Source organism: Streptomyces sp. NPDC021115 (genome assembly GCF_044333065.1).
Taxonomy (GTDB): domain Bacteria; phylum Actinomycetota; class Actinomycetes; order Streptomycetales; family Streptomycetaceae; genus Streptomyces.
This window is the reverse complement of record NZ_JBIRQF010000028.1, coordinates 1-49,016: the sequence shown is the minus strand read 5'-3', so window position 1 is coordinate 49,016 and position 49,016 is coordinate 1. Positions and strand designations below refer to the sequence as shown.

Here is a 49,016-nt window from a genome sequence, read left to right as displayed (position 1 = left end):
CGCGAGCTGCTGGACCGCCTGATCGAGGCCACCAAGCAGGGCGAGAGGAGCGCCGCCTGATGCACCCCCGGCACAGTGAGATCCGCGCACTGCTTGAAGCCGGGGAGAGCGACCTCGGGATCGCGCGGCAGCTGCACGTGTGCCGGAGCACCGTTGCCCGCGTCCGGCGCAAGCTGGGCATCCCCGGCTACCGGACGAACGCCGCCTCTACGCGCTGCCGCCACGGTCACCCATTCGACCAGTACGCGGGGTTCACGAAGGAGGGGTGGCGGTACTGCCGGGCGTGCGCCAGCCCTCGCGCGTCTGCCGCAGAGTTCGCGGCCCGGCACGCCGGACATGTCACGTCGGAGAACAGAGGCGGCAGGCGGTACTGCATCACCTGCATCAGGGGTGATCGCGATGTCGATGAAGTTGCCGTGGAGCGCGCCGTCAGCGGGGACCCACCGGCGCGGATGAGTCCCGCTGAGCGCGAGCGAGCAGTCATGCGTCTGAGCCGGTACGGGTTGCCTGCTGAGGTGATAGCGGCCCGGGTTGGGTGTGCGGAGCGCACCGTGTGGCGCATCTACTCCCGCACCAGCGCCCCCGGCGTCCCGCGCGTGGAGATGGCCGCGTGAGGGGCGTTCTGCTGGTGTTCCCGGTCGCGGTGCTGGTGCTGGCGGTGTGGGCGTGGCTGGAGCACGTCTGGCAGGAGTCCCGGGCTCGCCGGATCGCGCACCGTCCGGTGATGACCGCCGAGCACTTGGTCCACGACCGGTACGAGGTCCTGGCCGACCTGTACGACGCGCCGCCCCGGGGTCCCGGGCGCGGCTGACAACCGACGAGAGGGGGTGGGCGCCTTGGGCTACTGGCTGGCGGTGCCCACCACCGTCTTCGCTCTTGCTGCCGCTGTCGGGTGGTGGCGTACGCGGCGCGCTCTGATCGTGGAGCGCGCCGTTCGCCGTATCTCGGACGCGACCGCGGCCCGTGAGCAGGCCGGGCGCCTGGAGTTGGCGCGCCGCGTGCTGACGCGGCGCCTGACCGAAGAAGCAGTTCTCCGCGAGGCCGACCGCGTACTCGACGCAGCGTTGGCCGAGTACCACCAGCACTACGACACAGAGGGGGGCAGCGAATGAACAGCGCGATCGCGTATCAGGAGCTGACCGAGCACCGTCACTACCAGTACAGAGGCTGCGCCCCCGTGCCCAGCGACATCGCCGACTTCTCCGGCCAGGCGTTGGGCGACCCCGCCCTGTCGATCGACGCCTGGTCGACGCCGGACCGCGCCGAGGACGACCTGGAGCCGCAGAAGGCCCGCATCGCGCGGGAGCGGCGCGCCATCGCGGCATGCGGCCGGTGCCCCGTGCTGGCCCAGTGCCGGACGTACGCCAACTCAGAGACGCCGAGCGGGCGTCTGGCCGAGCCGGACGGCATCCAGGGCGGCATGCTCCCCCTCGACCGCCACCGCGCCCTCATCAAGCGCCGCAACGCCGCCCCCGCCCCGGTGGTGGTGGACGACGTGCCGGAGGCCCGCACCGCCCAGAAACAGGCCGTCCTCGCCGCGCTGGCACGGGAGACGGACGAGGAACTGGTCGCCTACCGGGCCGGTATGGACGTCCGCACCGCCAACTGGCACCGGTCGCTGCTGTGCGGTCTGCTCGGGTTGGACAAGGACTCGGCGACGCGCATGGAGCTGCTGGAGACGGCGCGTCGGCTGGGTCTGCTGCCGAAGGGCACCCGGATACGGCCGGACGGGAAGTGGCCGGTCGTGGCGGCCCCGTCGGGGGATGGGGTGCGGCAGCGTCGGATAGCGCCTGGGATGCCGTGGCAGATCGTGCTGCCCGGCTATCAGCACCTGCCGCGCACCGTGCCGTCCGTGCACGGCTCCACGGCAGTGTCGGGCGTGCGGGAGCGGCTGCGCCTGGTGCGCCCGGCGGCGGTGCAGCTGCCGCTGTTCGATCCGGCTGCTGCTGTCGCGGAGCTGGAGCGTGTCGCATGAGCCCCCACACCGACCCGACCGCGGGCCCGAGCAGCACGACAGACGCCGGGGACGACGGCGGGCACACCGCGCGTACGGACCAGGCCGCCGCCGACCTCGCCGTCTCCTCGGCCGAGCACCTGGCCGGGATCCTGGCCGAGGGGATGCTGGACGCCGTCGGCCAGCCCGCCAAGCTGGCCCGGCTGCTGTTCCCGGACGGCGACCCCGATCTGGTGGACGCCGTGTTCAAGCTGGGGGTCGCGACCGGGTACCGGGGTGGGCTGCTGGCCGGGCGGCCGCGGTGGGCGGCCGAGGAGTTGGACCGGGCGCGGGAGGCGCTGGAGGGGGCGGGGTTCGCGGCGATGGCCGCCCTCGTCGCCCGTACGGCCGGGACGGTGCGGCCGCGCGCGGTGGACCCGCACCCGGCTGACGCCCCGGAGGCTGCGGCACGGGGAGCGCACCAGTGACGGGCCCGGTGTACGGACGCGGACGGCCCCCGGCGGCCGAGTCGTTCACCGCCGAGCGCCAGGACGCGTATCTGTCCCTGGTCGCCTCCGGGGTCCGACTCGGTGTGGCCGCCGCCGAGGTCGGCATCCCGCGACGCACCATCAGCGCCCTCGCCCGCAGGGACCTCGACTTCGCCGACCGACTCGACGAGGTCAAGGCCCGAGGCAGGGAGACCCGCATCCCGCACGGGACCCCGGCGGGCTACGACTCGTACGGCTGCCGCTGCGGCCCGTGCACGAAGGCGTCCAGCCAAGCCCGCGGCCGTCGCGGCGGACGCGGCCACACCGACGCGGAGGGGGAGGTGATCCAGTGGCCCGAACCCGACGAGCCCGGCGGCGAGTTCCCTATGTCTTTGCCGCTGCCGAAAGTCTCGTAGTTGACCAGAAAGGCGGAGGACAGGACTCCATTATTTTCGGCCCAAAACTACCGGACATTCGGCGGGGGCCCGGAGGCTGGACATGTGCGCAGGTACGGCGGGGGCGTACGGATGAAATCTGACGATCCGACACAGGGGAAGGCTGGAGGACAGATGGTGCGCTCAACGGGTAGGCTGGGGGCCTGGCTAGACGCGTACTCAGGTACGATCTCGGCCACACAACAGCAAAATGGAACGGCCCCGCGTTGGTCCAGTTGCGGAAACAACTGGAGCGGGGCCGGTGCCGGAATCGTCTGGGGAGACGAGACCGGTCATCGCCAACCACACTTGGGAAAGGTCAGCGACATGAGTCAGGTTACCCGCGCACCGGCGCGTTACGACAGTTGGACCCGCAGTTCCGCCGCGAAGATCACACCGGCGTCGAACGCAGGCCCTGTCACTCCGACCCACACCACCGCGTGACCGCCGAGGTGCTGCGTACGTACCGCTTCCGGTGCGACGCAGACCAGTGCAGCGCATCCCTCGACTCCTTCGAGCACGAGACGCCCGACGGCTGGACCGAGGTGTCCAGCACGGCGCACCAGACCTACGGCCCGCTCCCCAGCGTGAAGTCTGGTGCGAAGCTGCTGCGCGCCCTGAGCGCCAACGGCGTCCGTACGACGGGTCGCTTCTCCCTCCACCTATGCCCCGACCACCCGGACGCCCTGAACGCCCATCGGCCCATGACCGACGGCTATCCGGTCGGCAGCAGGGTGCTGCTGGCCGTCTCGTGCACCTGCGGGGCCAGGCTCGGCGAGGTCATGGGCGGCGCGAAGACCCGGTGGCAGGAACACATGCGGGGCGAGCGATGAGCGCCCGGGGCGGGTACATCCTCGCCTGGTTGAACGACGCAATCCGCGACCTTGAGCGTGTGGCACGCCTCACAGAGTCCGAGGGCGGCCAGAACTGGCGCGAAGACCCGTTCGTGTACGGGGTTCGGGACCAGACGAACGTCATGGTGGCTCGGTCTCGGGAAGAGCGAGCAGCCTCGATCACTCACATCGCTCTGAACGACCCCGAGGCGGTCCTGCGCCGCTGCGCCGCCGACCGGAAGATTCTCGGGATGCATCAGCCCGTGACGGTCGAGTACGACGACGACAGCCCGCCCACGCAGGCTTGCCGGACGTGCGGGTCTCACTTCGAATACCCCACGGCATGGCCCTGCTCCACGCTCCGCGCGCTCGCCGAGGGCTACGGCTGGACGGAGGGCCAGCGATGAGCGCCCGCCGCACGTGGGACATCGTGATCTCCTGCCCGCGGCCCAAGCCGCGTGTCTCCGTTCAACAGCAGGCGTGGCACCTCGACCCGGAGAGGGTTCAGAAGACCATCGAGGTGTTCTTCGCTCCGGGCACTTCCCTCAGCCTGACCTCGCGGACAGCCCGCCTGGCGACCGCGTTCTCGGGGGAACAGCTTGGGTACGCCCTCGACCGCATGGAGCGCACGCTCGGAACTCTGCTGCACTGCCTCTACTTCGACACGGGGCGATCAGTAGAGAAGAAGCTGCCCGGCCCGGTCCGTTTCGAGATCGTCGAGCGCCGGGAACAGACCCCACCCACTAAGGGGGATCAGGTGACTTAGCGCTCTGACGGCGGGAGGTCCGGGCCCCTTTGGCGAGGGGCTTCCTCTACCGCCTGGCCGCTGGTGTTGGCGCACCGTGCGCGGCCTTCATTCCACGGCTCGGAGTGGCATCCGAGCTAAGGCCCGAGATCGATCCGGCTTGGCGGCCGGGGCGGCTCGAGCGAATCAGGTTCGGGAGAACCCATCACCCCGGAGACCGGGGCCCTTCGCGCACCCTCCTAGGAAGGCACGGGTACATAGTGCAGTACGAGCACAGCGTCTGTCAGCTTCCGCATTCCCGTACGGGCGATTCGCCCCAGAAGTCCACCCCCCAGGACGGCACCCAGTGCCCCCCGGCGGAGTTCATCCGCGTCCCCGACACACACCAGTGGATCTCCACCACAGCGGGCCGTATCGCCCCCGACCCCTACTCCTGGATGCAGGCCGTCCACTGGATCGGCGGCTCCGGCCTCTACACCCCCAGCCGCACACACGGGCCCCGCTGGGGCGACACCACCATCCGTCTCGCCCAGGAGCTGTCCGCGCTGAAGGAGTGCCGCCCCGGCATCGCCTACCTCGCCCGCAAGCTCGGCGCGTCCGAGCGCACCGTGCAGTACCACCTCGACATGCTCCGCGAAGCCGGACTCCTCGCCTACCGGTTCAAGGGCTCCCGCGTCACCGGCAGCATCCGGCAAGCCTCCGAGTTCGAGCGCATCATCCCCCTCGAGTTCGACACCGCCCTCGGTATCCGCACCGTCGGCGAAGGGGTGCAACGCCGCCCCGCCGGCATCGCTGAAGAGCACCGGTCCACGATCGGGAAGCTCGCCAAGAAGGCCGCCCGGAAGGTCCGCCGGAAGCGCTCGAAGAAGCCGTCTTCGGCACGGTCGCGTTGCACCCCAATGCAGGTGGGTACCTCTAGCTCTTCTCCTGACGGTGGTACTCACTCTCCCTCTGAGAGCAAGCTCGCCAGCGGGAGCCACGATTCCCCCACCCCGAAGAAGCCCAAGCGCGCCAAGCGCACCCTGAACCGCGTCGGCCGCCGCTACCAGGTCGCCCGCGAACTCATCCAGCAAGTCGGCTGGCTCGCCGGCGCCTCCACCCCCCGCATCGCCTGGATCGTCAAGGACGTCGCCGACGCCGGATGGACTGCGGCCGAGGTCATCGCCTGGCTCGACACCACCGCCGAGCCCGAGCACGGCGCCCGCCGCCCCTCCGGGCTCCTCGCCCACCGGCTCCAGGGCGTCACCGGCATGCCCGGCTGGCAGACCCCCGCCCAGCGCGCCGCCGCCGTCGAGCGCATGCGGGACTCCCGGCACGCCGAGCACCAGCGGCACGACCGCACCACCGGCGACTGGTCCATGGACAACTGGCAGCAGCCCGACAGCCGGGCCGCCCGCCGCATCTACGCCCAGGCCATGGCCGACGTCCGCCGGGCCCTCCAGCAGCGCCAAGCCCCTGTCGAGGAGCTGTTCACGATCGACACCGAGGCCCCGCAGGCAGCCCGCATTGAGGACTTCTCCCGCGAGCTGGTCGTCGACATGCGCGCCGCTGCCGAGAAGGACCCCGCCATGGTCCTCGTCGCCATCGACTCCATCGGCGAGCGCGACGCCCGCCGCCTCTACACCAACCGCCTGGTTGACCAGACCCTCGGCCTCGAGGCCATCAGCGTCCGTCGCAACACCCTCGCCCCCGCCTTCTGATTGGAGATGGATTTTGTCTGCTATTCGAAGCGTGGAAGCCGCGAAGAAGCTCATTCAGGGAAACCCTGGCGAGTGCTGGAGGCTTCCTGACGAAGTCGCGATCCCGAACGGAAACGGATACGTCCGCATCTACGTTGAGCGGAAGCGCTGGTTCGCGCATCGCCTGGCCTACACGATGTTCGTAGGGCCCATCCCTGATGGGCTAGTAATCGATCACGCCTGCCACAACCAGGACTCGAGCTGCCCAGGGGGGCTCTCCTGCCTCCACCGGCAATGCGTGAACCCTGCCCATCTGGAAGCAGTCACCCAGGCGGAGAACTCACTCAGAGGGCTTTCATTCGCGGCTGCCAACGCCCGTAAGGAGACGTGCCCTGAGGGGCATTCTCTGGTCGACAGGAAAGAGCGGCGCCCGAAACGGTACTGCCCGATCTGTCGCATGAAGCAGCGCATAGCAAGAGGTGAGACCAGCGGGAACACCCACTGGAAGGACCGCGTCGAGTGCGTCAACGGGCACCCATTCGACACGTACAACACACGGGTGGAGACGAACGCGGCGGGACAGACGCGGCGAAGGTGCAGGGCGTGCGAGCGGGAACGGGACCGTGCACGGGCACTTCGGAAGCGTGCGGAACGCCTGGCGGAGGCGGGCCAGTGACCGAGCACGGCACCTCGGGCCGCGACCTCGCGCGCCTCGCCCTCGCCCAGTACAAGGCCAGCCCCGCCGGCAGGCAGCAGCCCACCAGCCGCCGGAAGCCCACCCGGCGCCGCGCCGACGCAGGCAGCGGCCGCGACCCTCAGACCTTCGCCGCCATCCTCAACCAGCTCAACACTGACCGCGAATGGGGCATCGGCGTCCAGGGCGGCAACATCCTCGACCAGTGGCCGACCCTCTGCCCCGACCTCGCCACCACCGTCCAGCCCATCCACTACGACGCGGACACCGGCCGCCTCGACCTCCGGCCCGCCTCCCACGCCTACGCCGCACAACTCCGCCTCTCCGGCCCCCAACTCGCCCAGCGCATCAACGGGCAACTCGGCTCCACCGCGGTCCGCACGATCCGCGTCCTCGCCCCGGGGCCCGTCACCCCGCCCACCGCGGCCGCCGCACCGGCCCCGGCCGCGCGCGCCGAGGAACCGCCGCCCGTGCGCACCCGCGACGACGCCGCACCCGGCTACCACCGCGCCCGCGCCGCCATCAGCCACACCCCGCCCACGGGGCAGAAGCCGCGCATCGAGCGCGACTGGGGCACCGGCGAATACGGGCACCTCCGCGAGCCCGAGCACGCCTTCACGGACGCCGTGGCCGCCCTCGAGACCGCCGAGGCGAGCAAGGGCAACGACCCCGCCAGCGTGCGGCAAGCTGCCCTCAAGCGGGCGCGTGCCGAGAAAGCCGGGCGCGCGCCCGCCGTCCCCACCGCCTTCCTGCGCAGCGCCTAGGAGAAGAGCATGCAGACCAGCCGACTCGAACGCTCCATCGCGACCGTGCGGAAGGCCCCGACCACGCCCGCACCCGAGTGGGAGGGCTTGTTCGTCGAGCCGGTCTACGCGGACGGGCAGCCCTACGGCGCCTTCACCACGGAGGACCGCGATGCCCCCGCCGACGATTTCGAGAGCACGGCCGCGTGATCGCTATACGCCGTGCTAGGTAAAGGGCTAGCAATCATGCTATGAGGCGCCTCATATAGCGTGCTAGCCGTCACGCACGACAGCATCCCAGAGCCCACAGCCGTGACCGCCGGGACAGCGCCCATATCAGATACCAGATCCGGCGCGCCCCGGCAGGTCACCGAACCTACGCGGTGATCAATGTGTAGCCTCAGGCCCCATCACACCACCTGCCGACAACGTGAAGGGGCCACCATGGGCACACTCAACGTCCCACTCGAACTCGCGGACCTGAGCGAGGTGAAACAAGCCCTCCGCCGCAGACAGATCCTCATCCAGGAAGACGCCTTCGGCCGCAAGGTCATCGTCATCGTCAACGGCAAGGGCGGCGTCGGCAAGTCCAGCCTCGCCGCAGCCCTCGCCGTCGCCCTCGCCAAGGTCGGCAAGAAGGTCGGCCTCATCGAGATGGACGAACAGGGCAACAACTGCGAAGACCTCGGCATCACCGGAACCGACCTGGACGACGGTGGCGCAGCCCAGGCCGCGGCAATCCTCGACGGCAAGCCCCTCGTCTCCACCGGACAAGCGCGCCCCAACCTGTACGTCTTCCCCGGCGGCGACGCCCTCGAAGACGTCGTGGAAGAGCTGTACGTACAGCGCCGCTACGCCTCCTACCACGACGACCCAGAGGATCAGCAGGCGTGGATGGGCATGTACGCCGCCGCGATCGACCCGCTCCGCGACAACCACGACGTCCTCATCCTCGACGTCGCCCCCGGCTCCGAAGTCCTCCAGATTCAGGCCCTCGTCAGCGGCGACATGACCCTGATCCCCTCCAAGTCCGACCCCTCCTCCCGTAAGGGCCTGAGGGTCGTCGCCCGCCGCTTCAGCCAGGCCCGCGCCATCAACGCAATGCTGCGGCTGCTCGGTGTCGTCCTCTTCGCCACCAACACCAGCGCCACCAAGGTCCAGAAGAACATCAAGGAAGACCTCGAGAAGGACCTGAAAGGCAACGCCCCCGTCTTCGGGCAGGCCATCCGGCACGTCGAAGCGGCCGCCGTCGCATGCCGCAAGGCCGGAAAGGTTCCGCAGGAGATGCGGGCCACGAAGGATCTCGACCCCGGAACGGTGAAGTCCATCAAGGCCCTCGCCAGCGACTACCAGTCCCTCGGAATGGAAGTCCTGGAGGCGTGGATCGCCCTCGACACTGAAGATGGGGAGGGTGAGGAGTGAGCGCCGGCACTGACCAGCAGGACGGCCGCCGCGGGGGGCTGCCCGAGGACGATGCCCTGGACGGCTTCTCCGTTGCGGCGAACGCGGCCACCGCGCCCCGCAAGCGCCGCCGGGCGCCAGCACCCGAGGCGTCGGCCTCCGAGAGTGAGGCGCCCGCCGTCGACACGGCGCCCCAGCCGGGCCAAGTCGAGCCGGAACAGCAGTCTGCACCGGAGCCTCCGACCGAGGTCGAGCCGCCCCCGATCGTCGAAGAGTCCCAGCCCGAGCCCGCCCGGACCGCCCTCGTACCGCAGCCGACCCCCAGCAGCGGCAAGCTACCCGCCTCCGCGGCCCCGGCCATCGAACGAACCCCCGCGCCCGCCCCAGCAGACCGGCAGCCCACCACCGTCCAGATAAGAAACCTCGGCGAACCCGGCCAGCGCGCCACCCAGTGCACCATCATGGTCAGCAGCTCGGTACGCGACCGGTTCGCCCACTACCAGCTCACCAAGAAGATGCAGACCGGGAAGGAGCCCACCAACGCCATCGTCGTCCGGCGCGCCGTCCTCCACGCCCGGAAGAACGACCTGTTCGCCCAGCTCCTCGAGAAGGTCCGCCACCAGCAGCAGCCGGTCGAGGATGAGGACCACGACCCCGACGGCCTGTTCGGCGAGGTGCCCGGCCGGCGCGCCGAGCGGGGACGCATGAAAGACAGCGTGCAGCAGTCGTTCCGGCCCTCGTACCAGGAACTCGAGGTCATTGACGCCATCACCAAGGCGTATGGCTTCCCGTCCCGATCCGATTTCCTGGACGCGGCCCTGGACGCGTTCCTCCCGGCGCTGCCCGCGTCGGGGAAGGCTCGCGGCCGGTAGCGCGCGTCCCAGCGACACGGCCCTGTTCTCCATCCCGTCACGGTGGAGAGCAGGGCCGCCGCCTCTGGTCAACGGTTGCAGGTGGTTGCCCGCACGGTTCGCCCCGGGATGCGGGAGTTTCCCTCACACGTTCGTGGGAACCCAGGTGAGGTACCTTCCCGATGCATATATCTACCGGGAAGGATCGGACCGCCGGCCCACGCAGCAGCCGGCGGCCGCCGGGGCCGGGGAGACCGCGGCGAGGACGGGGCACAGTCCGCACTGTGTTTCGCAGCCCGCCCGCCGCACCCCGCCCCGCGCGGCACCCTACGCCCGCGCCCGGGGCAGCAGCCCACTACCCGCCTGACGCGGCATCCCACTACACTGACCGTTGTCTAACGGGCATGCGCTCGTGAGATCTCCGCGCCCCCGCGCTGGCTGATGGTCGTTGTCGGCAAAACTCCGCCCCCAGCCGCTCGGGGGCGTTTGCGTACCCCCAGTGCACCACCCATATACGAGCAGTCCGAATCCCGCCAACGGCAGGTCACATCAGCGTCAAAATCCACAACGCGCCACACCACCCCACAGAAAACGATGCGACAGTGAATGCCACGTTCGGCCTGGGACTACCGGCGGCCCGGCCGTACAGCCCTCCCCGCCCTCACTGCCGGACCGAGCGGAGACGCCCATGCCTGGAGACCCGGCTGGCACCACCCCGCCACCCCTCCCCGGCCCCGATGACACGGCCGACATCATCCACATCGGCGCCCGACGCGCCCGAACCACCGCTGCGCCCCCCGAACGTCAGGAGCCGACCGTGGGCGCACACGGCCAGCCGGACCCCGGCCCCACTCCGGAGGAACGCCTCGCCCAGATCATCCAGGGCATGTTCCTCGAGGAGCACCGCACCCTCACAGATCCAGCCACAGCCGAGGCATACGACATCACCCTCCGTGTCATGCTGCGGCTGGTCGACGGGGCCGAGGCACAGGCCGGGCTACCGGAGAAACATCACCGGCTGCTGCGGGGCATGATCGAGCAAGCACGGCAGGTCCCGGGCATCATCTGACCTCACGCGCCGGACCGTGTGCACGCATATCGACCAGATGTGACGGGGTGTTGGATATGACGGGAACGCAACATCCGCCCCATGAAAGAAGATCAGACCCGGGAACTTGTTCACTTTCTGATAAGTGCGTGACACCATGTGGTGTCCGGATAGCACCGGAGTGACAATCCCGGCCCGAAGAGCGCCCACAGCACCCCCCACACCGCTTCCGCGCCCCGGGCCGCCGATGGAATCAGGGGTACCCATGGGCGACAGCGAGGTCAGGCACACCGCGGCGGCACAACTAAGGCTCCTCAGCAAGGAAATCACCGCCCCCGCAAGTCGCCGACCGCAGCCCGCCCGCCGCACCCCTCCCAGCCAGTCCAGCGCCCCCATCAACCTCGGCATCCTGGACCACATGGCCGCATGCCGCGACGAGCTGGTCACCCACACCCTCGAAGCCTCCCCCGACGCCCCCGCCGCCCCCGCCGAGGCCGCCGACGTGTACGAGTGGGCCTACCGGGAGACCGCATACGCGGCCCGCGGCATGCAGCGGGCACTCGACGCCATGGTCCTCCGCCAGTCCTGGGAGCACGCCCTCGCCCTGGGGGACGAGAAACCGGTCAGCGCCGCTGTCCACTGGGAAGCCTGTCCGACGTGCGGGTGCTGGAGCCTGTTCTGGCAGTCGACCAGACGCATCGTGGCGTGCGTCAACGGACGCTGCGACGACGAACTCGGTCTGCCCACCGTGTGGCAGCTGAAGCAGATCGCCGAGGTGTGCGTCGCCCGGCGGAACGCCATCACGGCGGCCGCCACGTGACAGCAACCTGACAGTCCTATCCCTGGCATCGACCGCAACACCCGTACACAATTGCTACACATAGGTACCCGCCTCGGCCGGTCGGCGCTGCGAACGGACGGCCCTCCGATGAGGGAGTCTTGGCATGGCTGTTCCGATCCCGGAACCTCTGACCGTCCCTAGCGTCCTGGTGTCCATCGACGAGGCTCATGGGCTGCTGCGCGGCACGCCGTACGAGCCCTCGAAGACCACCATCCGGCGCTGGATACCGCGCCACGGGATGTTCGTCCGGCGGATCGATGGGCGGGATTACGTGGGCCTGGATGAGCTGGTGATCGCCCATCGGGAGGAGACCCTGGCGCGGCAGCATGCTGACGCGCGGAAGCGCGAGCGGCCCGCGCCCTGACGGCTGTCCCTGAATCGATGCACTGAGCCCCGCTCTCCCGGCAGAGGGAGCGGGGCTTCTTCATGCCCTCTTCACCTCCTTCGAAATTTTAGTTGCGTACGTACCTAAAACTGCTATGCTCGAAGAGCCGACACGGAGTGGCCCAACAGCCGCCCGGAGTAACCGAATCGAGGCTCGCCATGGCCGTGATGACGCACGCCCACACCCGGACCGCCACCGAGATCAACCTGTCCGACCTCGCCCTACCGGTCCGCGACGACTTCCTCGACCTCATGAACCAGGCCGACAGCGCCATCACCGTCCCCGAGATCCGCCTCGCCCACGCCGCCGCAGCCCACCTCATCGGCCTCCAACTCCCGCCCCGCGGCGAGATCGCCGTCTGCTCCTGCGGCTGCAACTGCCTCACCGTCTTCGACGCCGACCAGGCCCACGAATACGACGACGGCTACGGCCGCACCGTCCAGTGCCCCGCCTGCGCCGACGACCACCGCGGCGTCACCGCCGAGTAGGCCCCGAGCCGGGCCCGGCCGCCGCAGACACCGGCGACACCCCCGCGCTGGAGATCGCCCCGGCCGGGCCCACCAACCACCCCACACCACACCCGCGTACGCGCCCAACGAGAGGACACCCATGGCAAACGACAAGCCCACCGACTCCATCGTCATCGACGTCTGCAAGGACGGATGGACCGGCGGCCTCCAGCTCGGCATCTCCCAACTCGACGAGAACGGCACCGGTACCGGCTACCGCCTCGCGGGACCCAAGTACAACGGCTCCCAGAAGCGACTCCTGAAGCACACCCTCGACGAGCGAGACGCCGAAGAGATCCGCGGCTACCTGCGGGCCGTGTTCCCCGACAGCAACGATGCACGGATCATCGAGCGCCTTCGCGAGGTCGCCAGCAACGCGGACGCCACCGTGCAGGACTTCCGCGACGCCCTGTACGACCGCGGAAACCGCACCCGTCCCTGACCCCCGGACCCGGCCGCACCCCCGCGGTGCGGCCGCTCCCAGGGCCAGGGCCCGCCACACCACCACCCGCACGCCGCACCGGGAGACCGCCATGCCCAGCACAGCCGCCGCACAGCACGCCACCACCAGCCGCCTCATCCGAGGCGCCATCACCCTCCTCCGCGAGCGCGGCGTCTACACCGGGTCCCCCGGCTACGTCGGCGACGACGACAGCCTCAACATCCCCGCCGCCATCCTCCTCGCCCACACCGGCAAGGCCCTGCCCCCGGCCGAGTTCACCCGCAAGGCGTGCCTCGCCCAGTGGGGCGACCCCGACGCGTACTTCCGCGCCCACCCGTCGGTCATGCACACCATCCGCTTCCTCTCCGCCTGCATCGACGGCCAGCCCAACGACGACCCCGCCACCGGCGAGCCCGACTACATCGACCACCTCGCCTGGTGGCCCACCTACCGGCCCATCGACGCCCAGACCCCGCCGTCCCTCGACGACGTCCTCGACGTAATGGCCAAGGCCGCGAAGCTGGCCGCCGACATCGCCCAGCAGGGCGCCCCGGCCCCGCACGCCACCGCCGCCTGACCAGCCGCCCCCACCCTTCCCGAACGGAGCCCCACCATGGCCACGCCCATCACCACCCCCACCCCGTACGGCACCCCCGACGCCTCCTTCGAGGCCGGATTCATCGACGGGGAGCTGGCCGCCATGACCGGCCTCGACTCCCGCCGCGCCACCGCCCGCATCGAGATGGCCGAGCAGTACGACCCCATGTACGCCCAGGGCTACAGCGACGGCTACCTCCACGCCACCGCCCTCAACGCCGCCCGCCTCCAGAACGAGGAGACCCGATGACCATCGCTGACGAGACGTGGGTCTGCCCAGCACACCCCTTCGGCCACGCCTGGGACGACACCGGACTGCGTTGCTCCGGGTGCGACGCCGAGCGCACCGCCGCCGAGACAATCGCGTCCCTGGCGGGCAGCCACCGTGGCTGGAGCGTGGAGCGCGCTGAGCGCTTGGCCGCTGCTCACCGCGCCGAAGTCCTGCGCGACGAACTCCAGGCCGTGCTGACCGAGTCGCCGTGCACGCACGACGCCAGCGACGACGAGCACCCCACGTGTCCCACGATTCGCGTCCATCGCGACGACGCGGAGCGGTTCGCCGCCATGGTCGACATGCTCCACGAGCTGCGGACCGAGCTGGATATGACGATCCGCGCCAAGCAGGAGAACGACGAGCGGTTCCAGATCATGGCGGCCGAGCAGCGTGAGCGCGCCAACAAGGCCGAGGACGAGCGGGACGAGCTGAAGGAGCAACTGCTCACCGCGCAGGGCGACGTCGCCAGCGAAGCCCTCCGCGCCGAACAGGGACCGGTCCGGTGACCACGGTGAAGGGCGCCGCCACCCCGGCGGCACCCGCCCGCCCCGCTGAGCCGGCCAACTACCCGGCCCTCCGCGAAGCCGCCACCACCGCCGCACACCACGCCCACACCTGCGGCATCCACGTACCCGAACAGTGGACCGGTACCAGCGACGGCCACGCCACCGCGCGCATCGACGACAACCTCCGCCTCGTCTACATCCCCGGCCGCACCGTCGCCCCCAACGCCCCGGGCACCCTCACCGCCCTCTCCCGCTGCCCCGAAGGCCACAGCCACACGAAGCGCGTCGACACCGCCGCCCAGCTGACCGCCTTCCGCCACGACCTCACACGCTGCCCGATCGCCGCCGACCAGCCCAAGGAGCACCCCCATGGCCAGTAACACCAGCATCGAGTGGACGGACCAGACGTGGAATCCCACCACCGGCTGCGACCGCATCTCCGACGGCTGTACCAACTGCTACGCCATGACCATGGCCAAGCGCCTCAAGGGCATGGGTCAGGCCAAGTACCAGAAGGACGGGGACTCCAAGACCTCCGGACCCGGCTTCGGAATCGCCGTACACCCCGAGGCCATCCTCGAACCACTCCGCTGGAAGAAGCCCCGCCGCGTCTTCGTCAATTCAATGAGCGACCTGTTCCACTCCGGCGTCGACACCGCCAGTCTCCACCTGATCTTCGGTGTGATGGCCGCAACGCCCCAGCACACCTACCAGATCCTCACCAAGCGGCACGGCCGGATGCGGAGCCTCCTCAACGACCCCCAATTCGTCCACATGGCGTTCCACCGAGCCGAGATGTACGGCCGCCCCGACACCGCCGCCCACATCTGGCCGCTGCCCAACGTATGGCTGGGCGTCAGCGTCGAGGACCAGAAGCGCGCCGACCTCCGCATCCCCGCCCTCATCGACACCCCCGCCGCCGTACGGTTCCTGTCCTGCGAACCGCTCCTCGGCCCGGTCGATCTGGACGGGCCGATCGTGCCGGGACGCGGCCGACCCAAGCTGACGTACTGGCTCACCGGCCGCCCGACACCTGGGCCCGAGCGCACCACCCCCACCGGCCTGACCATGCACAGCCCGGCAATCGTCACCGGCCCCCGCATCGACTGGGTCATCACCGGCGGCGAGTCTGGCCACGGTGCCCGCCCCGCACACCCCGACTGGTTCCGCACCATCCGCGACCAGTGCCAGGAAGCAGGCGTCGCCTACCTGCACAAGCAACACGGTGAGTGGGCCCCGCTCAAGTCGATGCACGAGTACGTCACCGACGACGACCGCGTCCAGATCCTGAACGCCAACGGTGAGCTGTGCGGGCGCCCCTGGTTCGGCTGGAATCGCGACGAGGACCAGCAGGGCTCCGTCGTGGTCCGCCGTTACGGCAAGAAGGCCGCCGGACGCGAGCTGGACGGGCGCACATGGGACGAGTTCCCCGAGCCGCGATGAACGACTTCGAGGTCTCCTGCCTCGGCAAGGCCGCCTTCCCGTCCCGCCGCACAGCCCGACGCCGGGCCCGGCAGATACGCGGCGAAGGCGGCCCCCGCCTCCACGCATACCGCTGCCGCTGGTGCTCCGGCACCCATCTGGGCCACGCGCCCGGCCACGCCACCTACCTCCGAACCGGCCCCCACGGGCCCATACCACTCCAGGACTACGCCGTATGACCAACCAGCCCGAGCCGTACCCCGACGCCTTCCCCTGGCTCAAGCACCTCGACCGCGAGGACCGCGCCAGCCTCCTCATCGACCTCAGCGCAGCCACCGCCACCCTCAACCAGGACGACGCCATCGACGAACTCAACCGCGTCGTCCACGAGTGGGCGAACACCGCGATCGTCCTCGCCAACCCCGAACTACGCGCCGCGCTCACGGGCGACAAGGACATCCCGGGGTCGAGCCGATGACCATTGCCATCCCGGTGCAGGCCGGTGCTTACGACTGGGACCCCGTCCCCGCCCTCACCGTCGCCGTCTACGGCACCGCCGGACCCCAGGGCAGCAAGAGCCCCGTCGGCTGGGGCAAGAGCCGCAAGACCGGCAAGAACATCCCGCTCATGAAGGAGTCCTCGGCCAAGGTCAAGCCCTGGCGCGACAAGGTCTCCGCCGCCATCACCGCGGCCATCCTCCGCGGCGACGCCAAGCCGTTACACGGCCCCGTCTACGCCGAGATCACCTTCACCATGGCCAAGCCCGGCAGCCGACCGAAGCGGCGCCGCACCTACCCGGCCGTCAGCCCCGACATCGACAAGCTCGAACGCGCCACGTACGACGCCATCACCACCGCCAAGGCGTGGGAGGACGACGGGCGCGTCATCGAGAACCACAACCGCAAGGTCTACCCCGGCGAACACCCCGACGCCCTCGACCGGCCGGGCGCCATCATCCGCCTCTACACCATGACAGGAGCCGTCTCGTGACCGCCGCCTCTGCCCTCACGCCCCGTAACGCACGGTCCCCGCGAACGGCTGGGATGGGCCGCTCTATACGAGTCGCCGTCACACCCAGCAACAGCGGTAACGCTGCGTCAACACCGGGGCGGGACTGGCGCACCCTCGGAGCATGCGTGGACGAGGACCCCGAGCTGTTCCACCCCGTAGGCAAAACCGGCTCCTACCTGGTGCAGATCAGGAAGGCCAAGGCCGTCTGCCGTAGCTGCCCCGTGGTGCAGGAGTGCCTGTCGTGGGCGCTCGACAACCGCGAAATGAACGGCGTCATCGGCGGCATGGACGAGGACGAGCGGCGGCGCCTGCTGAAGAGGACGCGGCGGTGGGTGGCTGGGAATCCGGAGCGGGCGTGGGTGCAGATCCTGCGGGATCGGCGCCCGGAGTTCATGGCGCTGCTGGCTGAGGAGCGGTCGGTGAACGAGATCGCGGTGGAGTTGGGAACGAACACGCAGACCGTGCACAACGTGCTGCGCGCGCTCGAAGCGGAGAAGGCAGGGGCGGCAGCGTGAACAGGGAGATGACCATGGAAGAGCGTGGTGACCTGGCCGAGGCCATGCTGCCAGTGGCCGCGAACCTGGCCGTCCTTGTGCACGGCGACGGTGGGCCCGAGGACGTACGCGAAGTCCTCGACAACTTGGACGACGCGCAGCGTAACGCCCTCATCATCGTCCTCGCGGGCATGGTCGACCCCGACCGGCCGATGGGCGCGGTCCTCGGATGGCTCGACTTCAACGAGCACGGGCAGCAGATCGTCCCGGACTGGAACGACAAGACCACCCTTCGGGCCGTCGCCGACGAGACGGAGCCCGAGGCCGACTGGGATGGGGTCGATCTGGTGAAGGTGGACCGGTGGCTCAGGGGCTTCCGGGTCGAGCTGAACCGGCGTGAGCGGGTCGAGGCGATCCTCGAGGGCTTCCGGCGGGGCATGGAGTACCGGGACCTGGACGCGCTGTCCGGGGTGAAGTCCGGTACGACGCTCACGTTCATCTCGCGGGAGCGGAAGGCCGCTGCCGCCCGCGGTGAGGACTTCCCGGACGATGTGCTGCCCACGCTGCCGGTGCGGTTGTCGGAGTCGGCGGTCGTCAAGATGCGGGAGCGTGCCGCGCGCGGCGAAACGGACATGGAGATCGGTCTGGCGTTCAACGTGAACCCGAAGTCGGTGGGGGACATCGTTCGCGGTGTGCACTACTCGCAGTACGGGGGGCCTCTGCGCGCTAAGAAGAGCGGCCGACCGTCAGAGGCGACGCGGGTTTTGTGGGCGGGGTCCACGCCGGGCTACGCCACGGCCAGCTGAGGCCCGGGTTCAGATCGTCAGCCGTTCGGCTGGGACTACGAAGAGAAGGAGAGCAGCCTGATGGCTGGAGAGACAGTGATCACGGTGGTCGGGAATCTCGTGGAAGATCCGGAAATGCGCTGGACCCCGCAGGGTGTCGCGGTTGCCAAGTTTCGGGTGGCGTCGACGCCGAGGACGTTCGACAAGCAGACGAACGCCTGGCAAGACGGCGAGAGCCTGTTCCTGGCGTGCTCGGTGTGGAGGCAGGCCGCGGAGCACGTCGCCGAGTCCTTGACCAAGGGGATGCGGGTCATCGTGCAGGGCCGACTGAAGCAGCGCACCTATGAGGACCGTGAGGGCGTGAAGCGCACGGTGTTCGAGCTGGACGTGGATGAGGTGGGCCCGTCGTTGAAGTCGGCGACGGCGAAGGTGACGAAGACCGGCGCGTCCGGCGGGGGTCGTCAGGGGGCCCAGCAGGCTCGTGGTGGGGCGCAGCGGGTGGCGGAGGATCCGTGGGCGTCGCAGGGTGCGGCGGGTGGCGGTTGGGGTGGTGGTGCGGCGGACGCGGACGAGCCGCCGTTCTGATCGGCGCGCGCGATTGGGCCCGGCTCCCGGTATGGGGGTCGGGCCCTTTGCTGTGCCCCTCGTGAAATTTTAGTTGCGTACGTACCTAAAACTGCTATGCTGGAACAGCCGACAACACAGGACAACGGGGGTCGAGATGACCGAGCTTCGCCTGATCGACCCACTTGGCTACGACGCCGTCACCGACGGATACCGGGTCGTCGTCGAGCCCCAGGAGGTCGACGAGGCCACCGCCCGGCTCCGCACCGAGGTAGCCGCCCGGCACGCCGCGGAGCACGCGTACGCCGGGTACTGCCCGCGCGACTACCGCGTCCAGGCCGCCTGAGACCGCCGCGCCCCGACTCCCCCGCGGGGCGCGGCCCACACCCCACCGTGTACGGGCCGCCCGGCCGATCGCAGCCGGACGGGCGGCCCACCCATCCCGCGCATCACTCGAGAGGAGTCCGGCATGAACCCTCGCCGCGCCTACGCCGACGCCATCACCGCCGCTGTGTCCGCTGCTGGCTTCGGGCCCGCCCGCTACAGCTACCTCACCGGCTACACGCAGGCGTGGTTCGAGTGGTCGCCCGGCCAGTACGCCGTGAACGCCGATATCTGGCCCCGCGGAATCACCGTTGGTTGGCACCACATCGACGGCTGGCACTACACCAACCGCGCCGCCCCGGACGTCAAGCACCCGCTGCCGTTTACGGCCACCGCACACCCGATGGATGTCGCTGACAGCGTGCGCAGGCTGCTCAACGGCCTGGTGGATGATCTGCCCGCCAATGAGGACGAGTGGGAGCACGCCCACACCCTTCAGGCTGGGGCGGGGGAGCAGTCGTGAAGGTCTCAGCAGACGTCCTCGACGCTCTGGCGTCCGCCGAAACCGACGGCGCCCGTCTGGTCCTCACCGGGCCCCGGATGGACTCCAAGTTGTACGGGCGTGTCAACGAGGTCCTGGAGGCCGCCGGGGGCCGGTGGACGAAGAACGCCGGGGCTCACCTGTTCCCCGTCGATGCGGCCGAGGCGATAGCCCCGGTCCTGACCACCGGTGAGGTGGTGACGCTCCGGGAGAAGCGCAACGACGCCCAGTACTTTCCCACCCCGGCTCCGATCGTCCAGCGCCTGCTGGAGCTGGCGGAGCTTGAGCCGGGTATGGAGGTGCTGGAGCCGTCGGCCGGATCGGGGGCCATCGCCTCGGCCGCTGCTGGTGCTGGCGCGGTCGTCGACTGCTTCGAGCGGGACCCCGGTTACGCCGCAGTCCTCGCCGATGCGGGTGCGGCCCGCACCACGCGAGCTGTCGACTTCCTCACGGTGAACGCCGAGCCGCGGTACGACCGTGTGTTGATGAACCCGCCGTTCACTCGGCAAGCCGACGTGGCGCATGTTCGCCACGCCCTGCGATTCCTCAAGCCGGATGGCCTGCTCGTCGCCGTCATGTCCCACGCAGTCACCTACCAGAAGGGAGACGCGGCCGCGTTCCGGAGCCTCGTGGAGCAGAGCGGAGGTCAGGTCGAGGCGCTGCCCGAGGGGGCGTTCACGTCGGCCGGTACCGGCGTCCGCACGATCGTGGTGACCATCCCGGCGAGGAGGCCCGACGTCGTCCAGCCGGTGGCTTGGCCGAGCACCGAGCCCGCCAAGGCGCCGGAGGTCGTCGAGTACGGCGATCCGGCGACCATCGCGAGAGAGATCGCGGACAACCTGCGTGAGGCGATGACCATCATGGACAAACTCGCCCGCGACCTGTCCCGACCTGTGCAGCGCACAGCAGAGCCGGGCGTCGCTGCGGTGACGGACTTCCCCCTGCCCGGCGAATCTTCCGGGCAGCTGACGTTCGAGGGCTTCGGGGAGGCGTCGTGAAGGTCAGTGCCGACATCGCTGCCCTGCCCCGCTTGTGCCGCATCAACGACTGCTCCAACCCGGCAGCGACGCACAAGACGCTGTGCCACAAGCACCGCAAGCGGATCCGCATGGGCGGCGACCCGCACTTCACCCAGTGGGGCACCGCCGACGCAACCGATGTCGAACTGCTCGTGTCCGACCCGCGGCCTGTTGAGGGGCTGACTCGACTCGAGCGGCGCCTGGTGGCCCGCGGCCTCACGGAGCGCCGCATGACCGCCGCCGAGGTCGCCCGGGTGCTGGGCGTCGATTGGCGCACAGTGATGCGTTGACGGGCCGACGACCGCGCCGCCGGGCTCACCGACTCTGCTCAGCCCTCCGCCGCACGACAGATTCGGAGCGCCGCCTGATGCGTGCCCTCATCCCCTGGCTGGTCACCGCGGCCGCAATCGTCGCCGTCACCGCCACCGCCTGCCTCATCCACTGACCCTCCCGAAGGAGAAACCGATGCCCGCCCGTATCCAGCGCAAGCGCACCCCCGGCTGGCGTAAGTCCGAAGGCGCCGTGTACGTCGGCCGCGGCAGCCGCTGGGGCAACCCCTGCCGCATCGGCCTCGACGCGGACGACCACGCTCACGCCACTGTCCTGTACCGGCGGTGGTTGGAGGCGAACGACGTGACCATCTACAACTCCCACATCAACGACGGCCGCCGCGACTGGATCATCGCGCACGCCGCTGATCTCAAGGGCCGGGACCTCATGTGCTGGTGCCCGCTGCCGAAGCCCGGCGAGCCGGATCACTGCCACGCCACTGTGCTGCTGGAGATCGCCAACGCCCCGAAGGAGAACCCGCCCGCATGACCGCGCCCATCACCGCCCTCACCCCGTCCACCATGGCCGTACGCGCCGCCGCCGCGCTCGAGTGGAACCGGCACGCCCAGTACGTCCGGCACTCCGACGCGATCCTCACCGGCTGGGAGACGACCGCCGCCCCGGACGGGCAGCCCCTCGTGTCCGGGCGTGTGGACGGTCCGGGGGCGGTGCAGCAGCTCCGGGCGTTCGCCACCGACAGCATGCTCGCTTTCAGTGGGGCGGTTGACCTGCGGCCTGTGCTGGACGTCTCGGAGCCGGGCCGTGTGGCGGTGGTGTGGCGGTCGGGCGGGGTGTGGGTGTCCCTGTGGACCCCGGAACCCCCGCCGCCCACGAGCCCGTCACCGGCACCCGCGGCCGCACCGCAGCCCGGCGGGCGCCTCCTCCACTGGCTCACCCCCGACACCCGCAAGAAGGACTGACCCATATGACCGCCCCCATCGTGGCCCGGGCGCCGCACCGGGCCGCCCACTACGAACACGCCCCCGCCCGGCCCCGGGCCCGCATCACCCGCCGCGAACTCCAGCTCCTCGTCCTGGCCGCGAACGGCAACACCAACGAGCGCATCGCCCGCCATCTCGACATCTCCGCCTACACGGTGAACTGCACGCTGCGCCGCGTGTATCTGAAGCTGGGCGCAGTGGATCGGGCGAATGCGGTGGCGATCGCCCTGGTGCGGGGCGTCATCGCGCCGTCGGACATTGCCGGGGTGCGGGATCCGGGCGGCATGGCCTCCGTTCACGCTGACACAGCGTGACGAAAACCCGGGTTTGTGATCTCCAAGCCCGGGCCGAGCAACTACCCACCGTCACACCCCTGGAGGGGGACATGACCGATCGACCGCCGTATGACGGCCTGCTGGCTCGTCTCGAGAAGGAGCGGGCCCACCACCAGTCCTGCGCCGCCCTGTCCCGCACCGACGAAGGCCGGATCGCGCACTCCGGCATGGCCGCAGGCTTCCTCCACGCCGCGATCCACCTCGTGAAGGAGTCCGAGGGGCCAGGGGCTGCGCGCCAGTACATGGAGCGCGCCACCACCGAGGCGGGTGTTGTCCCGGCCGCAACGCCCGAGCCCTCCCCGGACGACACGCTGCGCGAGGAGTACGCGGCCGCGGCCCGGCGCCTCGGTCACCCGAGCTGGGAGGCCGACGAGCTGGCTGCCGCCATCGGCGACGTCCGCGACCGACGCATGGAACAGCTTGTCGCCGGACGCGCGACGTGGAAGGCCAAGGCGCTCGAGACGGAGCGCGACCGGGACCGGATCGCCGCCGAGCGCGACCAGACGCGCGCCCTGGCGCCCATGTTCGAGGGCCTGGAGAGTCTGCTGGCGACCAGCTCCAAGGACTGGGGTGCGTGCCGGGAAGATGCCTGGCTGTGGGCCGTGCTGGTGGGCTGGGACTGCGAGGAGGACCACGAGCACAACGCAACGTGCGACGACGGCGGGGCCATGCAGGAGATCGCCGAACGTTACGGCTGGAGCCCGGAGGCCGTGGCGAAGGCGCGCCGCTACCGGGCAGCCGTACGGGCCGTGCTTGACGGCCAGGTCGAGGAGTCATCGTGAGCGCGGAGTTGTCGGCGGGTGCGAAGGCCGCGGCGTTACGCGCCCAGGCCGCCCCGCGGGGCCTGAAGCGGCGCATGCTGGCGTTGGTGGGCATGGACCGGGCCGGGGCCCGCCTCGAGGCGGAGGCGCGCTCCTGGGACGCCGGAGAGGAGGGGGAGCGGCGCACCAAGGCTCTACTCGCCCCGCTCGCCCTGGAGGGGTGGGGCGTGTTGCACGACCGGCGGATACCCGGCCTGGATCGGGCGAACGCCGACCACGTGGTGATCGCCCCGTCAGGCCGGGTGTTCATGCCGGATTCGAAGCTGTGGAAGAGGCAGTATCGGGTGCGGCCCGTGGGTGACCGGCTGATGCACGGGTCCCGGGCCTGTGACCGGGACGTGGACAGCGTGCTGCGTGAGGCGCGGATGGCTGGCAAGGCGTTGGGGGTCGAGGTGACGCCGTTGATCGCGGTGCACAACGCCCCGGTGGACGGCGGCGGGTTCGTGCTGCGCGGGGTGCCGGTGGTGCCTGCGGACCGGTTGGTGGAGCTGCTGCGCCGGAACGCCGGTGCGCCGGATCCGGTCCGGGCGCGCGCGTTGGCGGCGCAGGCGCGCAGGGTGCTGCCGAGGTATGTGGAGTGAGCGTACGGTGGCCGTGGGGGCCACCTCGAACGGCCCGTCACCCTTCGGGGCGGCGGGCCGCTTTCGTGCGTTCGGTGCCCCTGCTCAGTGCGAGGCTGTAGCGCCCCACGCTCGGCGGGTCGCCAGGATGTGGAGGAGGGCCACGAGGGTTCCGGACCCCATGAGGTCACCGCGCGCCATCAGGGCGGGGATGTCCGACAGGGGAACCCACTCGATATGCCCCGCCTCTTCGAGATCCGTGGGTGAGCCGATCTGTTCGGCTCCGTGCGCTACGAAGATTTCGTGGGGTGAGTCGACCATGCCCACCATGGGCTGGTAGGTGACGACGTGCTCCACAGACTTCGGGCGCCAGCCGGTCTCTTCTTCGACCTCCCGGGCTGCCGTAGCGGCCGGATCCTCGCCCTCGTCCACGATGCCGCCGGGGAGTTCCCAGCCCCATTGCTGGGGGACGAAGCGGTACCGCCACATCATGAGCACACGGTCTTGGTCGTCCAGGACGACGGTGATGGCCACGTGGTGCAGCTTCACCACGTGATGCTCGAAGCGCTTCACGCCGGGCGGCTCGACATCCCAGAGGTCGAGCTTCACCCACGGATTGTCGTAGATGGTCCGCTCGCCGTGGATGCGCCAGGGCTCCAGCCCTTCGGGGGTCTCCACGCTGACGCCGCCGGGGACGCGGTACGAGCTGCGGTCGCGTACCTCCAGGGCGCCCTCGGCGACCAGCCGTGCCAGCACCTGGCGGAGGGCAGTACGGCCGATGCCGAGCTGTTCCACGAGGGCCCGCTCGGACGGCAGTTTGTCTCCGGGCGCGAGTTTGCCGGAGGCGAGCCATCCGCGGATCGTCTCGTAGACCTTGGTCGTCTTGGGTCCCATGCCGGGGCGCACTCTCCGTTCTGAAGTGGTGCGTACCAGCGTAGTCGGGGCGTGGGTGGGCCCTCGCCGACGGGGGATGCGGCGAGGGCCTGCTGGCAGTGTGGCACGGGTGGCCGTGCTCGGGGCGCAGTTCCGGGTCGGCTCGCCTGTCAGGGGCTCTCCTGCCCGTTCCAGTCCTCCGGCGGCTCCACGAGCAGCGGCACGGTGCGCTCCTCCCGCGCGGTGCGGTCCGTCACCGGGTCCCGGTACAGGTATCCGTCAGCGTCACGCAGGAACGCCGTGTACCGGATCACTCGCTTCCCGTCCTGCTGCTCGGCCGTGATCGGGGCCCGGTCCACGTCGCGTGGGTCGAGACCGTTTGCGCGCAGCCAGTCCTGGAGCGCGGTCACCTCGGCGGGGGTGAGGTAGCCCCATCGGTCGGGGTGGAACACGACGGTGATGTCCGGTTGGTCCATGCTCGTCATGATGGCGGCCGCCACCGACAGCGGGCCCCGGCCACGCGATTCCTGTCTGATCCGACGCGAGAGCCCCGAAGACGTGAGAGGGGTGCACTCCCGCGCCCCGGGGTGGAGAGGGCTTGAACGCATGAAGAAACTGATCCGGCGAGCGTGGGCGGCGCTGGTCTCGCACGTCAGGGCCACGACGCGGAAGGTGGCGGCCGAACTTCCGGCCCAGCTGGTGGTGACGGTCGTGGCGGATGCGGCCGTGTCCGGGAACCCGTTCCGGCTCCTGGCGGCCGCGTTGTTGCTGGTCATGGCGTTGCTGCTGCGCCGGTAGTTGTTTGGTCGGGTGGGGCTGCTACCAACGAAAGCCGTAGTAGCCCCACCCGGCGGTGCGGCCGGTCGCGAACGGGGGTGTTGCCGTGGTCGGCTACCGGGCTTGTGGAGGGCGATCGCGGCGGGCCTGGGCCGGTGGCGGCTGGTCGCGCCAGAATCCGCAGGCCCGGCCACGGCCGAACCTGACTGCGGCGAACACGGCCAGGCCGAGGGGCAGCGCGACCCAGACCGGCGGCACGCCACCGACCGTCCGCATCCACACGGCGCCGAGAAGGACCCCGGCCACGGCCCATCCGGCTATCCCGGCGACGTACCGGGCCGGGCCGCTCACCGCTGCTCCTGGCCCAGGATGTGCCCGCAGCTGGGGCACCGCCCGGGCATGCAGCGGCGCAGCGCGTCCCAGAACCGGCTGGCCGCCTCGTCCGGGTCGTAGCCGGGCCCGTACTCGAGAGTCCCGTCCGGGTGGATCGTCACGAGCGGCTGGATGCCGTCGTCCATGATGACGATGTTGCTCGGTGTCGGTCCAGCGAGCTGGAATGTCTGGCTGCTGGTGGTCAGCGCCTGAGTCTCCTGCTTCCCCGGCCAGTCCGTGATGCGCAGTTCGGCGTGCGCGTCGGGCAGTAGTGCGTCCTCGGTGGGCAGGTTCTCGTCGGAAGGGGCCATGACCCCATCGTGGGCGTGTTCGGCCGGGTTGTTGCCCCGGGTCGGTGCGGGTCAGGCGGGCCGGTCATCGGGCGCGGCCGGGCCGGGCTCGTCAGCAGAGCCGCAGAAGGGCGTAGGGCGCGCTCTGGTCGCATCGGCGTGGGAATGGGTCATCCGGGGCGAGTTGGGCCGTCACGCGGGCGTCTGACCCTACTCGACGGCCCCACACGTCGGGTTCGAGCACACCCACTGCGTCTCGCTCGTCGGATTCCCGGCGTCGTCGGTCTCGGTGGTCTTGTACATGGTGCCGCTGCACGCCCCGCAGCCCTTGGTCTCGATCCGCTGCCCCACCCGCGCCCCCTCCGAAGTCCGGTCTCAGCTGGCCCGGGCGGCGATCGCAGCGTCCAGCAGCCCGACGGCCTCCACGCGCCCCCGCTCCCGGTCCTCGACCTCGGCGGCGCTCTCCCCGGTCGCGGCGACCCGCGGGCACGACGGGCAACTCCACCGGTCCGGCCACCCGGCCACCGGCGGCTTCATCGCGATGTGGCAGTGGGGGCAGGTCATGGTCACGTCCTCTACATGTCCGCACGCGCCACACACCCAGATCGGGGAACCGGAGTCCCGCTGCTGCCACATGGTGTGGCGACATCTAGGGCAGCCGGTGGTGGTGATGCCGCCGGGGCCGAGGACGGGCGGGTCGGGTGTGGTGGTGGCGTACTGCACGAGGCGTGCGCGGACTCGGGGGTCGTCGGTGCGGGCCATGCGGAGGAGGTGCGCGGCGCGACTGCGGGCCTCATCGGCGAATTCGGTCATCACCCGGGAGGGTATCGCCGGGACCGGGCGGTGGGGGCGCGTTCACTCGGATGGGCTACAGGGCGCGGAGGTACAGCCAGGCGCCGCTGTAGCACTTCACGGTCAGGCCCTGCTTCGGCTCGGCGCGCAGGGACCACTGCTCGATGTCCTCGATCTGCTTCGAGCCCGAACCGGCGATCAACTGGGCGAGCCAGCCCTCCGCACCGTCGGCCCACGGACCGTCCATGCTGATCGGGCCGCCCTCGACGGGATGCTCCGGCTGGTCGAAATCATCGCGCTCGGCGGAACGGGCGTTGATCTGCCACCGGGTCTCGCGGCCCTCGAGCATGACGGCCAGGCCGTACGGCCGCTTGCTGTCACCGGCCTCCGCCAGGGTCGCTGCCTTCCCGGCCCGCGGGTCGTTCTTGGCGAGGTCGACGAGGAAGTCCTGGAGAGTCTTGGGGCGCACTGGCGGGGTCCTTCTGTTCGGGGTGGGCCGGTTCATCGTAGGCGGGGCCGGTGGGTGGTCAGGGTTGGAGGATGCGGAGGATCCGCTCGCGGAGGTCGGCGGTCGGGTCGTGGGCCGTGCTGCTGCTGGCGGCCAACTGGTCGGGCGGCTGGATGCCGGGCCAGGCGCTGGCGCGGTGCGCGTCCTCGAGCTGGGCGGTGTACGCCTCCACGCCCGGCAACTCCGGCTCCGCCTCGGCGGTCACTGGGCTTCCTCGACGATGATTCGGACCCGCTTGCCGCACAGGGCGAGGATCTGCTCAGCCCACTCCAGCGACATGGGTGCGCGGCCAGTCAGGAGTTGACTGAGGTGCTTCTCCGAGGTGCTGAGTCGTTCCGCGATCCACACCTGCTTCAGGCCGGACGCTTTCACTGCGGCCCTGACCTGTTCGTGCAGCGAGTCCTGGGCATCGGCGGTCATGCGTCCTCCCCGATGTCGATGCAGTCGGCGACCACCCGCAGGCGGCCTCGAGCGACCAGCGGTTCGCCGGGCGTCGGCCAGTCGTCCGCGCACAGCCCGTACGACGGCGGCTCCCAGGACTTCCCCCGGTAGTGCCGGTAGACCTGCTCCCAGTCGGCCTTGAAGTAGCAGGGCAGGAGCCCGCCGGTGTTAGGGATGGGCTCGGGCGCGGCCTCGTTCTGCGCGCGGACCTGCTCGGCGACGCGGGCGGCGTGGTCCTTGTGGCGTTTGCAGAACCAGTGCGCGGTGACCCACCCGGTGCGCGGGTCCTTCTCCAGCACCTTGTGGTGGGAGTTGGCCCCGCAGACTCCTTCCGCGTTGCGGTAGTCGACGGGGGGCGGGCTGAAGCCCGGGGCGGCGTGCAGGACCGGGGAAGGCGAAGGCCGCAGAGGCACCGCGCTGTCCTCCGGCTCACCCGTGACGGTGATGCGGGGCCGGTAGACGTACGGGCGCAGGCGCGGGGCCTCGCAGCCTGGTGCCCCGCCCGGGCCCCAGTCGGCGGCTTCGCGGGGCGGCTCGTAGCGGGGTGCGTCGTTGGCGATGAGCCGGTCGTAGCGGGCCCGCCGCCCGTGCTCCACGCCGAGCTTCCGGCGGGCGACCGTCAGGGGGCTGACACCTTCCTCGCGCTTGGAGAGGTCGACGCCGTACGCGACGGCGAGAAGGAGTTCCCGGGTCTCGTGGCCGACGCGCGGGTCCTCATAGATGGCGGCCACCATCTCGGGGAACGACCGCTTCGGCCGCCGCTCCTCAGCCGGGGCCGGGACGGAGCGAAGGCTCACGGCTGGATCAACTCCCCATCGACCGTCGCGAGACGAAGACGTACGGGCTCGGGAACCAGCTCCCGGCCCGAGACAGGCCAGTCGTCCGCGCGTAGCCCGTAGTTCTTCGGCGGTTCCCACTGCCCGTCACGCTTCCATGCAGCGGCATCTCGGTAGAGACGTGCCCACGCCTGCTCCTGGCCATCGACCATGAGATAGGAGACCACGAGCCCGCCAGCGTTGGGGATCGGTTCCGGTCCGGGGTTCGCGGCACGCTGGGCTCGTAGAGCGTTCCCCCAGTCCTCGTGGCGGCGGCAGTACCAGACCGCCGTGCGCCATCCGGTCTCCTGATCGACGGTGTAGGTGTGTTCGATGCCGCGCTGCCCGCACAGGCCAGCACGCCGGATCATCGGCGCCGCGCACTGCCTCGTTTCCCACGGGGGTCTTGGTAGACGCGGCTGGTGTACGTGGGCGAGGTGGAGCGCTGCTCCCATGTCACGACTCCTTGTTCTCGAGCGCATCGATGGTGGGGCACGGGTGCGGGATGAACGCCACCCATTCATCCGTCTTCGGGCCCGTCCGGCGACGCACGGAGCATTCGCCGCACCAGGTCTGCCCCATGTGCTGAACGGGCTGATGGAGTGCTGTGACGCGCTTCTTCGCGTCCATGTAGGTGCCGTGCGCGATCTCGATGGCTTCGACGGAGAGCAGCCGCGCGTAGCGGAGGATCTTGATGTGCTCGTGGACCTCTTCCTCGGTGAGAGGCCGTTCCAGGGCGCACCAGATGCGGAACTCGGCAACGTCCGTGAGGTCGGCGGGGACCGCGGTGTCCTTGCGGGCGCGTTCGGCTTCCTTCTGCCACGCGGCGGCCAGCTTCTCCATCGCTGCCAGCTTCTGTTCCAAGGCGTCGGTGGGGCCGGTCTTGGCTTCGGCCTGCTCGGCGCGTTCCAGGGCGTACGCCAATTGGATACGCAGCAGGGGCGCGTCAGCCGCTTCGGCTTTCACCCGCTCCTCTTTGGGCATTGCGGCGCGCTTGGCGTTGATGGCCTCGACCTCGTCGATGTGCCGGTTCATGCGGCGGTCTCCACGAGCTGGGTGTGGACGGCGGCCAGGACGTCGTCGTCGGGGGTCCACAGGCCGAGTTGCCCGGGGACGTCGAGGATCGGTGTGGTGAGCGGCCGGGCGTCGGTGAGCTGCCAGTGGTAGTAGCCGGTCATGCCCCAGGGCGCGCAGCAACCGTTGTCGAGGTGGCAGGCGGCGAGCCGGGCGGTGCCGATGATGGCCATGCGGGCGTCGGGCCGCGGCCCCCAGATCTCGCCGAGCGGGTGAAAAGCCTTCCCGGCGTGGATGAGGATCGTGACGCCGAGGTACTTCTGCGGGATGGGCTTGGGCCGGTTCTCGATCGTCTTGAAGCCGTCTCGGGGGTGGCCGTGGACGATGGCGTCGGCGAACGGCTGCTTCACGGTCAGGGCCCTCACGGGCGGACCTCCTAGGTCGATGCGGTGGGGCGGGTTTCAGGCTGCCTCGGCGGGCGCGGGGTGTTGCCCCGGGTGGGTGCGGATGGCTACGGGCATGGGCGCCGGAACGTCACCCCCTGCGCAGTGCTCACGAGAGTGGGCCGGGTGCCACGGCGGGACCAGCCACACGGCAGGCGTGCAGCCCGGGGAGCCTTCCGGGACCCGGTCGACAGTCCAGGAACCGTCCGCGTGACGGAGGAAGCGGGCTATGCCGGGCACGAGGCACAAGTCGCCGACTGCGAGGTCGTCACGCATTTCGTCGTGTGCCAGCGTGCCGAGGACGGTTCCGCCGCGGATGGTGCGGGCGTACCGGTTGAACGCGGCGAGGGCGCGGCGCGGGTTGAGGACGCCGATGGCGATCAGGTGCCCGTCTTCGTCGATGTCCGCGACCAGGGCCCCGTAGGAGGCGTCTTGTACGTCGTCGATGGTCGGGGTGAACGCGGTGCGGGCGGTTTCGCGGTAGATGGCGCGTTCGGCGGCGCGGATGCGGTGTGGCTCCCAGCCGTCGGCCATGAGGCCCCGCCATACCTTGTTGCGCTGCTCGGCGAGGGCGTCGATGACCTCGAGTTCGGCGTTGGTGATCCGGTGGGCGGGTTCGGGGATGTAGCTGGAGTCCACGGCCGTTCCTCTGCTGGTTATGGCGGGTTGGGGAGGCCGCCCCGTACGCCCGGGGGTGGCGGTACGGGGCGGCCGGCTCGGTGGGGTCAGGCAAGCTGCGCGGTCGTGGTGACCGTGTGCGGCTTGAGGGTCAGCCGGTCGCATCCGCATTCGAAGTGGATGGCGCCGTTGTCGTCCTCCCGGATGTCGCTGGGGCGGAAGGGGCGGTGAATGTCGCGGGCTTCGGCGACGAAGGGGTCGAGGCCGAGGGCCTTGGTGGCGTAGACGCCGAGGATGTCGCCGCCTTCGTCTGCTTCGCCGTAGGTGAGGATCCACACGACCGGGCCGGGCTGCTGCTCCTTCTGGTCGACGGTCTGGATGCCGGTCATGTGGTCCTCCTTGGTGTGCGGTGGTCTCACCCTACCCAATTTTAGGTACGTACGCAACTAAAATTTCGGGGAAGGGTGGGCACAGCAAAGGCCCCCGCCCCGGGAACCCGGAACGAGGGCCCCACCAACCCGCGGCTCAGCCCAGCTGGTCACCGGTTTGTCGACCCGGTCATGCTGCTTCTTCTTCGGGGAGGTAGTCGGCCAGGTCGCGCATCACGTCGGCGACCTGCCGTGCGGTGGTGATGGGCTCGAGTCCGGTGGCGACAACCGGCTCGTCGTCCGCGTGGTCGAAACGCCGACGGGCTCGGCAGCCGGGGACGGTGCACCAATGCTGGCCCTGGTAGTCGATGCCGCCGGGTGCAGTGAGCGCGGCGGCGGCGAGGCCGCGGGCCAGGGCGGTGAAAGCCTGCGCGCAGTGGTCCCCGCCAGCCTGCAAGTCGTCGCTGTGCTGGGCGACGATGCCTGCGGATTGCTTGGCGATCTCGCATCGCTGTTGCGGCGTGAGTGGGCGGAGCTTGTCCATTTCCGTGGGCACCGCCATCAGCAGCGCCGTCTGTAGCAGCATCTGCTGCATGTCGGTCATCAGGCCGGCCATCACGCGGCCGCCTTCTGCTGCTGCCGGGCCACAGACCTCACACGCTCGCACGCCCGGCAGATCCTCTCCGGGGCCCGGCCCTTCCGCCGCCGCAAGTACACGTTGTCGCCGGCCATCTCGTGCCCGTCGTCGCAGTGCGTGCGGGGCGGCGTGTTGCCGCGGCGCTTGTCGTGCCGGAGCACCGGGGGCGGGGTGTCAGGCGCGTACCAGTGTGTGCGGAACCGGCGGCGGGCTTCAGCGAGTCGGCAGGAGAAAGACCCGTAGGACATGCCGAGTGCGGCAGCGGCACGGGCGTGGTCCTCGTAGCGAGCAAGGGCCTCCACCACCCGGCCTTCCAGCAGGGTGAACCGGTCTCCGATCTGTACCGCGGCGAGGTGGTCGACGAGGCGGTCCAGCGCCGATTCCTCTCCCGTCTGGTGCCAGTAGGTCGCGTAGCGGGGAGAGGATGCGGGCCCGTTGTGGGCGTGGTCGTCGCGGTAGCCGCGGGCGTGCATGCAGGCCGTGAGTTCCTCGTTGATGGCCTGCCAGCCGACACCGACCAACTCGCGGCGGGTCGGTGGCTGGTCGATGGTGACGAGGTGTTCGGCGATCGCGGACCATGCGATCTGGTAGCGGGTGAGTCCGTCGAGCCCATAAGCGGGGGCGAGTCCGGCCGCGGTCTTCGCGAGCCGGTCGATGTCATGCATGGTGTAGCCGGCCGCTACGGGCTGGGAGGCGTGGGTAGGGGCGTTCATGTCGTTCTCCTGCCGGTGGTCCGCTCCTGCTGGTGGTGCCCGGAGCGGGATTCGAACCCGCACTTGGTCCGCTTTTAAGGCGGCTGCGTCTCCCGTTGCGCGACCCGGGCAGAAGGGGGGGAGATCAGCCAGCCGGTCGGTGCCTGCGGCGGCGGGCTGCCCGCGCCGTTCCCTGCCTGGGAGCGGGCTCGGGCGCGGTCTTGGGCGTGGGGGCGACGGCGCGGATGATGGTGGCCCAGGCGAAGAGTCCGCCGTCGCCATGGAGGAGGTACCGGCCCACCGGGTCCGCGTGGTCGATGCGGGTAAGCCGCCCGCGGACGCCGGTGGCGGCGTGGGTGGCCTGGACGATCTCGACGTAGTCCCCGATGCGGGGCGGGTCGGCCATGGTCATGGCGTGCTCCTTCAGGAGAGTGTGGGTGGTCGAGGAACCGGCGGATTACGCCTGGGCGAGGAGCTTCTGGAGTTCGACGCGGACGGCGGTCGGCATGTCGCCGACCTGTGCGAAGTGGTTCAGGGAACGGATCACCTCGGACGTTCGGGTGCGCTCGCGGCGCAGGGTCTCGGCGTCCTGGAAGTGGTTGTGCGCCACGGCCTTCGCGTGGTCGGCCTCGTACCGCAGCCACGGCTCGCCGGTGACACGCACCTCGTGCACCCACTCCTCCTCGCCGTCGGCCCACACGCAATACGGGGTGCGGGGGTTGGTCTGGTCGATGCGGGCGAGGAGCGCCTCGTACGGTTCGGTGGCCGCAGTGGTCTCGCCGTCCCAAACCTCGTCGAGGGGTGCCTGGGTCTGCGTGACCATGACGCGCTGACCGGCGACGGGGACCGGCGGGGTGGGGATGGGCGCGTGCTTGGGGGTGTTGTCGACGAGGGCCTTGAGCTGGCGGGTCATGGTGTCCACGGGGTGCTCCTTCGGCGCGTTGATCGGTGCTCGTGGGGCGACGGGCTGGTCGGTGGGCTTTCAGGCTGCACCGGTAGGCGCGATGTGTTGCCCCGGCTCGGTGAGCGGTACGGGGGCGACTGGCTCGGGCGAGGTCAGGCGGGGGCCAGGAGAGTGCGGGCTTCGGCGAGCATCTGCTCGATCTCCTGGGTGACCGTGGTGAACGGGCCGTCTACGTGGAGTCCGCTGTCGCGGTATGCGGCGGCGCGCTGGCGGATCGGTGCGTGCTCGACCGGCTCGAAGACGGTGAGGATCCGGCGGGCCCGTTCGAGGGCGTAGTGCCGGTCGATTTCGGCTTGCGTGTCGGCGTGCTTGGCGGCGTTGCTGATCTGGTTGGAGGTCCAGGTGAGGAGGGTGGCGGCGCATCCGGTGCCGTAGTAGCCGACTTCGCCGTGTTCGTTGCCGTCGGCGTCGAGGGGGATGAGGATGACGGTGCGTCGGAGGTTGGTGCGGCCGCAGCAGTTGCAGGTGGTGGTGTCGGTGGTGGTGCCCTTGATGCGGTAGGTCGCGGTCATGGTGGGGCTCCCCCGGGTGTGCGGTGTGCGGTGGTTCCACCCTAACCTAATTTTAGGTACGTACGCAACTAAAATTCCACGGGGAAGCTCACCCCAAAGCCACACCAAACCCGCCGAACCCCCGCCCCATCCCAGCCACCCGGCCGCCAGCAGCCCCCACGCCAGCCTCCGGCCCGAGACCATGCCCCCACCAACCGGGCCCGGGGGAGGGGGGTGAACGGATGGGCTACCAGGTCAAGTGCGGCGCGAAGACCACCAAGAACAAGCGCTGCACGCAGCCAGCGATGATCGGCTACTCGCGCTGCCAGGACCACCGCGGGAAGCTGAACAAGCCGCAGAAGAAGCAGACGAAGAAGCGCTGACCGGCCGCGCCCGGGTACAGCGAAGCCCCCGCCCCGGATCACCCCGGGACGGGGGCCCATCACCGCGGTCGGCTCAGCCGGCCACCCCGCTACGCCTCCGCCTCACCCCCATCGCCCTCGGTGTCGTCCGCGTCGCTGAAGTGTCCGCCCATGTGCGACAACGGCGCCGCAGCCCCACCCAGCACCTCCTGCGCCGACCACAACGCGCCCGTCGCCTCCCGCAACGCCACCAACGCCGCCGCGACCGCCACCGCCGGGTCGGTGCCGTCGTCCATACGGATCCCGTCTGTCTCGGCGAGCCGGCGCAGCCCGGCCGAGGTCTGGTTCAGGGCCTGCGGCAGCCGCTCCAGCACCGTGCGCAGCGCGCACACCACCTCGCTCACGTCCCCGGGCTGCTCGAACACGGTCGGGTCCAACGTGCGGTGGTTCAGCGCGCGGGTCTCTTCGGCGAGCTGGTGCGCGATGGCGGCCGGGGTGCGGTTCAAGTCCATGCTGGGGGCTCCTCGGGGCGGGGACGGTGAACGAGTCCCCCATGATGGCCGAGCGGGCGCCGCGGGCTGGCCTGGACGCGCCTGGGCCCCCGCCGACGGGATGGCGGGGGCACAGCAGAGGATGCGGGGACCTCAACCCGCACCCGGACCGTACCCCCGACACCGGGCCGGGCGGGGCCGAAACCGAGGCCGTTCACCGAGACGAGGGACGGCGCCGCCCGCGGGCGGTCAGCCGGTGGTCGGCTCGCCCCGCAGCGCCTTCCGCACCTGCTCCTGGCTGAGGCCGACGGCGGCCGCGATCCGGTCCCGGTCCACACCGTGCTGGTGCGCCGCGCGCATCGCCCGGTTCCGCCGCGCCACGTGCGCCTTCCGGCGGGTGCCGCCGGCGACGGTGCGCTGGAGGACGGTGGCCCACCACAGGAGGCATCGGCCCCGCCACAGGGTGACGCGCCGGGGTGTGGGTGTTGCCTGTTCGGCCATGGTGTCCCCCTCGCTGTCGGTGCATCTGAGGGTCCGGATCGTGGGGGAACGCGGCAAGGGCAGGTTTTCGGCCTCGGCGCGAAGAATCCCCCACCGGCGGCCGCCCGGCTGCTCGAGACCGGCCGATGGCTGTATCGCCCTACGCTGTCCGGCATGACGCTGAGCACCGACGAACGCCGTCTCCTCGAGCTGGTGGCCGCCGCCCCCGAGCCCGTCGCCATGTCGACCTTCTTCCACGACCTGTATCCGCCCACGTTCCCCGCGAGCGCCCCGGAGGACGACCCGAAGCGGGAGGCGTGGGCCGAGACGCAGATGGGCCTGTACCGGGCGTCGCTGAACCTGTGGCAGGGCGGCCTGGTCGAGGTGGTGCATCCGGCGAACGGGGAACGCCCGGACCTGGTGACGGTGACCGACGCTGGCCGGACCGCACTCACCTGACCACAGCGCTGCGCCCCCACCGAGCTGGCGGGGGCGCGGGCTCAAGCGGTCAGCGGGTGATGGACTGACGCCAGGCAGCGGCCACGATCTGGTTGTGGTCGAACGCGAGGTCACCGGGCGCCCCGAGCGGCACCCAGCGCGTGGCCCGAGCGTCGTCTCCGGCGATGGAGACGGTGTCGGCGGGCACTCGGGCGAGGTAGGCGTAGGTCACATACCTGCCTCGCGGGTCGCGACCGGGGGCGTCCCACCGTCCAAGGAGAATCAGGTCGCTCGGGTCCACGCGGACGCCGGTCTCCTCGGCGAGTTCGCGCGCTGCCGCCCTCTCGGGTTCTCGCTCCTCATCCTCATCTACGTGGCCGCCGGGCAGGGCCCACATCCCCTCGTACGGCGGCCAACCCCTCTCGATGAGCAGGACGCGCTGGTCGTCCGTTACGGCTACCACGTCGGCGGTGAAGCGGATGGTTTCGGTCTCGGCGGTCATGCTTCTCCTTCAGTCGGGTGAGGTGCGAGGTCAGACGGCCGGACGATCCGTTCCACGGCCGGAGCCGGGCGGTAACAGGTACTGCGCGAACGGGAGGACCATGGACGGGTCCAGGCCGTCGCCGCCGTCGGTCAGTCTCGCGATGATGAACGCGAGTGCGGCGACCACGATCCGGCGCCACAGGTCGGGGTTGATCCGGCCATTGCTGGGGTCGTTACTGGTCATGATGGTTTCCTGACAGGCGAAGGCGGGCGGGTGCGTGGTTCCTTGGTGCCTGCCGGAAACCTTGTGTTGACGGCTCGTAGGGCCCCGGGGCGCCGCTAGCATCGGCGTTTCCGGGGTTCCCCACGCTACCGAGTTTTAGGTACGTACGCAACTAGAAATCGCGGAGCGTGCACCGCAACGCCCCCACCCCGACGACGGATGAGGGCGCAGCAGGGGGCCGGTCCCCCCTCGGGACAGAACGGTAACGGTGGGCATTGACAGCCCCTGGGCAGTCTCGAGACCGCCCAGGGGCCGGAACAGGTCAGGTCCCGGCGTACGCCGCCTGCTCCGCCGTGCACGCGTCACAGATCTGGCCCGGTGGCGCCTTCCGCGCTTGGCACTCGCCGCAGAACTCCCAGCCCATGCAGCCAGCGCACTCGTCGTAGCCAGCCTCGGTCGGACGCCCGCACGTCCCGTCCAGCCCGTTGCACTCACCGGGCCGGTGATCCAGAGCGTGCACGCTCTGCTGCGCCTCCCAGCTAGCCGGAGTCGGCGTCGGCCTGTCGTCGCTCCGCTGCTGCCAGCTCGGCGCCTGCGGCTGTTCGGGAAGCCGACGGACGGATCCCGGGGGAGGCCCCGCCACAGCGTCACGCAGCCGCTTGGAGATGAGGCCCCCAACGGTGGTGTGGATCTTCTCGGGAAGCGGACGCCCGGCAACGATGTGCCTCAGCTGCTCCCTCGTCCAGCCCGCGTCCAGCATGCCCGTCACCAGAAGCCCCTGATCCTGGAGTGTCTTCCCCGAGAGCAGGAACTCCGGCTGTTCGGCGCCGATCGCCAGCAGCAGCTCAACGCCCGGCGACACGGCCACCTGCTCAGCCTTGCCCGTCTTCTGGTCCATCTGGCTGCCGCTGCCGTCCGTCCCTCCATCCATCTCCACGTTCTGCTGCCCGCTCGCTGGGACGGAAGGACGGGGCGGGTCATGGGGCGGGTTAGAAGGGGAGGGTTGGGGGTCTTCCAGTCCCCAGGTCTGGGACTTGTAGTCCCCACCCCCGGGACTTGCAGTCCCCCCCTCCTGTCCACTTTGTGGAGAGTTGCCACGGGGGGACTTGTAGTCCCCCCCTTCGGGTTCGGCAGCCTTCTTCTTCCGCGGCTTTCCCTTGTCGGCCCGGTGCTTCTTCGGGGGCGCAGGAGCCATGTCCGGCCGGTCTTCCCGCGTCAACGGCGGCTTGCTGCGCCCCTTCCGCTCGGCGTTCACCTGGTCGATGTCCGGGTACCACGAGTAGGGGATGAGCAGGTCGTAGACCTTGGGCCTGAAGTACGCCGGGATGTACGCCGCCGCGTCCTGGTTCCCCTCCGCGATCAGCTTCCGGGCCACCAGTGTCTTCAGCCGACGCTGAACGGTCTTGGGGTCGATCACGGCGATCTCGGCGATCGTCTTCTTGGAGGGGAAGGCGTCGGTGCCGTCGCTCCACGCGCTCTCGGCCAGGGCGATGAGGATTCCGCGCTCCTCGGCGTCCACGACAGGGGCGCTCTTCATCGCCCACAGGATCGGCAGCAGGCTCACCGAGCCACCTCCGCCGTGCGAATGATCACAGGGCAGAAGCTCGAGGTGCTGATGAGCTTCATCAGCGACCCGGGTACAGTCATGAGCAGACCAGCTTTCAGAGGTGGGTCTGTTTCGCAGCGAGGTCGGACTCGCTGTTGTGCTTGGACGGCCGGATTGGGGCAGCCACCCCGCCGGCCGTTCTGCGTTCCCGGGCTACCACGAGCCTGGGTCTGAGCCCGTAAGCGACTCACCGTGCGCCCCCTCGCGGCTTCCGGGGCTGCTTGTCAGGGCCGCGACCTCCTGGCGGGCCGCTCTCCTGGTACAGCTCCAGGACGGGCACGGGCGGCATCATGCGGGCGTTGCTGGCCTGGGTATACGTGTACGGCTTGCCCTCGCCCTCTTCGCCGACCGGCCAGTCCTTGCGCGTGCGCGAGACGTACCGGACGGAACTGCCGGTGGCATTCGGGTCGAGGTCGTAGCGGCGGAGAAGTACCGCCATGCCCTCGAAACTGACGTGTGAGGGCAGATCGTCCGGGTTCCAGGTGGTCATGAACGGACCACCTCACCGAGGTTTTTAACGAGTCTCGTGAAAGCGCGTAGCATCGATCGCGCGACCTTCCTTGCAAGGGGTTGGCTCGTGTGCTGGCGACCTGCGAATCGCCAGTGAACGGCGGTCGGCCGGTCTGATCACCGGTCGGCCGCCTTCATCACTCCACGTCTTCCTCCTTGATCTCCATCGAGATCGTGCTACGCAGGGGCGCGGTGGTCACAGTCGAGTAGGCCACCTTCCCCTCTGCGTTCAGACCCTGAGAAACGATGCGGAGGCACGGCGTACCCTCCGGCAGGGCCAGGGCCACAGCGGCGCTCCCGGCGGCCGTCGCCGCACCCATTTTGTAGACGACCCGCTCGACGTCCATCCCGAGCCAGTTGGCGAGGCTCATGCCCGGCGGCGGGGGTGTGTCTCCCGGACTCATCATCGGCGGGATCCCAGTCCATCCCTCGGGGGTCAGCCGGGCCGCCTCGAAGGTGACGATGGTCCGCTTGTGCTGGCTAGGCGCGCCGTCCGAGCCGTACCGAGTCCTGGTCCGCTCGACGACCTCCGTGCCGACAGGGATGCCGGTGTCGGCGTCGGCCTCCGTGGTGAGCGTCTGGCTGACCTGGGTCGGCCCTTCCTTGGCGCCCTCTCCGTTGTCCCTTGTCCAGGCGGTCTTTCCGGTGGCCACCTCACGGTTGGCTGACAGGTAGGTGCCCAGCTTGATCTGCCTGGGCGGACCCGCGATGACCTTCGCTCGAGCGCCGGGTTGTACCTGGACCATGCCCATGCCTGCCATCACGTTGAGTGCGGCAGCAACGGTCTGCTGACTGCTCCCGTACTTCTCCGCCAGCTCCCGCGTGGACGGGAGGCGGTCGTTGTACTTGTGATCGCCTCGGTCGATCGCACCCGTTAGGGCCTCGATGATCTCGGCTTGGGTCATTTTGTGGGTCACCTTGTAGCTCACCTCTTTCTCTTCTGTCGTCACGGTGTCAACCCAAGACTATTCTCCACGAACCTCCTTGACACGTCAATCAGGTCTGTGTCCTAATGGTCACAGTGAACGCGTCCCCGGACGCAAAGAGGTCCCCGATCAGTGGTGCTTGCGACACCGAATGACCAGGGACCTCGACAGACCAGCCACACCTGCTTGACCAGGAGGCGTGATCCGTATGACTCAGGATCCCACACAAACCACCCTCGGTAGCCGCCGCACTCGCACCGTGAGTGCTGTGACGGCCCTCACCCAGCCGGACGAGTTCCTGCGCCGGGTCCGCCCCGCCGCCAAGGCCGACACCGCCCCGGCCGGGCAGGTCCACGCTTCGGTGACCGAGGCGTTCATCCGCCTGATCACCCTGCTGGACAAGCCCACCACCGGCCCCGCCCGATTCGACGTGATCCTCCGCGACCGGGCGACCGGCCAGGCCCACGCGCTGCCGGTCACCGAGGACATGGCGGTCACACTCCTCGACGCGGCGAGCGCCACCGTCACCAAGGTGCGCCCGGCCGCCGAGCACTCCCGTACCGCCGACACCGCCCCCGTCCGCGCGCTGAAGGCCCTGCCGGGGGGTGTTGGACGATGACTCCGCAGGAGCTTCGCGCGCTCGCCCTCTACACCCAGCTCGCCAGCCTCAGCCCCGATGACGGCGAGGTCGATGCCCGCATCACGATCCGCCTCGGGGACGGCCAGTTCATGGGCGACGTTCTCCTGTCCGCCCGGGACATGGAAGCCGTGACGGACGCGCTGGCGTCGGTGAACGCCTACGCCCGGGCCGAGCGCGGCGACGAGACGGACGAGATGACCGCCGTGGGCGGGCTGATGGCCGAGGCCGACATCCCGGAGCTGAACCCCGTCGCCCTCGCCCAGTTGCAGGAGCTGGACGTCACCGACCTTGGCGAGCAGGACGGGGGCGCGTGATGGCCGACCTCATCAACGCCGTAGCCCTCCTCATCGTCATCGCCGGCGTCGTCTTCTATTCGACCCTCGACAAGCTCACCGCCCGGTCCTTCGTGGAGGTCCTGGCCGTCGCCGCGGCAATCCGCCTGACCGTCGCCGTGTACCGGTCCGACTGGGTGCAGATCGCCCTCGACTCGGCGTTGATGGCCTTGTTCGCCGTGATCTGGGCCCGCGAGGCCCGTAAGGCGGCCGCGGCCAAGAGGAGCGCGCAGTGATCACGCACCGTCCCGGCCACCTCGCCCCGCCCGTCGACCCCGTCGCCACCGCAGTCCCGCCGCTCGACGAGGACCTGGAGGAGATGTTCGCCGAGTTGGCCGGTGGCGGCCCCAGCCTCGGCAAAGTGCTTGCCGGGCTCCGCGAAATCGCCCTGACGCGGCATGACGTCGACGGCACGCAGACCCAGCTCCTGAGCCTCGCCGGCGCCGAACCGAACGTCGTCGACCTGATCGCCCGGATCGTTGCCCGCCTCGGCGACTCCACCACGAACCCCGCGCTCCGCGAGCTGACCGACACACAGCAGACCCGGCTTCAGAAACTCACCTCCGCCTACGCCCACCTCACCGACCACCACCAGCTGTCCGCCCTCGTCTCCGAAACCGGCCTCGTCATCCAGGGCGACGACGACAGCGACGACGCCACCTTGGCCTGCTGGTTCTGCGGCGCGGACAACAGCCCCTCCGCCCGCGCCTGCGGGTTCTGCCACCACCGGACCGAAGACGGCCCGTCCACCACCTGACCACCCCGCCCAGACCGGAAGGGCCCACCGTCATGAGCTTCATCACCGAGCGGGCCAAGGCACTCTCCGCCGCCGTCGCCGCCGTCGACACCCTGCACCAGACCGTCATCGGCACCGGGCCGGACAGCAACGAGACCGGCACCGCGGCCGACACCGCCAACAAGGTCGTCGCCGACGCGAAGCGGTACGGCATCACGAACGCCGACATCAACGCCGCCACCCGCATCGCCGCCCAGACCACCTGACCACCCCTCCCGGGGCCCGCCGGAGCCGACACGGCGGGCCCCACCCCCGGCCCCGGCCGGTGTCGAGGCCCACCAGCCCTCCCCCTGCTGGTGGGCGCCGAGACCGACCAGACCACCACCACCCGCACCGCAGAGGAGACCCGCCCCATGGACCAGAGCACCCGCGACCAGATCAAGGACAACGCCGTCGACTCGGTCTTCTCCACCGACGCCGAACTGGACGACCAGGCCACCATCGCCGCCGTCCGCGCCGCTCTCGACGCCGGGGTCAGCCCCGGCGAGCTGATCCGGGCAGTCGACCGACGCGTCGGATACGGCCAGGACTCCGCCGAGGGCGAGATCGAGGACTCCACCGAGGACGAGACCGCCGAGACCATCCGCTACACCGCCGACGTCGTCGTCATCACCCAGGACCGGCCCCTCCGCCGCCTCCTCAACCTCATCCTCCGCCGCCCCAGCGGCCACGTCCTGCTGATCCAGCGCGGCTGGGACCCGCACAAGGGAAAGTGGGCGCTGCCCGGCGGCCACGTCGACCCCGGCGAGACCAGCCGCGACGCCGCCGCCCGCGAGCTGGCCGAGGAGGCTGGCGTGCACGTGAACCCCGCCCACCTGCGACAGCTGGTCACTTTCGACGACCCCGACCGCGACCCCCGCGGCCGCTACAGCACCGACCCCTACCTCATCGTCGTCCCCACCGGCACCCCGATCGACGCCGGAGACGACGCCGCCGACGCCCGCTGGTGGCCCCTCAACGCGCTCCCCGAGCTGGCCTTCGACCACAGCGACATCATCGCCGCCGCCACCGCCTGAACACCCGCCCCGCCAACCCGCATCCCGCCCGCACCGCACCCCGAGGAGCCCGCCCGTGAAGAAGTCCACCCTCGCCGAGGCCGCCACCGTCATCACCAGCGGCGCCGTCGCCTCCGGCATCGGCCACCAACTCGCCGACCACCACGTCCCCACCCCGGCCCTCGTCACCGCCGTCATGGCCATCCTCGCCAGCGGCCTCTACCTCGCCCACCAGATCAGCCAGGGCCTCCGCACCACCTACTACACCTGCCCGGCCAAGGGCTGCGACGTGAGCATCCGCGCCCGCGACACCAGCCAGGCCGAGCTGAACCGGCTCCGCACCCTGGCCACCGACCACAGCAAGCACGGCCCCACCGCCTGAGCCCGACCCCATCCCGCCCGCACCGCACCCCGAGGAGCCCGCCATGACCCCGCAGCACGCCGGAGCCACCGCCACCGACCTCACCACCTGGGACAGCGCCGACTTCGACACCAGCCAGATCTTCGCCGCCACCAACCCGGCCGCCGCCATCCCCGGCGCACCCGTCCCGCCCCCCGACCCGCAGGACCTCCCCGACACCCACCACATCGCCGCCTGAGCGCCCCGTGGCCCACCTCAGCCCCCGCTCCCAACACCACGCCGACCAGCACAGCGCCGCTATCCGTAACGGCGACACAGACACCGCCCAGCAGCACCTCGAGCAGATCGCCCTCACCGGCACCGACCAGGACGTCACCGCCCTCGGCCAAGCCATCGCCACCGCCATGAACCTCGTCGACCAACAGAACCACTGACCCGGAAGGACCCGATCCCCGTGACCCCCACCCCGGCCCCGGAGCCGACCAACACCCCCGAAGGGGACCGGCCGACCACACCCGCGGCCGGGACCACCACCCAGCCCCTCACCCCCACCCAGAAAACCCTCATCGCAGGCATCGCCCTCGGCGCCACCGCCATCGCCGGAATCGGCTTCGCAGGCTCCTACCACACCGTCACCGACCTCGGCCGCGCCAAAGGCTTCGGCGACCTCGCCGGAGCCATCACCCTCGGCGTCGACATCGGCATCGGCGTCTTCCTCGCCCTCGACCTCCTCCTCACCTGGCTCCGCATCCCCTTCCCCGTCCTCCGCTACGGAGCCTGGCTCCTCACCGCCGCCACCATCGGCTTCAACGCCTCCTCCGCCTGGCCCGACCCCGTCGGCGTCGGCATGCACGCCGTCACCCCCCTCCTCTTCGTCATCGCCGTCGAAGCCGCCCGCCACGCCGTCGGACGCATCGCCGACATCACCGCCGACAAGCACTACGAGATGCCGCCCCTCTCCCGCTGGGTCCTCGCCCCCGTCTCCACCTTCCGCCTCTACCGGCGCATGCGCGTCTGGGGCATCCGCTCCTACCAGACCGCCCTCGCCCACCAGCAGCAGATCAGCATCTACATCGCCCAGCTCCGCAAGGACCACGGCCGCACCTGGTGGAACAGCACCCCCGCCGACAAGCTCCTCGTCCTCAAGCTCGCCCGCCGTGGCATGAGCGTTGCCGACGCCATCGACAAGCCGAAGGCCGAAGCCCGCAAGCTCGCCGAGGAGGAGAACCGGCGCCAGGCCGCGGCCCGCGCGGCGGCCGAAGCCGAAGCCGAAGCGAAGCACCAGGAGGAGCTTCGGAAGGCCGAAGCCGAAGCGAAGCGCCGGGCCGAAATCGCCGAAGCCGAAGCAGCCGAAGCCGAAGCGCGTCACCGGGCCGAGCTTGCCGAAGTCGAAGCCGAAGCGAAGCGGCGAGCCGAAGTGGCCCGAGCCGAAGCAGCCGAAGCTGAAGCGCGACTTCGGATTCGGGCGGCCGAAGCCGAAGCGGATCGGAAGTCCGAAGCGGCCGAAGCACAGCACCGTCTCCAGCTGTCCGAAGCCGAAACCGAAGCCCGGCTTCGACTCGAAGCGAAGCGGAAGGCCGACGCCGACGCCGACCGTGTGCGCAGCGCCGAAGCCGACGCGCGCCTCGCTGACCTGGCTCGCAAGCAGCGGCAGGCCGCCAACGAGGAGTTGGTGCAGCAGGCCGAGCGCGACCGGAGGAAGAAGGAGCAGGACCGTCTCGAGGCGCAGCAGCGCGCCGAAGAGGACCGGAAGCGTGAGGCGAAGCTCGCGCAGGAGAAGGCCCTCGAAGAGGCGAAGCAGCTTCGGGAGAGCATCCAGACCCGAAACGCCGCCGTCGCTTCGACTTCGGGAACGACTTCGGGAAGTGACCCGAAGCCCGCTTCGGTTTCGGCCGCGTCCGCCGCCCCCCGGGCCACCGTTTCGGCTTCGGTTTCGGGTGCGGACAACCTCACCGGCCGCCGGTCGAAGCGGCAAACCGAAATCGACACCGTCCTCGCCGAGATCGCGAAGACGGGCGACCCGAAGTCGGTCTCCCTGAAGTGGGTCGAGCAGAGCTTCGGCCTGACACAGACCACCGCCTACGACCGCCTGGCCACCGCCCAGAAGCTCTGGGCCGACGCCCAGCAGAAGACCGCCTGAGACCGAGACCAGGAGACCCGAGAACCGTGACCGCGCAGACCGCCCCCTGGACCAGCCCCCCGCAGCGTGAGAAGACCCTGCGCCGGCGCCGCGCGGAGAAGTTGGCCCGCCGCGCCGAGCGCTGGGGCCAGCGCCTCGAATCCGCCCGCCAGGAAGGCCCGGACATGCTCGCCGCAGTCACCTTCGACCGCCTCCGCGCCGCCCTCGACAGGCTGCCGAACACGGCCCGGGACCGGGCCTACGAAGCAGCAGTCCAGGCCCTGGACCGCATCCGCGAGGCGCACACCGAGTAACTGCCGAACTGTGACGGGCCCTGTGACAAGGGCCGTGACACGTCACTCCTCGCCCGACCCGTACGGCCGCGCGCCCCCGCGCGCGTGCGCGCGCGAGGATACGACTCTACGTAACCGATCGTCAAGTAGCCACCACCGTCCCGGAAGGACCCAAAACCATGATCGAAACAGCCGTAAGTGTCGCATCCGGAGGTGCCTGCGCCACCGGCGCCGCCGTCCTCTACGTCTCCGAACGCCTGCCCGGCCTGAAGAAGGCCACCAACAAACTCCACACCGACCGAACCCAGGCCCTCCTCATCACGACCGCCTCCGCCAGCCTCGTCGCCACCCCGGCCGGCGCCTGGTGGAACGACACCATCAACAGCCTCAACGACTGGTCCACCAGCCTCGTCGGCGACTGGACCGGGCTCGTCGTCACCTCCCTGCCCGCCCTCGTCGCGGTCCCGGTGTTCGTCAACGACCTGATCACGCGGAAGGTCGAGCACCGCACTCGCATCCTCGGCGCCGTCCTGCCCGTTCTGGCCGCCACCATCCCCGGCCCGATCGGAGACGGCATCCAGTCGGTTCTCGGCTGGGCCGTCACCACCATCGGCCAGCTCGTCGGCTCCGCTTTCGGTCTGGCCTGAGAGGGGGAATCGCTGTGCTGGAACTGCTCGTACTCATCGCCGTCATGTACGCCGGAGCCCGCGGTGTGGAGTCGGCTGCGGGGACCGCCGACCGGCGCCACGACACCCGCGAGGCCCAGAAGACCGTCGCCAAGGTCGCCGCCTCCGGCCCGAAAGACGGCCCTTCGGTGAAGAAGTCGCCCGGCCCCACCGAGCCGGGCGGCACCTTCAGCTCCTCCGCTCCCCGCAGCGCCGCCATCGGCGGCAAGGCCGCCGTGCCGCTCGCGGTCCTCACCGAGACCAGCTCCACGATGTGGAAGGCCATCGGCGAGGGCTACCGCGCCCGGTGGCCCGAGATCCGCGCCGAGCGACGCAAGCAGATGGCGGAGCGCGCCGAAAAGCGCAAGGCGGAGCGGACCAAGACCGAGACGGAGAGGAAGGCGGCGGAAGCGGTAGCGAAGGCCGGGCCGCCCCCGGCGTACCCGCCGCCACCGGCCGAGCCTCCGAAGACCGAGGACCCGAAGACCGTCCCGGACGGTGAGAAGGCGACGCCCGCCCCGGATGAGACGAAGCCGACCGTTGTGGCCCCGGAGCCCCGGCCCGCCGACGCCGAACGCATCGAGGCTGCGGAGAAGCGCGCCAAGAACGCCGAGGACCGGGCCCGCGCCGCCGAGCAGGACGCGGCCACCAGCAAAGTCCTCGCCGCGCAGAAAGAAGCCCGCGAGGCCAAAGAGCGTGAGGCCGCCGCCGAGGAGCGGGCCCGCGCCGCCGAAGCCCGCACCGCCCAGCCCACCGAACGACCGCACCTGACCGTGGTCCCCAACCTCGACACGACCGGAGTCGACATGGCGTCCTCGCCGCACACCCTCATCCCCGAAATCCGCACCCTCGACGGACTCCTCAACGCACTCGCCCTGGTCCGCGCCATGGCCGAGATGCGCGCCGAAGAAGCCGCCGCCATCGCAGGCGACGACCTGGCCCTGTCCAACCGGCTCGACGAGATCGAGGCCAGCCTCGCCGCCGAGGACGTCGACGCAGCCACACTCGCCGACCTCGCCGAGCTGCGCGAGTCGATCGCCAACCAGTCCAAAGCCGCCGCCCAGTACAGCGGCACCGCCAAGGACGCCGCCGACATCGCGCAGGCGGTCGCCGAGGCAGCGAAGAAGACACACGGCGGTATCGCCGAGGCCATCCAGTCCGCGCCCATCGAGAAGGCCGCCAAGTCTGGCCACTACAACCGCTAAGGAACCCGACGATGCCCATCACCGCCATCCCCGAGGTCGACAGCCACACCTCCCTCCTCCAGGCCCTGGGCGTCATCCGCCTGGAAGTCGAGTCCCGCCAGGAAGACGTCGACAACCTCGCCGCCTGGTCCGGTGAGATCAGCGAGCGCATGCACAACGTCATGGCCGAGTTGCAGGTGCTGAACGTCGACACCGCCACCATCGGCAACATCGCGGTCCTCGCCGACACCCTCACCGGCTCCACGGCCTCCGCGGTGGCCTACAAGGCCGCCACCGACACCGCCGTCCAGCAGGCCGAGGTAGCGGCCCGCACCGCACGCCGCGGCCACGACCGCATCCAGCAGGCAGTCGACGACGCCGACGCCCCCATGGCCAACAACACCTTCTACAACGCCGAGTAGCAGCCCCGGTGCTGCCCAGACGCCCCCGGCCCCCGCGGCTAGGGGGCGGTGGGGAACACCGGGACCGACTCACCACCCACCGACAGACCCGAGAGGACCACCCGTGCGCAAGAAGACCCCCCCGGCCCCGGCCTTCGACCTCAACCCCGAAGCCCTCGCCGCATTCGTCACCGCCCAACAGAACACCGGCAAGCAGCCCAAGAGCAGCACGCTCCAGCAGTGGGCCACGAACAACAAGGGCCGCCTGGCGGTCGCCTCCGCCACCTTCAGCATGGGCCCGGCCGGCGACCTCCTCTCCGCCGCCCCCGACGGATGGCGCACCGCCCTCACCCTCGGAGCGGCCGGCACCGCCGCGGCCGGCGCCTGGGGCTGGCTGCCCGGCCTCGTGAAATGGCGCGGCCAGTGGCGGCCCGCCCGCACCCTGCCCAACCTCACCGACCAGCGTGTGGGCCTGTCGATGCCGCTCACCGGCGGGGCGCTGCTCACCACCCTGGCCGCCACTGGCGGCCCCGAATGGGGCGAGAACCCTGGGTGGGGCTTCGCCCTGGTCTGGTCCGCGGCCTACGCCACGTGGGTGTGGCGCCGCTGGGGGCGCCGCCCCACGGTGAAGGCGCCGACGCTCACCCAGCAGATGCTCGACTGGGAGCAGTACGCCGCCGTCTCCGAAGGCCCCTACCCCAAGTCGAAGCTGACATCGCCAGTCGCCAACCCCAAGGGCGGCTGGTCAGGAGAGATCGTCGTCCCGCGGGGACGCACCTTCGAGATGCGGCTGAAGGAGACCGCCTCAGCCCTGGATATCGACGACCTGGATCTCATCACCCTCGAACCGCTCGGACCTCGACGGGGCCGCGTCTCCGTCTTCGCCGAGAACCCGCTGAAGAAGGGCACCCTGTTCGGTGACAACAACGTCATCGACCTCGAGACGGGCCTGGCACCCATCGGCGTGTACTACGACGGGGAACTCGCCAACTACCGGTTCTGGCTCCCAGGGTCCGGCGCCGTCCACGACTTCATCACCGGCACCTCCGGATCCGGCAAGTCCCGCACCGTCGATGCCCTACTGGGCATGGAGCGCCGCTGCCCGCTGGTGTGCTCCATCGTCATCGACCCGCAGGCCGGCCTGTCCCTCCCGGACTGGCCCGACGGCGTCGCCGTGTTCGCACCCGGCAACGACCTGGGCATCGTCACGCTGCGCGCCGTCGCCGCGTGGATGAAGAACCGCGCCGACCGATACAGCCGCATGCGCTGGACCGACGACAAGGGCCGCGAGCGCATCGGCCGCGCCTTCTTCGTCCCCGGCGACCCCGACCCGTTCGTCGTCCTCACCATCGAGGAGGCCCACGACCTGCTCAACGACCCCGACCACGGAGAGGAGGCCGTCAAGCTGCTGGGGGACATGTCCAAGGAGGTCCGCAAGGTCGGCCTCAAACTCCGCGTGTGCAACCAGGGGCCGAACGCCGAGGAACTGGGCGGCAAGACCCTGATCCGCGACATCCTCCAGGGCGGCAACAACCTCGTCCTGCGCTCCGGGTCTGCCGCGACCGGCAAGCGCGCCGCTGGATCCGCACTGGCCGGCGTCGACCCCGGCGCCATCCCCCGCGAGTTCGCCGACGGAACCTCCACCGGCGGCCTCGGCTACCTCGCCGGACCCGACAACCGCACCGCCATGTGGCGCGCACCCTACGTCGAAGACCCCTACGCCCTGGCCCACGAAGGCGAGACCACCGGCATCGAGCAGGCCGCTCTCGACGGCCTGCCGATCCTTCGACACGTGGTCGCCGAGCACGCCTTGATGCTGGAACTGCGCAACGCCGGCAAGCGATACGTATACGACCCGGGCCGGTTCACCGAGCAGCCGACCGCCGCTCCTGCTGCTCGAACCTCGATGGAGAAGGCCCCGGCGCCGGTAGTCGCCCCCGCTGGACCGTCCCTGTCTGGCACCACCCGACGCATCGTCGAATACCTCCAGGACCTCGGCAAGGCATCCACCCCCGCCCTCATCTCCAAGGCCCTCGGCCTTCCCAACCCGCAGATCCGCAAGGCCC

86 protein-coding genes and 1 tRNA gene (1 of these 87 running past the window's edge) are annotated in these 49,016 nt (G+C 70.3%); 59 read left to right on the top strand and 28 right to left on the bottom strand.

Annotated elements, in window-relative coordinates:
* From ACH4TL_RS43035 to ACH4TL_RS42835, 41 genes are all read left to right on the top strand, one after another.
* Window positions 1–60, top strand: partial view of an ERF family protein gene (locus tag ACH4TL_RS43035; protein WP_398330019.1) — the final stretch only. 960 nt of this gene lie to the left of the window's left edge; 60 of the gene's 1,020 nt are visible here — the last part of the coding sequence; the start codon falls outside the window, past its left edge; its stop codon occupies window positions 58–60.
* Window positions 60–614, top strand: coding sequence for a helix-turn-helix domain-containing protein (locus ACH4TL_RS43030; protein ID WP_398425469.1), 555 nt, complete (start codon window positions 60–62; stop codon window positions 612–614). Before ACH4TL_RS43035 ends, ACH4TL_RS43030 begins: the two co-directional genes overlap by 1 nt.
* Window positions 611–811, top strand: coding sequence for a hypothetical protein (locus ACH4TL_RS43025; protein ID WP_398330024.1), 201 nt, complete (start codon window positions 611–613; stop codon window positions 809–811). The genes ACH4TL_RS43030 and ACH4TL_RS43025 overlap by 4 nt, the downstream gene beginning before the upstream one ends.
* 25 nt (window positions 812–836) lie before the next feature.
* Window positions 837–1,112 (top strand): hypothetical protein, encoded by a 276-nt coding sequence (locus tag ACH4TL_RS43020; protein ID WP_398330027.1) that lies wholly within the window; start codon window positions 837–839, stop codon window positions 1,110–1,112.
* Window positions 1,109–1,975 carry a WhiB family transcriptional regulator gene (locus ACH4TL_RS43015; protein ID WP_398330029.1) on the top strand — a complete coding sequence of 289 codons (867 nt, stop codon included), beginning with the start codon at window positions 1,109–1,111 and terminating at the stop codon, window positions 1,973–1,975. Before ACH4TL_RS43020 ends, ACH4TL_RS43015 begins: the two co-directional genes overlap by 4 nt.
* A complete protein-coding gene (locus ACH4TL_RS43010) occupies window positions 1,972–2,421 on the top strand; it encodes a hypothetical protein (protein WP_398330032.1) in 450 nt (149 codons plus the stop codon). The genes ACH4TL_RS43015 and ACH4TL_RS43010 overlap by 4 nt, the downstream gene beginning before the upstream one ends.
* Window positions 2,418–2,837 carry a hypothetical protein gene (locus ACH4TL_RS43005; RefSeq protein WP_398330035.1) on the top strand — a complete coding sequence of 140 codons (420 nt, stop codon included), beginning with the start codon at window positions 2,418–2,420 and terminating at the stop codon, window positions 2,835–2,837. The genes ACH4TL_RS43010 and ACH4TL_RS43005 overlap by 4 nt, the downstream gene beginning before the upstream one ends.
* 458 nt (window positions 2,838–3,295) lie before the next feature.
* Entirely contained in the window at window positions 3,296–3,688 is a 393-nt protein-coding gene (locus tag ACH4TL_RS43000; RefSeq protein WP_398330038.1) for a hypothetical protein, read from the top strand.
* A gap of 29 nt (window positions 3,689–3,717) precedes the next feature.
* Window positions 3,718–4,095 carry a DUF6221 family protein gene (locus ACH4TL_RS42995; RefSeq protein WP_398330041.1) on the top strand — a complete coding sequence of 126 codons (378 nt, stop codon included), beginning with the start codon at window positions 3,718–3,720 and terminating at the stop codon, window positions 4,093–4,095.
* Window positions 4,092–4,454, top strand: a complete 363-nt coding sequence (locus tag ACH4TL_RS42990) for a hypothetical protein (RefSeq protein ID WP_398330044.1) — start codon at window positions 4,092–4,094, stop codon at window positions 4,452–4,454. The genes ACH4TL_RS42995 and ACH4TL_RS42990 overlap by 4 nt, the downstream gene beginning before the upstream one ends.
* A gap of 239 nt (window positions 4,455–4,693) precedes the next feature.
* Window positions 4,694–6,133 carry a winged helix-turn-helix domain-containing protein gene (locus ACH4TL_RS42985; protein WP_398330047.1) on the top strand — a complete coding sequence of 480 codons (1,440 nt, stop codon included), beginning with the start codon at window positions 4,694–4,696 and terminating at the stop codon, window positions 6,131–6,133.
* Between the two features lie 31 nt (window positions 6,134–6,164).
* Window positions 6,165–6,788 (top strand): HNH endonuclease signature motif containing protein, encoded by a 624-nt coding sequence (locus ACH4TL_RS42980; RefSeq protein WP_398330050.1) that lies wholly within the window; start codon window positions 6,165–6,167, stop codon window positions 6,786–6,788.
* Complete coding sequence (locus ACH4TL_RS42975; RefSeq protein ID WP_398330053.1) at window positions 6,785–7,570, top strand: DciA family protein; 786 nt, start codon at window positions 6,785–6,787, stop codon at window positions 7,568–7,570. The genes ACH4TL_RS42980 and ACH4TL_RS42975 overlap by 4 nt, the downstream gene beginning before the upstream one ends.
* Before the next feature lie 9 nt (window positions 7,571–7,579).
* Window positions 7,580–7,759 carry a hypothetical protein gene (locus ACH4TL_RS42970; RefSeq protein WP_398330056.1) on the top strand — a complete coding sequence of 60 codons (180 nt, stop codon included), beginning with the start codon at window positions 7,580–7,582 and terminating at the stop codon, window positions 7,757–7,759.
* Between the two features lie 234 nt (window positions 7,760–7,993).
* The gene (locus ACH4TL_RS42965; protein ID WP_398330059.1) at window positions 7,994–8,971 is read left to right on the top strand and encodes a ParA family protein; all 978 of its coding nucleotides are present in this window, start codon (window positions 7,994–7,996) and stop codon (window positions 8,969–8,971) included.
* Entirely contained in the window at window positions 8,968–9,822 is an 855-nt protein-coding gene (locus tag ACH4TL_RS42960) for a hypothetical protein (protein WP_398330062.1), read from the top strand. Before ACH4TL_RS42965 ends, ACH4TL_RS42960 begins: the two co-directional genes overlap by 4 nt.
* Window positions 9,823–10,618: 796 nt before the next feature.
* Window positions 10,619–10,870, top strand: a complete 252-nt coding sequence (locus ACH4TL_RS42955) for a hypothetical protein (protein WP_398330065.1) — start codon at window positions 10,619–10,621, stop codon at window positions 10,868–10,870.
* A 244-nt stretch (window positions 10,871–11,114) separates the two neighbouring features.
* Window positions 11,115–11,669: a hypothetical protein gene (locus ACH4TL_RS42950; protein WP_398330068.1), complete on the top strand. Its 555-nt coding sequence runs from the start codon at window positions 11,115–11,117 to the stop codon at window positions 11,667–11,669.
* Window positions 11,670–11,793: 124 nt separating this feature from the next.
* Window positions 11,794–12,054 carry a hypothetical protein gene (locus ACH4TL_RS42945; RefSeq protein ID WP_398330071.1) on the top strand — a complete coding sequence of 87 codons (261 nt, stop codon included), beginning with the start codon at window positions 11,794–11,796 and terminating at the stop codon, window positions 12,052–12,054.
* Window positions 12,055–12,233: 179 nt separating this feature from the next.
* Window positions 12,234–12,563 (top strand): hypothetical protein, encoded by a 330-nt coding sequence (locus ACH4TL_RS42940; RefSeq protein ID WP_398330074.1) that lies wholly within the window; start codon window positions 12,234–12,236, stop codon window positions 12,561–12,563.
* Between the two features lie 121 nt (window positions 12,564–12,684).
* On the top strand, window positions 12,685–13,026 hold the full coding sequence (locus tag ACH4TL_RS42935; protein WP_398330077.1) for a hypothetical protein: 342 nt from the start codon (window positions 12,685–12,687) through the stop codon (window positions 13,024–13,026).
* A gap of 91 nt (window positions 13,027–13,117) precedes the next feature.
* The gene (locus ACH4TL_RS42930; RefSeq protein ID WP_398330080.1) at window positions 13,118–13,603 is read left to right on the top strand and encodes a hypothetical protein; all 486 of its coding nucleotides are present in this window, start codon (window positions 13,118–13,120) and stop codon (window positions 13,601–13,603) included.
* A 36-nt stretch (window positions 13,604–13,639) separates the two neighbouring features.
* Window positions 13,640–13,873 carry a hypothetical protein gene (locus tag ACH4TL_RS42925; protein ID WP_398330083.1) on the top strand — a complete coding sequence of 78 codons (234 nt, stop codon included), beginning with the start codon at window positions 13,640–13,642 and terminating at the stop codon, window positions 13,871–13,873.
* Window positions 13,870–14,403, top strand: a complete 534-nt coding sequence (locus tag ACH4TL_RS42920) for a hypothetical protein (RefSeq protein WP_398330086.1) — start codon at window positions 13,870–13,872, stop codon at window positions 14,401–14,403. Before ACH4TL_RS42925 ends, ACH4TL_RS42920 begins: the two co-directional genes overlap by 4 nt.
* Entirely contained in the window at window positions 14,400–14,783 is a 384-nt protein-coding gene (locus ACH4TL_RS42915) for a hypothetical protein (RefSeq protein WP_398330089.1), read from the top strand. The genes ACH4TL_RS42920 and ACH4TL_RS42915 overlap by 4 nt, the downstream gene beginning before the upstream one ends.
* A complete protein-coding gene (locus ACH4TL_RS42910; RefSeq protein WP_398330092.1) occupies window positions 14,773–15,846 on the top strand; it encodes a DUF5131 family protein in 1,074 nt (357 codons plus the stop codon). Before ACH4TL_RS42915 ends, ACH4TL_RS42910 begins: the two co-directional genes overlap by 11 nt.
* Complete coding sequence (locus tag ACH4TL_RS42905) at window positions 15,843–16,064, top strand: hypothetical protein (RefSeq protein ID WP_398330095.1); 222 nt, start codon at window positions 15,843–15,845, stop codon at window positions 16,062–16,064. Before ACH4TL_RS42910 ends, ACH4TL_RS42905 begins: the two co-directional genes overlap by 4 nt.
* On the top strand, window positions 16,061–16,303 hold the full coding sequence (locus tag ACH4TL_RS42900) for a hypothetical protein (protein WP_398330097.1): 243 nt from the start codon (window positions 16,061–16,063) through the stop codon (window positions 16,301–16,303). The genes ACH4TL_RS42905 and ACH4TL_RS42900 overlap by 4 nt, the downstream gene beginning before the upstream one ends.
* On the top strand, window positions 16,300–16,815 hold the full coding sequence (locus tag ACH4TL_RS42895; RefSeq protein WP_398330100.1) for a RusA family crossover junction endodeoxyribonuclease: 516 nt from the start codon (window positions 16,300–16,302) through the stop codon (window positions 16,813–16,815). The genes ACH4TL_RS42900 and ACH4TL_RS42895 overlap by 4 nt, the downstream gene beginning before the upstream one ends.
* Before the next feature lie 53 nt (window positions 16,816–16,868).
* The gene (locus ACH4TL_RS42890; protein ID WP_398330178.1) at window positions 16,869–17,351 is read left to right on the top strand and encodes a WhiB family transcriptional regulator; all 483 of its coding nucleotides are present in this window, start codon (window positions 16,869–16,871) and stop codon (window positions 17,349–17,351) included.
* A gap of 14 nt (window positions 17,352–17,365) precedes the next feature.
* A complete protein-coding gene (locus ACH4TL_RS42885; RefSeq protein ID WP_398330103.1) occupies window positions 17,366–18,136 on the top strand; it encodes a hypothetical protein in 771 nt (256 codons plus the stop codon).
* 60 nt (window positions 18,137–18,196) lie between these two features.
* Window positions 18,197–18,700, top strand: a complete 504-nt coding sequence (locus ACH4TL_RS42880) for a single-stranded DNA-binding protein (RefSeq protein WP_398330106.1) — start codon at window positions 18,197–18,199, stop codon at window positions 18,698–18,700.
* Between the two features lie 136 nt (window positions 18,701–18,836).
* Window positions 18,837–19,025 (top strand): hypothetical protein, encoded by a 189-nt coding sequence (locus ACH4TL_RS42875; RefSeq protein WP_398330108.1) that lies wholly within the window; start codon window positions 18,837–18,839, stop codon window positions 19,023–19,025.
* A 123-nt stretch (window positions 19,026–19,148) separates the two neighbouring features.
* The gene (locus ACH4TL_RS42870) at window positions 19,149–19,526 is read left to right on the top strand and encodes a hypothetical protein (RefSeq protein WP_398330111.1); all 378 of its coding nucleotides are present in this window, start codon (window positions 19,149–19,151) and stop codon (window positions 19,524–19,526) included.
* Complete coding sequence (locus ACH4TL_RS42865) at window positions 19,523–20,542, top strand: methyltransferase (protein WP_398330114.1); 1,020 nt, start codon at window positions 19,523–19,525, stop codon at window positions 20,540–20,542. Before ACH4TL_RS42870 ends, ACH4TL_RS42865 begins: the two co-directional genes overlap by 4 nt.
* Window positions 20,539–20,853 (top strand): hypothetical protein, encoded by a 315-nt coding sequence (locus ACH4TL_RS42860; RefSeq protein WP_398330117.1) that lies wholly within the window; start codon window positions 20,539–20,541, stop codon window positions 20,851–20,853. Before ACH4TL_RS42865 ends, ACH4TL_RS42860 begins: the two co-directional genes overlap by 4 nt.
* Before the next feature lie 175 nt (window positions 20,854–21,028).
* Entirely contained in the window at window positions 21,029–21,382 is a 354-nt protein-coding gene (locus ACH4TL_RS42855; RefSeq protein ID WP_398330118.1) for a DUF4326 domain-containing protein, read from the top strand.
* A complete protein-coding gene (locus ACH4TL_RS42850) occupies window positions 21,379–21,813 on the top strand; it encodes a hypothetical protein (RefSeq protein WP_398330121.1) in 435 nt (144 codons plus the stop codon). Before ACH4TL_RS42855 ends, ACH4TL_RS42850 begins: the two co-directional genes overlap by 4 nt.
* A 5-nt stretch (window positions 21,814–21,818) precedes the next feature.
* Complete coding sequence (locus tag ACH4TL_RS42845; RefSeq protein WP_398330124.1) at window positions 21,819–22,148, top strand: LuxR C-terminal-related transcriptional regulator; 330 nt, start codon at window positions 21,819–21,821, stop codon at window positions 22,146–22,148.
* A 71-nt stretch (window positions 22,149–22,219) separates the two neighbouring features.
* A complete protein-coding gene (locus ACH4TL_RS42840) occupies window positions 22,220–22,951 on the top strand; it encodes a hypothetical protein (protein WP_398330126.1) in 732 nt (243 codons plus the stop codon).
* Window positions 22,948–23,571 (top strand): nuclease-related domain-containing protein, encoded by a 624-nt coding sequence (locus ACH4TL_RS42835; protein WP_398330130.1) that lies wholly within the window; start codon window positions 22,948–22,950, stop codon window positions 23,569–23,571. The genes ACH4TL_RS42840 and ACH4TL_RS42835 overlap by 4 nt, the downstream gene beginning before the upstream one ends.
* 84 nt (window positions 23,572–23,655) lie before the next feature.
* Here the strand turns inward: ACH4TL_RS42835 and ACH4TL_RS42830 are convergent, their stop codons facing one another.
* Both ACH4TL_RS42830 and ACH4TL_RS42825 read right to left on the bottom strand, forming a co-directional pair.
* Window positions 23,656–24,444 (bottom strand): NUDIX domain-containing protein, encoded by a 789-nt coding sequence (locus ACH4TL_RS42830; protein WP_398330133.1) that lies wholly within the window; start codon window positions 24,442–24,444, stop codon window positions 23,656–23,658.
* A gap of 149 nt (window positions 24,445–24,593) precedes the next feature.
* Window positions 24,594–24,899 (bottom strand): hypothetical protein, encoded by a 306-nt coding sequence (locus ACH4TL_RS42825; protein WP_398330136.1) that lies wholly within the window; start codon window positions 24,897–24,899, stop codon window positions 24,594–24,596.
* Between the two features lie 130 nt (window positions 24,900–25,029).
* Here ACH4TL_RS42825 and ACH4TL_RS42820 point away from each other — a divergent pair, with 130 nt between their 5' ends.
* Window positions 25,030–25,221: a hypothetical protein gene (locus tag ACH4TL_RS42820; RefSeq protein WP_398330138.1), complete on the top strand. Its 192-nt coding sequence runs from the start codon at window positions 25,030–25,032 to the stop codon at window positions 25,219–25,221.
* A gap of 93 nt (window positions 25,222–25,314) precedes the next feature.
* On the opposite strand, the gene ACH4TL_RS42815 is transcribed toward ACH4TL_RS42820, so the two are convergent.
* The 19 genes from ACH4TL_RS42815 to ACH4TL_RS42725 form a co-directional block, all read right to left on the bottom strand.
* Window positions 25,315–25,551, bottom strand: a complete 237-nt coding sequence (locus tag ACH4TL_RS42815; protein WP_398330141.1) for a hypothetical protein — start codon at window positions 25,549–25,551, stop codon at window positions 25,315–25,317.
* Window positions 25,548–25,883: a hypothetical protein gene (locus ACH4TL_RS42810; RefSeq protein WP_398330144.1), complete on the bottom strand. Its 336-nt coding sequence runs from the start codon at window positions 25,881–25,883 to the stop codon at window positions 25,548–25,550. The genes ACH4TL_RS42815 and ACH4TL_RS42810 overlap by 4 nt, the downstream gene beginning before the upstream one ends.
* A gap of 189 nt (window positions 25,884–26,072) precedes the next feature.
* On the bottom strand, window positions 26,073–26,213 hold the full coding sequence (locus tag ACH4TL_RS42805; RefSeq protein ID WP_398330147.1) for a hypothetical protein: 141 nt from the start codon (window positions 26,211–26,213) through the stop codon (window positions 26,073–26,075).
* A gap of 24 nt (window positions 26,214–26,237) precedes the next feature.
* Window positions 26,238–26,675, bottom strand: coding sequence for a hypothetical protein (locus ACH4TL_RS42800; protein WP_398330150.1), 438 nt, complete (start codon window positions 26,673–26,675; stop codon window positions 26,238–26,240).
* 55 nt (window positions 26,676–26,730) lie between these two features.
* The gene (locus ACH4TL_RS42795; RefSeq protein WP_398330153.1) at window positions 26,731–27,123 is read right to left on the bottom strand and encodes a hypothetical protein; all 393 of its coding nucleotides are present in this window, start codon (window positions 27,121–27,123) and stop codon (window positions 26,731–26,733) included.
* A 58-nt stretch (window positions 27,124–27,181) separates the two neighbouring features.
* On the bottom strand, window positions 27,182–27,367 hold the full coding sequence (locus tag ACH4TL_RS42790) for a hypothetical protein (protein WP_398330156.1): 186 nt from the start codon (window positions 27,365–27,367) through the stop codon (window positions 27,182–27,184).
* On the bottom strand, window positions 27,364–27,582 hold the full coding sequence (locus tag ACH4TL_RS42785; protein WP_398330159.1) for a helix-turn-helix domain-containing protein: 219 nt from the start codon (window positions 27,580–27,582) through the stop codon (window positions 27,364–27,366). Before ACH4TL_RS42785 ends, ACH4TL_RS42790 begins: the two co-directional genes overlap by 4 nt.
* Window positions 27,579–28,400, bottom strand: coding sequence for a hypothetical protein (locus ACH4TL_RS42780; protein WP_398330162.1), 822 nt, complete (start codon window positions 28,398–28,400; stop codon window positions 27,579–27,581). The genes ACH4TL_RS42785 and ACH4TL_RS42780 overlap by 4 nt, the downstream gene beginning before the upstream one ends.
* Entirely contained in the window at window positions 28,397–28,873 is a 477-nt protein-coding gene (locus tag ACH4TL_RS42775) for a hypothetical protein (RefSeq protein WP_398425467.1), read from the bottom strand. Before ACH4TL_RS42775 ends, ACH4TL_RS42780 begins: the two co-directional genes overlap by 4 nt.
* A 1-nt stretch (window position 28,874) precedes the next feature.
* Window positions 28,875–29,453 carry a hypothetical protein gene (locus tag ACH4TL_RS42770; protein ID WP_398330167.1) on the bottom strand — a complete coding sequence of 193 codons (579 nt, stop codon included), beginning with the start codon at window positions 29,451–29,453 and terminating at the stop codon, window positions 28,875–28,877.
* Window positions 29,450–29,857, bottom strand: a complete 408-nt coding sequence (locus tag ACH4TL_RS42765; RefSeq protein WP_398330170.1) for a hypothetical protein — start codon at window positions 29,855–29,857, stop codon at window positions 29,450–29,452. Before ACH4TL_RS42765 ends, ACH4TL_RS42770 begins: the two co-directional genes overlap by 4 nt.
* Window positions 29,858–29,893: 36 nt before the next feature.
* Window positions 29,894–30,514, bottom strand: coding sequence for a hypothetical protein (locus ACH4TL_RS42760; protein ID WP_398425465.1), 621 nt, complete (start codon window positions 30,512–30,514; stop codon window positions 29,894–29,896).
* An 86-nt stretch (window positions 30,515–30,600) separates the two neighbouring features.
* Window positions 30,601–30,882: a hypothetical protein gene (locus tag ACH4TL_RS42755; RefSeq protein WP_398329783.1), complete on the bottom strand. Its 282-nt coding sequence runs from the start codon at window positions 30,880–30,882 to the stop codon at window positions 30,601–30,603.
* Window positions 30,883–31,051: 169 nt separating this feature from the next.
* Entirely contained in the window at window positions 31,052–31,477 is a 426-nt protein-coding gene (locus tag ACH4TL_RS42750; protein ID WP_398329786.1) for a hypothetical protein, read from the bottom strand.
* Window positions 31,477–32,211 (bottom strand): hypothetical protein, encoded by a 735-nt coding sequence (locus ACH4TL_RS42745; RefSeq protein WP_398329789.1) that lies wholly within the window; start codon window positions 32,209–32,211, stop codon window positions 31,477–31,479. Before ACH4TL_RS42745 ends, ACH4TL_RS42750 begins: the two co-directional genes overlap by 1 nt.
* A gap of 33 nt (window positions 32,212–32,244) precedes the next feature.
* A tRNA-Leu gene (locus ACH4TL_RS42740) sits at window positions 32,245–32,321 on the bottom strand.
* A gap of 14 nt (window positions 32,322–32,335) precedes the next feature.
* Complete coding sequence (locus tag ACH4TL_RS42735) at window positions 32,336–32,602, bottom strand: hypothetical protein (RefSeq protein ID WP_398329792.1); 267 nt, start codon at window positions 32,600–32,602, stop codon at window positions 32,336–32,338.
* A gap of 45 nt (window positions 32,603–32,647) precedes the next feature.
* Complete coding sequence (locus ACH4TL_RS42730; RefSeq protein ID WP_398329795.1) at window positions 32,648–33,112, bottom strand: hypothetical protein; 465 nt, start codon at window positions 33,110–33,112, stop codon at window positions 32,648–32,650.
* A gap of 134 nt (window positions 33,113–33,246) precedes the next feature.
* On the bottom strand, window positions 33,247–33,666 hold the full coding sequence (locus ACH4TL_RS42725) for a hypothetical protein (protein WP_398329798.1): 420 nt from the start codon (window positions 33,664–33,666) through the stop codon (window positions 33,247–33,249).
* Between the two features lie 221 nt (window positions 33,667–33,887).
* On the opposite strand from ACH4TL_RS42725, the gene ACH4TL_RS42720 reads away from it, so the two are divergent.
* Window positions 33,888–34,028 (top strand): hypothetical protein, encoded by a 141-nt coding sequence (locus ACH4TL_RS42720; RefSeq protein WP_398329801.1) that lies wholly within the window; start codon window positions 33,888–33,890, stop codon window positions 34,026–34,028.
* An 89-nt stretch (window positions 34,029–34,117) separates the two neighbouring features.
* Here ACH4TL_RS42720 and ACH4TL_RS42715 read toward each other — a convergent pair whose 3' ends face one another.
* Window positions 34,118–34,519 (bottom strand): hypothetical protein, encoded by a 402-nt coding sequence (locus ACH4TL_RS42715; RefSeq protein WP_398329804.1) that lies wholly within the window; start codon window positions 34,517–34,519, stop codon window positions 34,118–34,120.
* A gap of 228 nt (window positions 34,520–34,747) precedes the next feature.
* On the bottom strand, window positions 34,748–34,999 hold the full coding sequence (locus tag ACH4TL_RS42710; protein WP_398329807.1) for a hypothetical protein: 252 nt from the start codon (window positions 34,997–34,999) through the stop codon (window positions 34,748–34,750).
* A gap of 153 nt (window positions 35,000–35,152) precedes the next feature.
* Between ACH4TL_RS42710 and ACH4TL_RS42705 the strand changes: the two genes are divergently transcribed.
* Window positions 35,153–35,437, top strand: coding sequence for a hypothetical protein (locus ACH4TL_RS42705; protein ID WP_398329810.1), 285 nt, complete (start codon window positions 35,153–35,155; stop codon window positions 35,435–35,437).
* A 49-nt stretch (window positions 35,438–35,486) separates the two neighbouring features.
* Here ACH4TL_RS42705 and ACH4TL_RS42700 read toward each other — a convergent pair whose 3' ends face one another.
* The 5 genes from ACH4TL_RS42700 to ACH4TL_RS42680 form a co-directional block, all read right to left on the bottom strand.
* Entirely contained in the window at window positions 35,487–35,918 is a 432-nt protein-coding gene (locus tag ACH4TL_RS42700) for an NUDIX domain-containing protein (protein WP_398329813.1), read from the bottom strand.
* Between the two features lie 30 nt (window positions 35,919–35,948).
* Window positions 35,949–36,143 (bottom strand): hypothetical protein, encoded by a 195-nt coding sequence (locus tag ACH4TL_RS42695; protein WP_398329816.1) that lies wholly within the window; start codon window positions 36,141–36,143, stop codon window positions 35,949–35,951.
* 301 nt (window positions 36,144–36,444) lie between these two features.
* Window positions 36,445–37,686: a helix-turn-helix domain-containing protein gene (locus ACH4TL_RS42690; RefSeq protein ID WP_398329819.1), complete on the bottom strand. Its 1,242-nt coding sequence runs from the start codon at window positions 37,684–37,686 to the stop codon at window positions 36,445–36,447.
* Between the two features lie 229 nt (window positions 37,687–37,915).
* Window positions 37,916–38,218: a hypothetical protein gene (locus ACH4TL_RS42685; RefSeq protein WP_398329821.1), complete on the bottom strand. Its 303-nt coding sequence runs from the start codon at window positions 38,216–38,218 to the stop codon at window positions 37,916–37,918.
* A gap of 157 nt (window positions 38,219–38,375) precedes the next feature.
* Window positions 38,376–39,188 (bottom strand): GntR family transcriptional regulator, encoded by an 813-nt coding sequence (locus tag ACH4TL_RS42680; RefSeq protein WP_398329824.1) that lies wholly within the window; start codon window positions 39,186–39,188, stop codon window positions 38,376–38,378.
* A 235-nt stretch (window positions 39,189–39,423) separates the two neighbouring features.
* Here ACH4TL_RS42680 and ACH4TL_RS42675 point away from each other — a divergent pair, with 235 nt between their 5' ends.
* From ACH4TL_RS42675 to ACH4TL_RS42605, 15 genes are all read left to right on the top strand, one after another.
* Window positions 39,424–39,783, top strand: coding sequence for a hypothetical protein (locus tag ACH4TL_RS42675; RefSeq protein WP_398329827.1), 360 nt, complete (start codon window positions 39,424–39,426; stop codon window positions 39,781–39,783).
* Window positions 39,780–40,118: a hypothetical protein gene (locus ACH4TL_RS42670; protein ID WP_398329830.1), complete on the top strand. Its 339-nt coding sequence runs from the start codon at window positions 39,780–39,782 to the stop codon at window positions 40,116–40,118. The genes ACH4TL_RS42675 and ACH4TL_RS42670 overlap by 4 nt, the downstream gene beginning before the upstream one ends.
* Window positions 40,118–40,372: a hypothetical protein gene (locus tag ACH4TL_RS42665; protein WP_398329833.1), complete on the top strand. Its 255-nt coding sequence runs from the start codon at window positions 40,118–40,120 to the stop codon at window positions 40,370–40,372. Before ACH4TL_RS42670 ends, ACH4TL_RS42665 begins: the two co-directional genes overlap by 1 nt.
* Window positions 40,369–40,893, top strand: coding sequence for a hypothetical protein (locus tag ACH4TL_RS42660; protein ID WP_398329836.1), 525 nt, complete (start codon window positions 40,369–40,371; stop codon window positions 40,891–40,893). The genes ACH4TL_RS42665 and ACH4TL_RS42660 overlap by 4 nt, the downstream gene beginning before the upstream one ends.
* A gap of 32 nt (window positions 40,894–40,925) precedes the next feature.
* The gene (locus ACH4TL_RS42655) at window positions 40,926–41,138 is read left to right on the top strand and encodes a hypothetical protein (RefSeq protein WP_398329839.1); all 213 of its coding nucleotides are present in this window, start codon (window positions 40,926–40,928) and stop codon (window positions 41,136–41,138) included.
* A gap of 339 nt (window positions 41,139–41,477) precedes the next feature.
* Window positions 41,478–41,948, top strand: a complete 471-nt coding sequence (locus ACH4TL_RS42650; protein ID WP_398330175.1) for an NUDIX domain-containing protein — start codon at window positions 41,478–41,480, stop codon at window positions 41,946–41,948.
* Between the two features lie 55 nt (window positions 41,949–42,003).
* A complete protein-coding gene (locus ACH4TL_RS42645; RefSeq protein WP_398329842.1) occupies window positions 42,004–42,309 on the top strand; it encodes a hypothetical protein in 306 nt (101 codons plus the stop codon).
* A 43-nt stretch (window positions 42,310–42,352) separates the two neighbouring features.
* Window positions 42,353–42,526, top strand: a complete 174-nt coding sequence (locus ACH4TL_RS42640; protein WP_398329844.1) for a hypothetical protein — start codon at window positions 42,353–42,355, stop codon at window positions 42,524–42,526.
* 7 nt (window positions 42,527–42,533) lie between these two features.
* Entirely contained in the window at window positions 42,534–42,722 is a 189-nt protein-coding gene (locus ACH4TL_RS42635) for a hypothetical protein (protein WP_398329847.1), read from the top strand.
* A gap of 20 nt (window positions 42,723–42,742) precedes the next feature.
* The gene (locus tag ACH4TL_RS42630) at window positions 42,743–44,428 is read left to right on the top strand and encodes a DUF2637 domain-containing protein (protein ID WP_398329850.1); all 1,686 of its coding nucleotides are present in this window, start codon (window positions 42,743–42,745) and stop codon (window positions 44,426–44,428) included.
* Window positions 44,429–44,454: 26 nt separating this feature from the next.
* Window positions 44,455–44,721 (top strand): hypothetical protein, encoded by a 267-nt coding sequence (locus tag ACH4TL_RS42625; protein ID WP_398329853.1) that lies wholly within the window; start codon window positions 44,455–44,457, stop codon window positions 44,719–44,721.
* Between the two features lie 158 nt (window positions 44,722–44,879).
* Window positions 44,880–45,347: a hypothetical protein gene (locus ACH4TL_RS42620; protein WP_398329856.1), complete on the top strand. Its 468-nt coding sequence runs from the start codon at window positions 44,880–44,882 to the stop codon at window positions 45,345–45,347.
* Between the two features lie 14 nt (window positions 45,348–45,361).
* Window positions 45,362–46,570 (top strand): hypothetical protein, encoded by a 1,209-nt coding sequence (locus ACH4TL_RS42615; protein ID WP_398329859.1) that lies wholly within the window; start codon window positions 45,362–45,364, stop codon window positions 46,568–46,570.
* 11 nt (window positions 46,571–46,581) lie between these two features.
* Window positions 46,582–46,971 carry a hypothetical protein gene (locus ACH4TL_RS42610; RefSeq protein WP_398329862.1) on the top strand — a complete coding sequence of 130 codons (390 nt, stop codon included), beginning with the start codon at window positions 46,582–46,584 and terminating at the stop codon, window positions 46,969–46,971.
* A 103-nt stretch (window positions 46,972–47,074) separates the two neighbouring features.
* Window positions 47,075–49,016 (top strand): hypothetical protein (locus tag ACH4TL_RS42605; RefSeq protein ID WP_398425463.1); only part of this gene is annotated, 1,942 nt, incomplete at its 3' end.

What these genes read in the sequence shown, in the direction of transcription:
- ACH4TL_RS43030 (WP_398425469.1), top strand. Translation starts at nt 60, where the DNA reads ATGCACCCCCGGCACAGTGAGATCCGCGCACTGCTTGAAGCCGGGGAG.
- ACH4TL_RS43015 (WP_398330029.1), top strand. Translation starts at nt 1,109, where the DNA reads ATGAACAGCGCGATCGCGTATCAGGAGCTGACCGAGCACCGTCACTAC.
- ACH4TL_RS43010 (WP_398330032.1), top strand. Translation starts at nt 1,972, where the DNA reads ATGAGCCCCCACACCGACCCGACCGCGGGCCCGAGCAGCACGACAGAC.
- ACH4TL_RS42990 (WP_398330044.1), top strand. Translation starts at nt 4,092, where the DNA reads ATGAGCGCCCGCCGCACGTGGGACATCGTGATCTCCTGCCCGCGGCCC.
- ACH4TL_RS42970 (WP_398330056.1), top strand. Translation starts at nt 7,580, where the DNA reads ATGCAGACCAGCCGACTCGAACGCTCCATCGCGACCGTGCGGAAGGCC.
- ACH4TL_RS42965 (WP_398330059.1), top strand. Translation starts at nt 7,994, where the DNA reads ATGGGCACACTCAACGTCCCACTCGAACTCGCGGACCTGAGCGAGGTG.
- ACH4TL_RS42950 (WP_398330068.1), top strand. Translation starts at nt 11,115, where the DNA reads ATGGGCGACAGCGAGGTCAGGCACACCGCGGCGGCACAACTAAGGCTC.
- ACH4TL_RS42945 (WP_398330071.1), top strand. Translation starts at nt 11,794, where the DNA reads ATGGCTGTTCCGATCCCGGAACCTCTGACCGTCCCTAGCGTCCTGGTG.
- ACH4TL_RS42940 (WP_398330074.1), top strand. Translation starts at nt 12,234, where the DNA reads ATGGCCGTGATGACGCACGCCCACACCCGGACCGCCACCGAGATCAAC.
- ACH4TL_RS42935 (WP_398330077.1), top strand. Translation starts at nt 12,685, where the DNA reads ATGGCAAACGACAAGCCCACCGACTCCATCGTCATCGACGTCTGCAAG.
- ACH4TL_RS42930 (WP_398330080.1), top strand. Translation starts at nt 13,118, where the DNA reads ATGCCCAGCACAGCCGCCGCACAGCACGCCACCACCAGCCGCCTCATC.
- ACH4TL_RS42925 (WP_398330083.1), top strand. Translation starts at nt 13,640, where the DNA reads ATGGCCACGCCCATCACCACCCCCACCCCGTACGGCACCCCCGACGCC.
- ACH4TL_RS42920 (WP_398330086.1), top strand. Translation starts at nt 13,870, where the DNA reads ATGACCATCGCTGACGAGACGTGGGTCTGCCCAGCACACCCCTTCGGC.
- ACH4TL_RS42910 (WP_398330092.1), top strand. Translation starts at nt 14,773, where the DNA reads ATGGCCAGTAACACCAGCATCGAGTGGACGGACCAGACGTGGAATCCC.
- ACH4TL_RS42905 (WP_398330095.1), top strand. Translation starts at nt 15,843, where the DNA reads ATGAACGACTTCGAGGTCTCCTGCCTCGGCAAGGCCGCCTTCCCGTCC.
- ACH4TL_RS42900 (WP_398330097.1), top strand. Translation starts at nt 16,061, where the DNA reads ATGACCAACCAGCCCGAGCCGTACCCCGACGCCTTCCCCTGGCTCAAG.
- ACH4TL_RS42895 (WP_398330100.1), top strand. Translation starts at nt 16,300, where the DNA reads ATGACCATTGCCATCCCGGTGCAGGCCGGTGCTTACGACTGGGACCCC.
- ACH4TL_RS42890 (WP_398330178.1), top strand. Translation starts at nt 16,869, where the DNA reads ATGGGCCGCTCTATACGAGTCGCCGTCACACCCAGCAACAGCGGTAAC.
- ACH4TL_RS42885 (WP_398330103.1), top strand. Translation starts at nt 17,366, where the DNA reads ATGGAAGAGCGTGGTGACCTGGCCGAGGCCATGCTGCCAGTGGCCGCG.
- ACH4TL_RS42880 (WP_398330106.1), top strand. Translation starts at nt 18,197, where the DNA reads ATGGCTGGAGAGACAGTGATCACGGTGGTCGGGAATCTCGTGGAAGAT.
- ACH4TL_RS42875 (WP_398330108.1), top strand. Translation starts at nt 18,837, where the DNA reads ATGACCGAGCTTCGCCTGATCGACCCACTTGGCTACGACGCCGTCACC.
- ACH4TL_RS42870 (WP_398330111.1), top strand. Translation starts at nt 19,149, where the DNA reads ATGAACCCTCGCCGCGCCTACGCCGACGCCATCACCGCCGCTGTGTCC.
- ACH4TL_RS42855 (WP_398330118.1), top strand. Translation starts at nt 21,029, where the DNA reads ATGCCCGCCCGTATCCAGCGCAAGCGCACCCCCGGCTGGCGTAAGTCC.
- ACH4TL_RS42850 (WP_398330121.1), top strand. Translation starts at nt 21,379, where the DNA reads ATGACCGCGCCCATCACCGCCCTCACCCCGTCCACCATGGCCGTACGC.
- ACH4TL_RS42845 (WP_398330124.1), top strand. Translation starts at nt 21,819, where the DNA reads ATGACCGCCCCCATCGTGGCCCGGGCGCCGCACCGGGCCGCCCACTAC.
- ACH4TL_RS42840 (WP_398330126.1), top strand. Translation starts at nt 22,220, where the DNA reads ATGACCGATCGACCGCCGTATGACGGCCTGCTGGCTCGTCTCGAGAAG.
- ACH4TL_RS42830 (WP_398330133.1), bottom strand. Translation starts at nt 24,444, where the DNA reads ATGGGACCCAAGACGACCAAGGTCTACGAGACGATCCGCGGATGGCTC.
- ACH4TL_RS42825 (WP_398330136.1), bottom strand. Translation starts at nt 24,899, where the DNA reads ATGGACCAACCGGACATCACCGTCGTGTTCCACCCCGACCGATGGGGC.
- ACH4TL_RS42820 (WP_398330138.1), top strand. Translation starts at nt 25,030, where the DNA reads ATGAAGAAACTGATCCGGCGAGCGTGGGCGGCGCTGGTCTCGCACGTC.
- ACH4TL_RS42810 (WP_398330144.1), bottom strand. Translation starts at nt 25,883, where the DNA reads ATGGCCCCTTCCGACGAGAACCTGCCCACCGAGGACGCACTACTGCCC.
- ACH4TL_RS42800 (WP_398330150.1), bottom strand. Translation starts at nt 26,675, where the DNA reads ATGACCGAATTCGCCGATGAGGCCCGCAGTCGCGCCGCGCACCTCCTC.
- ACH4TL_RS42785 (WP_398330159.1), bottom strand. Translation starts at nt 27,582, where the DNA reads ATGACCGCCGATGCCCAGGACTCGCTGCACGAACAGGTCAGGGCCGCA.
- ACH4TL_RS42775 (WP_398425467.1), bottom strand. Translation starts at nt 28,873, where the DNA reads ATGGGAGCAGCGCTCCACCTCGCCCACGTACACCAGCCGCGTCTACCA.
- ACH4TL_RS42770 (WP_398330167.1), bottom strand. Translation starts at nt 29,453, where the DNA reads ATGAACCGGCACATCGACGAGGTCGAGGCCATCAACGCCAAGCGCGCC.
- ACH4TL_RS42755 (WP_398329783.1), bottom strand. Translation starts at nt 30,882, where the DNA reads ATGACCGGCATCCAGACCGTCGACCAGAAGGAGCAGCAGCCCGGCCCG.
- ACH4TL_RS42750 (WP_398329786.1), bottom strand. Translation starts at nt 31,477, where the DNA reads ATGGCCGGCCTGATGACCGACATGCAGCAGATGCTGCTACAGACGGCG.
- ACH4TL_RS42745 (WP_398329789.1), bottom strand. Translation starts at nt 32,211, where the DNA reads ATGAACGCCCCTACCCACGCCTCCCAGCCCGTAGCGGCCGGCTACACC.
- ACH4TL_RS42735 (WP_398329792.1), bottom strand. Translation starts at nt 32,602, where the DNA reads ATGACCATGGCCGACCCGCCCCGCATCGGGGACTACGTCGAGATCGTC.
- ACH4TL_RS42725 (WP_398329798.1), bottom strand. Translation starts at nt 33,666, where the DNA reads ATGACCGCGACCTACCGCATCAAGGGCACCACCACCGACACCACCACC.
- ACH4TL_RS42720 (WP_398329801.1), top strand. Translation starts at nt 33,888, where the DNA reads ATGGGCTACCAGGTCAAGTGCGGCGCGAAGACCACCAAGAACAAGCGC.
- ACH4TL_RS42715 (WP_398329804.1), bottom strand. Translation starts at nt 34,519, where the DNA reads ATGGACTTGAACCGCACCCCGGCCGCCATCGCGCACCAGCTCGCCGAA.
- ACH4TL_RS42710 (WP_398329807.1), bottom strand. Translation starts at nt 34,999, where the DNA reads ATGGCCGAACAGGCAACACCCACACCCCGGCGCGTCACCCTGTGGCGG.
- ACH4TL_RS42705 (WP_398329810.1), top strand. Translation starts at nt 35,153, where the DNA reads ATGACGCTGAGCACCGACGAACGCCGTCTCCTCGAGCTGGTGGCCGCC.
- ACH4TL_RS42700 (WP_398329813.1), bottom strand. Translation starts at nt 35,918, where the DNA reads ATGACCGCCGAGACCGAAACCATCCGCTTCACCGCCGACGTGGTAGCC.
- ACH4TL_RS42695 (WP_398329816.1), bottom strand. Translation starts at nt 36,143, where the DNA reads ATGACCAGTAACGACCCCAGCAATGGCCGGATCAACCCCGACCTGTGG.
- ACH4TL_RS42685 (WP_398329821.1), bottom strand. Translation starts at nt 38,218, where the DNA reads ATGACCACCTGGAACCCGGACGATCTGCCCTCACACGTCAGTTTCGAG.
- ACH4TL_RS42670 (WP_398329830.1), top strand. Translation starts at nt 39,780, where the DNA reads ATGACTCCGCAGGAGCTTCGCGCGCTCGCCCTCTACACCCAGCTCGCC.
- ACH4TL_RS42665 (WP_398329833.1), top strand. Translation starts at nt 40,118, where the DNA reads ATGGCCGACCTCATCAACGCCGTAGCCCTCCTCATCGTCATCGCCGGC.
- ACH4TL_RS42655 (WP_398329839.1), top strand. Translation starts at nt 40,926, where the DNA reads ATGAGCTTCATCACCGAGCGGGCCAAGGCACTCTCCGCCGCCGTCGCC.
- ACH4TL_RS42640 (WP_398329844.1), top strand. Translation starts at nt 42,353, where the DNA reads ATGACCCCGCAGCACGCCGGAGCCACCGCCACCGACCTCACCACCTGG.
- ACH4TL_RS42620 (WP_398329856.1), top strand. Translation starts at nt 44,880, where the DNA reads ATGATCGAAACAGCCGTAAGTGTCGCATCCGGAGGTGCCTGCGCCACC.
- ACH4TL_RS42610 (WP_398329862.1), top strand. Translation starts at nt 46,582, where the DNA reads ATGCCCATCACCGCCATCCCCGAGGTCGACAGCCACACCTCCCTCCTC.